Source organism: Pseudomonas sp. LA5, from assembly GCF_028640825.1.
Lineage (GTDB): Bacteria > Pseudomonadota > Gammaproteobacteria > Pseudomonadales > Pseudomonadaceae > Chryseomonas > Chryseomonas aestiva.
Genome location: NZ_JAQYZY010000028.1, coordinates 1 through 57,671, shown reverse-complemented (window position 1 = coordinate 57,671; position 57,671 = coordinate 1). Strand labels below are relative to the sequence as shown.

The window sequence follows — 57,671 nt, the reverse complement described above, 5'->3', positions numbered from 1 at the left end:
CCGGAGACCTATCCGCTGGTGCAGCGCATCGCGGCCGACACCGGCCGTGACATCCGCTCGCTGATCGGCGACTCGGCCTTTCTCAAGCGCCTGGATCCGAAGAAATTCACCGACGAGAGCTTCGGCCTGCCGACGGTGACCGATATCCTCCAGGAACTGGACAAGCCCGGTCGCGACCCGCGCCCGGAATTCAAGACCGCGGTGTTCCAGGACGGCGTGGAGAAACTCTCCGACCTCAAGCCCGGCATGGTGCTGGAGGGCGTCATCACCAACGTCACCAACTTTGGCGCCTTCGTCGACATCGGCGTGCACCAGGACGGCCTGGTGCACATCAGTGCGCTGTCGGAGAAATTCGTCAAGGACCCCTATGAGGTGGTCAAGGCGGGCGACATCGTCAAGGTCAAGGTGATGGAGGTGGACGTGCCGCGCAATCGCGTGGGCCTGTCCATGCGCATGGGCGACACCCCCGGCGAGAAGGTCGACGGCAAGCCCGGCGGCCAGGCCCGCGGCAACGGTGGCAAGCCCCGCGCCGACAAGGGCGCACCGCGTCAGAATCAACCGGCTCCGGCCAACCAGGCCATGGCGTCGCTGTTCGCCAATGCCAAGCAACTGAGGAAATAGCTATGAGCGGATCTCTCGCAGGCAAGGACAGCGCCTTCAGCACCCTGCTGGGCATGACCATCCACAAGGCGGAGGGTGGCGAGTCCGAGGTGCGCATGAGCGTGCAGGACAGGCTCATCAACCTGCACGGCAAGCTCCACGGCGGTGCCATCTTCTCGCTGATCGACACGGCCCTGGGCCAGGCCAGTCACAGTCTGTTCGACGGCCAGGCCGGCAGCGTGACCCTGGAGTGCAAGGTCAACTACGTGCGTGGCGTCAGCGACGGCGAACTGGTCTGCCGCGCCCGGGTGATCCATCCGGGGCGCAAGACCCATGTGCTGGAGGCCCAGGTGCATCAGGGCGACAAGCTGATCGCCCTGGCCCAGGCGACCTTCGCCTGTCTGTGACCGGCCAGAGCGGGCGGCAGCGAAGCGGCGCATATCGCCCTTTGCCGCTGCCTGAGCTACGCTGGGAGACAACTGAGCGGGTTGCGGTCTGAGGCTTGAACCCGGACCGCAGCAGTGACTGCTGCCCCCGCGTCGGCCCTGGCCGGCAACCCTCATTTCAGTCGGTTTCTTCTACCCTGCCCGGGGCGAGTACCGCCAAAGGAAGTCAACTTGAGCGATATCCTGTCCCGCCGCCTGGCCCTGCTCGGCGCTGATCCCTCCCTCCTGACCGAATGCCTGCACGGCATCGAGCGCGAGACCCTGCGGGTGGACGCCCGTGGCGACCTGTCCCGACGTCCCCATCCCCAGGCGCTGGGCTCGGCCCTGACCCACCCGCAGATCACCACGGACTATTCCGAGGCGCTGCTGGAATTCATTACCCCCACCGGCACCCGCACACCCGAGGTGCTGGACGCGCTGGATCGGGTGCACCGAGCCGCGGTCGCCGAACTCGATGGCGAGCGCCTCTGGAGCGGTTCCATGCCCTGCGCGCTGCCGGCCGAGGACGAGATCCCCATCGCCGACTATGGCAGCTCCAACATCGGCCGGCTCAAGCACGTCTATCGCCGCGGCCTGGCCCTGCGCTACAGCCGTACCATGCAGTGCATCGCCGGCATCCACTACAACTTCTCGCTGCCGGAAGCGGCCTGGGAACTGCTGCGCCAGCAGGAGGGTGACGCCCGCGATGCCCGCGACTACCAGTCGGCTCGCTACATCGCCCTGATCCGCAATTTCCGCCGCTACAGCTGGCTGCTGATGTACCTGTTCGGCGCCTCGCCAGCGCTGGACGCGGGCTTCCTGCGTGGCCGGCCGCATCTGTTGCAGACCCTCGACGAGCGGACCCTGTACCTGCCCCATGCCACCAGCCTGCGCATGAGCGACCTGGGCTACCAGAGCAACGCCCAGGCCAGCCTGACGCCGGACTACAACGACCTGACCACCTACACCGAGAGTCTGAGACGCGCGGTGGGCACGCCCTACCCGCCCTACGCGGAGATCGGTACCCACCAGAACGGCGAGTGGGTGCAGCTCAACACCAACATCCTGCAGATCGAGAACGAGTATTACGCCACCATCCGCCCGAAGCGCGTCACCCGCAGCGGCGAGCGGCCGGTGCAGGCGCTGATGGCCCGTGGCGTGCAGTACATCGAGGTGCGCTGCCTGGACATCGATCCCTTCCTGCCGCTGGGCATCGATACCACCACCGCGCTGTTCCTCGACGCCTTCCTGCTCTATTGCGCCCTGGAAGGCAGCCCGCCACTCAACGGCGAGTGTCGCGAATGCACCGACAACTTCGCCAGCGTGGTGCGTGAAGGCCGCAAGCCCGGTCTGCGTCTGCAGCGCCATGGCGCCTCGGTGACCATGATCGACTGGGCGGCGGAGATGCTCGACCAGATCGAACGCTGCGCCGAGACCCTGGACGCCAGCCTGGGCGGCGATGCCCATCGCCGGGCCGTGGCGGTACAGCGGCAGAAGGTCGCCGACGTCCGCCTCACGCCTTCGGCGCGGGTGCTGCAGGAGTTGCGCGAACGCGGCGAGAGCTTTGCCGAATTCGGCCTGCGCCAGAGCGAGGCCCATGCGGCCTATTTCGCCAGCCATCCGCTGAACGAAGGCGAGCGCGAGGGCTATGCACAGATGGCGCGCCAGTCGCTGGAAGAACAGGCGGAGATCGAGGCGGCGCCCCAGGGGGATTTCGACACCTTCGTGGCGGCGTATCAGGCGAGTATCCTGGCGACGATCGGGGTGTAGGTAGGTTGGGTTGAGACGGCTCCATCGTCGAAGCCCAACGTTGTGGTGCCAAAGAGCTTGTTGGTGTCCTAGCTGTTCATTGAGCTCTGCTGGTGTTTCTTGTTTCGCCCACCCGGGCGACTCACTTTTGCCAGTCGCGGCCGCGCCGTTCCGGGGTCGCCTACACGGGCCTTCCATGGCCCGTTAGGCTTCTCGCCGCATCCCTGCGGCTCGACCCACTACACAGCACTGGCGTTCGCGGCGATTCGCCAGCCTGGAAGTTCTGGTTGCAGAGCCGTGAACCGCCCGTAGCCCGTAGCGTGGACAACGGCGAAGCCTTGTCCACGAATAGCTGCGATGCCCACCAGTGGAAAACGCTGCGCGGTTTTCCACGCTACATCTTCAGACGCCAGCGGACGAATCGATGGTTGATGAGGGCGCCTTCCGGTATCGATGCAGGAAGGGCCAGCTACACCTTGGAGCGGCTTCGGTTCGGACTGGAGCTATCGCGGCCATGGGCCGCTCCTACAGGTGTGCCTAGAAGGTGTAGGAGCGGCCCATGGCCGCGATGACGAGCGGCTTGGTAGCGTTGGGCCTCGACGATGCAGCCGTCTCAGCCCAACCTACGAGCGCGCCCTTACAGGCCCTTCTCGAAGATCTTCGAGTTGCGCTGGAAGTTGTACAGCGACGCCCGTGCTGCCGGCAGACGTTCCACGCCGCTCGGTTCGAAGCCGCGCTCGCGGAACCAGTGGGCGGTCTTGGTGGTGAGCACGAACAGGGTGCCGAGGCCACGCTCGCGGGCGCGTTGCTCGATGCGCGCCAGCAGGGCGTCGCCGCGGCCGCCGTGGCGGTAGTCGGGGTTGACCGCGAGGCAGGCCAGCTCGCCCGCCGCCGAATCGGCGATGGGATAGAGCGCCGCGCAGGCAATGATCAGGCCTTCGCGTTCGACGATGCTGAATTGCTCGATCTCGCGCTCCAGCACCTCGCGGGAACGCCGCACCAGGATGCCCTGCTCTTCCAGCGGGCGGATCAGCTCCATCAGGCCGCCGACGTCGGCGATGGTCGCCTCGCGCAGGGTCTCGAAGGGTTCCTGGGCCACCAGGGTGCCGCTGCCGGCGCGGGTGAAGAGTTCGGTGAGCAGGGCGCCGTCTTCGGCGTAGCCGACGATGTGGCAGCGCCGCACACCGCCGCGGGTGGCCTGGGCGGCGGCGTCGAGCAGCTCGGCCTGGTAGGAGCTGCCCAGGCGCGCCAGATGGGTGGGGATCTGCTGCGGGCCGATCTCGCGGATCAGGGCGCCGTGTTCGTCCAGCAGGCCCGGTTCGGCACCGTAGAGCACCAGCTTGTCGGCACCCAGGTCGATGGCGGCGCGCATGGCGACGTCTTCGCAAGCCAGGTTGAAGGTCTCGCCGGTGGGGGAATAACCCAGGGGCGAGAGCAGCACGATGGTGCGCTCGTCGAGCAGCCGGCCGATGCCACGGCGGTCGATGCGGCGGACTTCGCCGGTGTGATGGAAGTCGACGCCGTCCTGTACTCCGACCGGGCGCGCGGTGACCAGGTTGCCGCTGGCGACCCGCAGCCGCGAGCCCTGCATGGGCGAGGCGGCCATGTCCATGGACAGGCGTGCCTCGATGGCGCTGCGCAGGCTGCCGACGGCATCGATCACCGCTTCCAGGGTCGGGCCGTCGGTGATGCGCAGGTCGTTGTAGAAGCGCGGCTCGATGCCGCGGGCGGCCAGGCGCGATTCGATCTGCGGACGGGAGCCGTGCACCAGCACCAGGCGCACGCCCAGGCTGTGCAGCAGCACCAGGTCGTGGACGATGTTGCCGAAGTTGGGGTGGGCGACGCCATCACCGGGCAGCATGACGACGAAGGTGGCGTCGCGGTGGGCGTTGATATAGGGCGAGGCGTGGCGGAGCCAGTTGACGTAATCGTGCATCGAGACGAAGACCCTTGGTGGATAGGCGGGAGGGTGAACGAGGGCAGGCAGGGCGTTCAGCGTCGTCGCAGCACGGGGGTTCCTCGACAGGGAGCGGATGGGCAGGCAGCGTCAGTAGACCGTCCGGAGTTTACAAAAAGTCACGCCGGGCGCGCGGATCTGTTCATCGGACAGCCGCGGCCTTGCCCAGGCAGTAGTGGCCGATCAGTTGCTGCAGCAGCCTGACGGTGGGCGTGATCCGCGCCAGCGCCAGGTGTTCCTCGGGCTGGTGCGCGCAGCTGATGTCGCCGGGACCGAGGACCAGCACCTCCTGGGTGATCGCCTGCAGATAGGGTGCCTCGGTGGCGAAGGCCACGGCGTCGGCGGTGTGCCCGGTCAGGCGCTCGGCCAGGCGCACCAGCTCGGCCTCGGCCGGCTGCTCGAAGGGCGGCACGGCGGGAAACAGCGGCTGGTAGTCGATCCGCACCCCGAAGCGTTCGGCAACCGGCAGCAGCCGTCCGCGGATGGCCTGGCGCAGGGCTTCGGGCTGCATGCCCGGCAGCGGGCGCAGGTCGAACTCCAGGGCGCACTGGCCGCAGATGCGATTGGGGTTGTCGCCGCCATGGATGCAGCCCAGGTTGAGGGTCGGCTGGGGCACCAGGAACAGTGGATTGCGGTATTCGCGCTGCCACTGGGCGCGCAGGTCGAGCAGCTCGCCCATCACCGCCTGCATGGCCTCAAGGGCGCTGTGGCCCAGACTCGGATCGGAGGAATGGCCGCTCTGCCCGAGGATGTCGATGCGCTCCATGAGGATGCCCTTGTGCAGGCGGATCGGCCGCAGTCCGGTCGGCTCGCCGATCACCGCGGCGCGGCCCAGCGGGCGGCCGGCGTCGGCCAGCACCCGGGCGCCGTCCATGGAGGATTCCTCGTCGCAGGTGGCGAGCACGATCAGCGGCTGGCGCAACTGGCGCGGATCCAGTTCGCGCACCGCTTCGAGGATCAGCGCGAAGAAGCCCTTCATGTCGCAACTGCCCAGGCCGTACCAGCGATCGTCGGCTTCGCGCAGACGCAGGGGATCGGCCTGCCAGAGCGCCGCGTCATAGGGCACGGTATCGGTATGGCCGGCCAGCACCAGGCCGCCCGGCCCGCTGCCCAGGGTGGCGATCAGGTTGAACTTGCCCGGGGTCACCTCCTGGGTCTCGCAGGCGAAGCCCAGGGCGCCGAACCAGTCGCTCAGGCGGGCGATGACGCCGGCGTTGGACTGGTCCAGCGCCGGCTGGGTGCAGCTCACCGAGCTTTCGGCGATGAGGGTCGAGAACAGAGCTTTCAGCGCGGGCAGGGTCATGCGGGGTCTCCTGGTCACGCCTCCATCATGGCGCCATCCGCTGCGCGATGAAACCTTCATGCGCCAGGGGGGCGGGACGGGCTAAACTAGCGCCCACGTTCTCGCCGTCCGTCGTCATGACGCGCTCGGCACGGAGCCGGACCGTTCTCTTCCGGCGCCAGGATCCTCCAATGGCCAAAGAAACCGAAATCAAGCTGCGCGCCAGTGCGGCCACCCTCGACGCCCTGCGCGCTCATCCGTTGTTGAAGAAGCGCTGCAAGGAGGGCTGGCAGCGCCACGAACTCTCCAACTGCTATTACGACACCGACACCCGCGACCTGGCCCATGCCAAGGTCGCCCTGCGCGTGCGGCGCGATGGCGAGCGCTTCATCCAGACGCTCAAGAGCCGTGGCCAGAGCCTGGCCGGGCTGTCCGAGCGCAACGAATGGGAATGGCCGCTGGCCGATGCCACCCTGGACACCGCGCTGTTCGACGACAGCTGCTGGCCGGCGGAGCTGGCCGACCTGGACCTGCGCCGCCTGCAGCCGGTGTTCGACACCGACTTCGTCCGCGACGCCGCGGAAATCGCCTGGGGCCGGGGCAAGGCCCGCACTATCATCGAAGTCGCCTTGGATCAGGGCGAGGTGCGCGCCGGCGAGCAGCGCGAAGCCATTGCCGAGGTCGAGCTGGAATTGCGCCAGGGTGAACCGGCCGCGCTGCTGGAACTGGCCGAGCAGCTGGCCGCCGAATTCCCGCTGATGCCCTGCGACATCAGCAAGGCCGAGCGCGGCTATCGCCTGCACGATGCCTCGAGCTATACCCTCTATCTGTCCGCGCCGGAACTGGACGCCGAGACGCCGCTGGACGAGGCCGTCGCCCGCCTCGGCTGGCACCTGCTGGCCGGCAGCCAACGCCTGGCCGAACAGTATCGCTGGAACGGCCACTGGCGCCTACTGGTGGACTGGGTGCACCAGCTGATCGACCTGCGCGCTCTGCTCGGCAGTCTCGGCCAGGCCGCCCCGCGGGCCACCAGCCGCGACCTGCGCCAGGCCCTCGACGAGTTGCTCGCCGACTGGCGACCGCTGGCCGCCATCGGCCAGGACGACGAGGAGGCCCGCCGCCAGGCACCGCAGCGCTTCGCCGCCGAACTGGAACAGCCGCGCTGGGGCCTGTTCTCCCTGCGCGCCGCACGCTGGCTGCATGAGCGCGCCTGGATCCAGGGTCGCACCGGCCGTGGCGAACGCCAGGGCGTGACGCCCCTCGGCCAATGGCTGCCGCGCTTCCTGGCCCAGGAAGCGGCCGAGTTGCCGCTGCTGCGCGCCATCACCGAACCCGAGCTGATCCAGCAGCAGCTGCCGCGGCTGGAGCGGATGCAGGTCTGGCTGCACCTGGCGCGTGGCGCCCTGGACCTGCCCGAAGCCGATCGGCTGTATGGCGAGCTGGGCAAGCTGGCGCCGCTGAGCGCCCACGGCGATCTCGCCGGGGTCGCCGAACAGGCGCGCCTGGTCTATGGCCTGGCGCCCTGGAAAGCCCTGGCCTGAGCCGCCGGACGGCGGGAACGCCTGGCGCATCCGGCCGTCCATCCTGATGGCACAAGGCCGCGAGCGATTCCTTAATACAAAATCGCTATGCTGGAGGAGGCGACCAACCTGGCGGGTACGGCAGGCGGGTCGCCCCCGGTCAGACGCCGGGTGTCACCCCGGTGCGACCACCTTTCCAAGGAGTCCAGATGTCCGCCATAGCTTCCCCTTCCGCTGATCGTTGGCTCGACCTGGGCGACATCCTGCGCGAGCTGGTCAGCCAGCAGCGGATCGATCAGCAGACCGCCGAGCAGTGTCTGCTCCTGCGCCGTGGCTCGGCCAATCCGCAGCAGCATCCGCTGGAATTCCTCGCGGCGCAAAGCGTGGACGACCTCAGCCGCCCGGGGCGCAAGCTGGATCTGGACAGCCTCACCCGCTGGCTCGCCGAGTATTCGGGTCAGCCCTTCTACCGCATCGATCCGCTCAAGGTGGACGTGGCCTCGGTCACCCCGCTGATGTCCTACGCCTTCGCCCAGCGCAACAAGATCCTGGCCGTGGCGGTGAGTCCGGACGAGGTGACGGTGGCCAGCGCCCAGCCCTTCGTGCACAGCTGGGAGAGCAACCTCACCCATGTGCTGCAGCGGCCGATCAAGCGCGTGGTGGCCAGCCCCGCGGACATCACCCGCTACACCCAGGAATTCTTTCGCCTGGCCCGCTCGGTCACCGGTGCCTCGGCGGTGGAGCAGAAGACCAGCGGCGTCGGCAACTTCGAGCAGCTGGTCAATCTCGGCGCCGCCGATGGCGAGCCGGATGCCAACGATGCCCACATCGTCAATATCGTCGACTGGCTGTTCCAGTACGCCTTCCAGCAGCGCGCCAGCGATATCCACGTCGAGCCGCGCCGCGAACAGGGTGCGGTGCGCTTTCGCATCGACGGGGTGCTGCACACCGTCTACCAGTTCCCCGCCCAGGTCACCCTGGCGGTGGTCAGCCGGATCAAGAACCTCGGCCGCATGAACGTCGCCGAGAAGCGCAAGCCCCAGGACGGCCGGATCAAGACGCGCATGGCCGGCGAGAAGGAAGTCGAACTGCGCCTGTCGACCATGCCCACCGCCTTCGGCGAAAAGCTGGTGATGCGGATCTTCGACCCGGACGTGCTGCTCAAGAGCTTCGACCAGCTCGGTTTCTCCGCCGACGACCTGCGCCGCTGGGCCGGCATGACCGGGCAGCCCAACGGCATCATCCTGGTCACCGGCCCCACCGGTTCGGGCAAGACCACCACGCTGTACACCACCCTCAAGCAGCTGGCCACGCCCGAGGTGAATGTCTGCACCATCGAAGACCCCATCGAGATGGTGGAAGACGCCTTCAACCAGATGCAGGTGCAGCACAACATCGAGGTGACCTTCGCCAGCGGCGTCAGGGCGCTGATGCGGCAGGACCCGGACATCATCATGATCGGCGAGATCCGCGACCTGGAAACCGCCGAGATGGCCATCCAGGCGGCGCTGACCGGGCACTTGGTGCTTTCCACCCTGCACACCAACGACGCCCCCAGCTCAGTGAGCCGGCTGATCGAACTGGGCGTGCCCTACTACCTGATCCGCGCCACGGTGCTGGGCGTCATGGCCCAGCGGCTGGTGCGCACCCTCTGCCCGGCCTGCAAGACGCCCACCGAGCTGGACCCGGCCGCCTGGCAGGAGCTGACCAAGCCCTGGAACGCGCCGCTGCCGACCGGCGCCATGCAGCCGGTAGGTTGTCCGGAATGTCGCGACACCGGCTATCGCGGTCGTGCCGGGGTATACGAAATCCTCACCCTCTCCGATAGTCTGCGCGAACTGGTGACGGCGGATACCGACATCACCGCGCTGCGGCGGCAGGCGTTCAAGGAAGGCATGCGCAGCCTGCGCCTGTCCGGCGCGCAAAAGATCGCCGCCGGCTTCACCACCGTGGAAGAAGTCTTGCGCGTCACGCCCCAGAGCGAACGTTAAGGCCCCAGCAGCCCGCGAGCGGAACAAGGATAGCAGCCGTGCAGACAACCGTCGTGAACCCTGCCGTGGGTGCCGAGGACGCCGAGCAGCGACGCCGTCGCCAGGAGGTCCTGGCGGCCTATGGCCTGCTCGACGGCCAGCCGGAGCCGGCGCTCGACGACCTGGTGGAGCTGGCCGCTACCCTCTGCGAAACCCCCATCGCCGCGGTCAACCTGCTGGGCGAACAGCAGCAGCTGTTCATCGCCGAACGCGGCCTGGGTGTAGCGGAAATCCCCCTGGCCCTGTCCTTCTGCCAGTACCTGCACGCTGCCCGGGAAGCGCGGCAGATCGAAGACCTGAGCCAGGACCCGCGCTTCATCGACAACCCCCTGGTAAGGGATCCGGCCGGACTGAGATTCTATGCCGGGGCCCCGCTGCGGACGGCCGAAGGCGTCTTTCTCGGCACGCTCTGCGTTCTCGACTGGCAACCTCGCGAACTGAGCGCCGCGCGCCTGACCGGCCTCGAACGCCTGGCGCGCCAGGTGCTGCGCCTGCTCGAGGCCCGGCTGCAGGCGGCGGCGCCGGCGCGGCACAGCACCCTCGACGAAACCCACTACCGCGCCCTGATGGACGTCAATCCGCAGATCATCTGGTTCGCGCGGCCCGATGGCAGCTTCGAATACGCCAATCGCTACTGGTACGAATACAGCGGCCTGAGTCCGGCCAACGTGGTCGCCGATCCCGATCTCTGGACCGATGCCATCCATCCCCAGCAGCGTCCGCAGCTGTTGCGGCGCTGGCGCGAGGTGCGCGAGCAGAGAGTCGCCGGCAGCCTCGAATTGCAGCTGCGCGACGCCGAGGGCCACTACCGCTGGTTCGAAACCCGCACCATGCCCTTCACCAACGCCAGCGGCGAGATCGAGCACTGGGTCGGCGTGGCCCAGGACATCGACAGCCGCAAGCGGGCGGAAACGGCGCTGCGGGAGAGCGAGGCCTTTGCCCATCTGCTCCTCGAATCGACCCACGAAGGCTTTTGCGCCCTGGATCGCGAAGGGCGCGCCACCCTCTGCAACCGCGCCTTCCGGCAGATGCTCGGGCTGCCCGAGGAGCGCGACATTCTCGGCGAACGCCTGGACACCCGCCTCAGCTCCGCCCGCAGCGAGGATGGCGCCCGGGCGCTGCAGCGCGCCGCCAGCGAAGGCGCCACCCTGCACCTGTCCGCCGACGCCCTGCTGCGCGAGGACGGCAGTCTGCTGCCAGTGGAATGGCGCGCCCAGCCGCTCTGGCGCGACGGCGAGGTCCAGGGCGCCATCTGCACCTTCGTCGATCTCAGCGAACGCATCCGCAGCCATGATCGCCAGCGCTTTCTGCTCGAACTGGGCGACCTGCTGCATGGCGTGACCCACACCGGCGAAGTCGCCTCGGTGCTGGGCGACAGCCTCGGCCATCTGCTGGCCGTGCAGCGCATCGGCTATGCCCGGGTCGGTCGCGACGGCAGCCTGACCATCGACAGCGACTGGCTCGAACAGGGGCGAACCCATCGTCTCAACCTGCCCAGCCTGGGTCACTGGCACACCTCGGCGGTGCAGGAATTGCGCCGCGGCATCATCGTCAGCGTGGAAGACAGCGCCCAGGACAGCCGCCTGGGCGAGATGCGCGCCCAACTGGTGGACCATGGCGTACGCGCCGGCCTGGTGGTGCCGCTGCTGGCCGAGGAACAGCTGGTCGGTCTGCTGTTCCTCTATGCCGATACGCCGCGTCACTGGACCATCGGCGACGTGGCCCTGGTGCGCGAGGTGGCCGAGCGCATCCGCATCGTCATCGAACGCACCGCCGCGGCCGACGCTCTGCGCCTGGCCGAGCAGCGCATCGCCCTGGCCATGGACGTCGCCGACCTCGGTGTCTGGGACTATGACATCGACCGCGACCTGATCAGCTGGGATACCCGCCTCGCCCATCTGGTCGGAGCCGGCGAGCGTCGTTGCACGATGCGCGGCGCGGCCCTGCTGCACGCCCTGCATCCGGCCGATGCGCCCCGGGTACGCGCCTATGTGACGGCCGCCATCCAGGGCGGTGGCAATGCCTATGACCTGCGGCTGACCTTTCGGGTACGAGGTTCGCGCCAGGGCGAGCCGGTATGGCTGAGCATCCGCGGGCGTGAACGCCTGGAGCCCGGTGGGCGCCGGCGACTGGTGGGTATCGCGCGCGACATCACCCGCGAACGCCACGACGCCGATCGCATCAGCGAGACCAATCGCCAGTTGCGGCGGCAGATCGAGGAGCGCCGCGAAGCCGAGGCCCGCCAGCATGCCCTGATCGAACTGGGCGATCGCCTGCGCGAAGGCGATCCGGAAAGCGCCGGGGTCGCCGCCGCCCTGGAACTGGTCGGTACGCGGCTGGGCCTGCGCCGGGTCGGCTATGCCCGTCTGGACGAGAGCAGCGGCGCCTTCTTCCCGCAGCAGCTGTGGACGCCCAACGGCAGCTTCGACCAGGCCCTGGCCTATCCGCTGCTCGCCTCCGACCACCTGGGCAACCAAGACGGCGCAGCGCCCCTGGTCATCGACGATGTCAGCCAGGATCCGCGCGCCCAGGCCAATGCCCAGCGCCTGCTCGATCTGGAGATCGCGGCGCTGGTCGACATCCCGCTCTACGAGGATGGCCGCCTGCGCGCGCTGTTCGTCGCCCATGACCAGCGCGCCCGGCTGTGGACGGAAGGTGAGGTGCAATTCCTGCGCGACGTCACCGACCGGCTCTGGTCGGCCATCTGCCGGCAGCGCTCCCAGGACGCCCAGCGCGAGAGCGAGGGCCGCTTCCGCCTCATGGCCGACAGTGCTCCGGTGCTGATCTGGGCCTGCGATGCCGACGGCCAGCTGCAATTCGTCAACCAGCGCTTCGCCAGCGAATTCGATCTGCACGACGCCGATCTGCACGACCAGGGCTGGAGCGCCCTGCTCCCGGACAGCGAATGTCCGGCCTTCGAAGGTGCCTTCAAGCAGGCCGTCGCCACCCACAGCGCCCTGCGCGCCGAGGTGCGGGTGCGCAATGCGCAGGGCGAATGGCGCTGGCTGCGCCTGGAAGGCACCCCGCGCCTGGAGCTCGATGGCGAATTCCACGGTCTGGTGGGCTGTGGCGTGGACGTCACCGAGGCGCGGCAGACCACCGACCAGCTGGAACAGCGCATCGCCGAGCGGACCCAGGAACTGGGGCGCAGCCACGCGCGGCTGATCGCCGAAATCTACGAGCGTGAGCGCACCGAGGAAGCCCTGCGCCAGTCGCAGAAGATGGAAGCCATCGGCCAGCTCACCGGCGGCATCGCCCATGACTTCAACAACATGCTCACCGGCATCGTCGGCGCCCTCGACCTGATCCGCCTGCGAATCGCCAACGGCCGCACCCAGGACCTGGACCGCTACATCAATGCCGCGGTCAATTCGGCCGACCGCGCCGCCGCCCTCACCCATCGCCTGCTGGCCTTCGCCCGCCGCCAGACCCTGGATCCGCAGCCGGTGGACGTGCACCAGCTGGTCGCTTCGCTGCAGGATCTGCTGGTGCGCACCGTGGGCGAAAACGTCGCCCTGCGCCTGGATCTCGCACCGGTCGCCTGGCTCGCCTACAGCGATACCCACCAGCTGGAAAACGCCCTGCTCAATCTGGTCATCAATGGTCGCGACGCCATGCCCGCCGGCGGCGAGCTGTGCATCGCCACCGCCAACCTCAGCCTGGACGCCGAGGCGGCCGCGCGCGAATCCCTGACTCCGGGCGACTATGTCCGGCTGAGCGTGGCCGACACCGGTACCGGCATGCCACCGGAGGTCAAGGCCAAGGCCTTCGAGCCCTTCTTCACCACCAAGCCGGCCGGCCAGGGCACGGGCCTCGGCCTGTCGATGATCTACGGCTTCGTCAAGCAGTCCGGCGGCACCGCGCGCATCGATACCGAACAGGGCGAGGGCACCACCATCAGTCTCTATCTGCCACGCCACCCCGAGGTGGCGGCGGCCAGCACCGATCAGCCGACGCTCAAGGTCGCGCCCCGTGCCGAGGCCGGCCAGACCGTGCTGGTGGTGGAAGACGAATACGCCGTGCGCATGATCGTGCTGGAGGTGCTCGCCGAACTGGGCTACACCGCCCTGGAGGCCAGCGATGCCGACGGCGCCCTGCCGATCATCGAGAGCGATCAGCGCCTGGACCTGCTCATCAGCGATGTCGGCCTGCCCGGCATGAACGGTCGCCAGCTCGCCGAGATTGCCCGTGGCCGGCGGCCCGAGCTCAAGGTGCTGTTCATCACCGGCTATGCCAAGAACGCCAAGGTACGCGGCGAATTCCTCGGCGAGAACATGGACATGCTGATCAAGCCGTTCGACATCGACGCCCTGGCCGAACGCATCCACAGCATGATCCAGCGCTAGGCTGATGCAGAGTTCTGGAACTCAGCGGACGTCTGAGCTCTCTATAGGAGACCTCAAGAAGGAGATCTCATCCATGCGCCTGAAGAAGCTTGCTCTGGTTTCCCTGATCGGTCTGCCGCTGCTGGCCGCGACCACCGCCGCCAATGCGGACGCGCGGTTCTGGCGGCATGCCGCGACCCTGGGGGCGACCTCCGGCTCGTTCTATACCACCAGCCGTGACGACCACAAGATCGTCGCCGCCACCCAGGACGACGCCAGCTCCTACCTGGCCAGCAATGGCCAGATCCGCGGCCCGTACCTGGAAGCCGCGCTGCGCGACATGCGCGCCGCCGAGCCGGGCCTGCAGGCCAGCGACAACGACCTCGCCATGCGTATCCTGACCCAGTAAGGGCCAGGCAAAAAAGAACCCCGCGCGGCTTGGCCGGCGGGGTTCTTTTTTGCCTGGAATCCGGGCGGCGAAAGATGCCTCAGCTTTCGCTGGCCGCGCGATAACCCTCGGCGTCGAGCAACCTGTCCAGCTCGGCCGCATCCTGCGGCTTGAGCTTGAAGAACCAGGCGCCATAGGGCTCGCCATTGACCTGCTCGGGCGCGTCGGCCAGCGCCTCGTTGACGGCGATCACCTCGCCGCCCACCGGGGCATAGATGTCCGAGGCCGCCTTGACCGACTCCACCACCCCGGCCTGGTCACCGGCGGCGAGGGTCTTGCCGACTTCCGGCAGTTCGATGAAGACCACATCGCCCAGGGCTTCCTGGGCGTGGTCGGAAATGCCGACGGTCACGCTACCGTCGGCTTCCAGGCGGGCCCATTCGTGGCTGGCGGCATAACGCAGGTCGGCGGGAATCTGGCTCATGAGAGGTCCTCGGGGCTGGCACGGTTAAAAGGCAAGGGTAGCCTGCCGACCCCGGGGACCGCCATCGCCGGCAGGGCTTAATTGGGGCCGATGCTCGCGCAACTGCGGTTGTCGACGTACTTCTTCAGGGTGGCCCACTGGGGTCGATCCACACCGTTGATGGGTTCCACCGCCAGATTGTAGTTGCCCCAGCCCGGACCGGCGGCCCAGTAGCTGGCCGGAATGCAGTGCTGCTTGAGATAGGCCAGCATGTTGTCCATGGCCACCAGCCAGCGCGGATCATCGTCCGGCACGCCGAACTCACCGATGTAGCCCTGCTTGCCATTCTTCTTCAGCCAGTCGACGAAGGGCTTGACGCGATTCACCCCGACCATGGGGTCGAAGCCGCTCATGTCCTTGCTGGCGTACTGGCCGCCGCCGTCATTGTCGAAGTAGACGTGGGCGGAAAAGATCAGCTTGTTGGCCGGGTCCTTGAGCGCCAACAGGGGGTCGTTCCACTGCGGCCAGCGAGCGGCGCTGGACCAGCCGTTGCCCTCGACGATGATGGGATGGACGCTGTCCACGGTACGAATGCCGTTGATGCCGTGTTGGGCGGCGGTCGGCCAGAAGGCCACGGCATCGTGGGGCTCGTTCATGATGTCGTAGCCAAAGAGCGCCGGATGCTTGCCGAAGCGGAAAGCCAGGCGATAGGTCACGTCCCAGTAGTTGAAATAGCTGACCTTGCCGGCGCCGATGACCTCGCCGCGATAGCGCGCATAGTTGTGCAGGTCGAGGATCACCTTGACGCCGTATTTCTGGGCGTAGTTGAGCGTCTGGGTGACCAGGGCGCCATAGTCCGGATCCAGCGTGGCATTCAGCCTGGGCTGGATGCGCTCCCAGATGATCGGAAAGCGCACCAGCTTGATGCCCTTGGCGCTCCAGTCCTTGAAGTGCTGTTCGCTGGGGAAGATGTAGTTGCGGTTGTTGAGACCGGGCAGCACCTGGCTGGCGAAGCCGGCACCGGAAAAGTTGAGGCCGACCAGTTCGACCGCCTGGACCGAACCTAGCAAGGCGCTGCTCAGGGCCAGGGTACCGGCCAGCCGCAGGGAAAACTGGCGCAAGCGCCGGGTAAGGGATTGCATGACTGCACCTGTGAAAGAGAAAGACTCCCCGCCCCCGCAAGCTAGCGGGTTCTGGCGTAGGCGAGCTCAGGCGGCCGCGTCCGGTTGCGGCGCCACTGGGTGCGACTTCGTCGTCATTGTTGGGGCAGCTATCGGCGTCCCAGCCGCTAGCTTTAGAGATTTTTTCCTGCAAAAACAGCCAGTTACGCTTTAATTCGCGTCAGATAGCCGCCACTTTTCCATACACGCCAGCGCAGTCAGGCTAACGCCTTGAATCGGCACGACTTTCTGTATCCATAAAAGGACGGGTGAGGAGCCGCGGCACGCAAAAAGACCGATAGACCCAAAGCAGTCATTTCCAAAACCGCTCGGAACGAGCCTGCCGGTTATGCTCCAGAACCGGGCCCGGAACGTTCCCCGGACGCCGCGCTCTATCCTGCGAGCCCTTCGCGAGAGCCCCGCCATGTCCCTGAGCGCGCCCCATCCCTTGCGTACCCTGGCCCTGACCTTGGCCGTCGTGATCCTGGTCGGCTGCGGCGAGACCGCGCGGCTGCAGCGCGAAGCCGGGTATGGCCCGACCCCCACCTTGCCGGAGCCCCACAAGACCCTGCTGCCGACCATCAACGTGGCGCCGGCGATCGGGTGGCCCGAGGGCGGCAAGCCCATTGCCGCGCCCGGCACCCAGGTCCAGGCCTTCGCCCGCGGCCTGGACCATCCGCGCTGGCTCTATGTGCTGCCCAATGGCGATGTGCTGGTGGCGGAAAGCAATGCGCCCGGGCGTGATGATTTTCCCGGCATCAAGAACTGGATCGCCGGCCTGTTCATGAAGAAGGCCGGCGCCGGGGTACCCAGCGCCGACCGCATCACCCTGCTGCGCGATGCCGACGGCGATGGCGTCGCCGAGACCCGCATGGTCTTCGCCGAGCAGCTGCATTCGCCCTTCGGCATGGCGCTGGTGGGCGAGGACTTCTATGTCGCCAACGCCGACGCCCTGGTGCGCTTCACCTACCGCCCCGGGGCGACTCACCTGGAAGGTCCGCCGGTGACGGTCACCGACCTGCCGGCTGGCATCAATCACCACTGGACCAAGAACGTCATCGCCAGTCGCGACGGCAGGAAGCTCTATCTCACCGTGGGCTCCAACAGCAACGTCGGCGAAAACGGCCTGGACATCGAGCAAGGCCGCGCCGCCATCTGGGAGCTGGACCGCGCCAGTGGCCAGAAGCGCCTGTTCGCCACCGGCCTGCGCAATCCCAATGGCCTGGACTGGGAGCCCACCACCGGCAAGCTGTGGACGGTGGTCAACGAGCGCGACGAGATCGGCAGCGACCTGGTGCCTGACTACGCCACCTCGGTGCAGGATGGCGGCTTCTATGGCTGGCCCTACAGCTACTGGGGCAAGACCGTGGACAGCCGGGTGCAGCCGCCCCGTCCGGATCTGGTGGCCAGGGCGCTGACCCCCGACTATGCCCTGGGCACCCATACGGCCTCCCTGGGCCTCGCCTTCGCCAGCGCCGACAGCCAGTTGCCGACGGCTTTCCGCCAGGGGCTGTTCGTCGGCCAGCACGGTTCCTGGAATCGTGATCCCAAGAGCGGCTACAAGGTCATCTTCGTGCCCTTCCAGGACGGCAAGCCCAGCGGCCCGCCGCGGGACCTGCTGACCGGTTTCCTCAATGGCAAGGAGGAAGCTCAGGGGCGGCCGGTCGGGGTGGTCAACGATGGTCGTGGCGGCCTGCTGGTGGCCGACGACGTCGGCAACACTCTCTGGCGGGTCAGCGCCCAACGCCCCTGAGCGTTGTTAATCCGCCCTTAAGCGCCTTGGCCTAGGCTGGAGGCTGACCATCCCGGAGGTGGTCACCGCTCTTGCCGAGGCCGGCCCGGAGCGGTACAACCGCTCAACCGCCTGGGAAAATCCGATGAGAATACTGCTGGCCGAAGACGACATGCTGCTGGGCGACGGCATCCGCGCCGGTCTGGCGCTGGAAGGCGATACCGTCGACTGGGTGACCGATGGCCAGGCCGCCCAGGCGGCGCTGGAAACCGATCCCTTCGATCTGGTGGTGCTCGACATCGGCCTGCCCCGCCGTTCGGGACTCGAGGTCCTGGCCGCCCTGCGCAAGCGCGGCGACGCCACCCCGGTGCTGATCCTCACCGCCCGCGACAAGGTCACCGACCGGGTCACCGGCCTAGACACCGGCGCCGACGACTACCTGACCAAGCCCTTCGATCTGGACGAACTGCTCGCCCGGGTGCGCGCCCTTACCCGGCGCAGTGCCGGCCGGGCGCTGCCGCAACTGGAACACAACGACCTGCGGGTCGATCCGGCCACCCACCGGGTCACCCTGGCCGGTCAGCCGGTCGAACTGGCACCGCGCGAATACGCCCTGCTGCGCCTGCTGCTGGAAAACATGGGCAAGGTGCTCTCGCGCAATCGCCTGGAACAGGCGCTCTATGGCTGGGACGGCGACGTCGAGAGCAATGCCATCGAGGTCCATATCCATCACCTCAGGCGCAAGCTCGGCACCAGCCTGATCCGCACCGTGCGCGGCATCGGCTACGGCATCGACCAGCCCGAGCGGCCCGCCCCATGACCGACGGCCCGGCCGTCTCGCTGCGGCGGCGTCTGCTGACGCTGCTGCTGTGTGGCATCTTCGCCTGCTGGCTGATCGCCGCCCTGGTGACCTACCAGCTGGTGCTGCGCCAGGTGAATCGCCTGGCGGACGAGGACATGCTCGACTTCGGCTCGGCCGCCCTGCACCTGGCCACCCTGAGCGAGGGGGGCGACCACAGCCTGCCGCCCGCGGCGCGCGCCCTGGAACGCAGCCGCACGGCCATCGCCGACCTGCCGCTGTTCAAGCGCCGCAACGCCCTGGGCTATCTGCTGCAGGCCGGTGACCAGCGCCTCGGCACCCCCGCGCCGCCCGCCGGCCTGGCCGACCAGCCACCCGGCTTCAGCAGTCTGCTGGCCGAGGGGCAGCACTGGCGCGTGCTGCGCCTGAGCAGCGGCGACGGACGCATCTGGATCTACGAGAACCTGGCCGATCGCCGCGGCGCCACCAACCTGCTGCTGCTCGGCTCGCTGTTTCCCCTGGCGCTGGCCCTGCCGGTGCTGGCCGCACTCATCTGGTTCGGCGTCACTCGCGGTCTCGACCCCCTGCGCCAGCTGGCGGCGCAGATCAAGCAGCGTTCCGCCCAGCGCCTGGAGCCCCTGGCGCTGAATCAGGTTCCCCTGGAAGCCGCGGTCCTGGTCGAGGAGATCAACGCCCTGCTGCAGCGCCTGGACGGCGCCCTGGAAGCCGAGCGGCGCCTGACCAGCGACGCCGCCCACGAGATCCGCACGCCCCTCGCCAGCTTGCTGACCCACACCCAGGTCGCCCTGAGGTCCAGCGATCCCCAGGCCCACGCCCGCGGCCTGGTGCAGGTGCGCCGCAGCGCCGAACGCATCAGCCAGCTGATGGAGCAGATCCTGCTCCTGGCCCGCCTGGACAGTGGTGCCCTGCAGGAGCAGTTCGTCCCGGTCCATCTCGGCCGGCTGGCGGCGGATACCCTGTCGGAACTCGCGCCCCTGGCCATCGAGAAGAACATCGACCTGGTGCTGGAGGATCAGGAGGTCAAGTTGTCCGGCATTCCCACCTGGCTGAGCGTGCTGCTCACCAACCTGGTGGGCAACGCCATCCGCTACACCCCCAGCGGGGGCCAGGTGCTGGTGCGGGTCGTCGAGGACGTGCCCGGCCGGGTACGCATCAATGTCTGCGACAGCGGCCCCGGAGTCAGTCCGGAAGAGCGGGCGGTGATCTTTACCCGTTTCTACCGCAGCGAGAGTGCCGGCCAGAACGTCGGCAGCGGCCTGGGCCTGCCCATCGTCAAACGTATCGTCGAAATCCATGGCGGCAACCTGCACCTGGGCGAAGGCCTGCAAGGACGCGGGCTGGGGGTGTACGTCGAGCTGCCCGGCCTGGCCTGATCCGGCCAGCTACGACCAAGGCCATCTTTTATCCGGGCCGGCCTAGGGCTTACAGTGCAGGGATTCGCCACAAGCGAATGCAGTCCTGCATTCTGGAGAGCCCGGCCCATGTCCATGATCCTGTACCACACTCCCGCCTCGCCCTTCGGTCGCAAAGTCGTGGTGATGCTCCACGAGACGGACCTGATCGAGCAGGTGGAAGTGGAAATCGTCCAGCAGACGCCGCTCAATCCCAATCGCGATGTTCTCGATACCAATCCGGCTGGCAAGATTCCCGCCCTGCGCCTGGCCGATGGCACCTGCCTGCACGACAGTCGCGTCATTCTCGATTACCTGGACACCCTGCACGAGCGCACCCCGCTGATCCCGCGCCAGGGTCCGGAGCGCTGGCGCCGCCTGACCCTGGCTTCGCTGTGCGATGCCATGATGGAAGCCGCGGTGCAGATCCGCTACGAGAGCTTCATGCGCCCGCCGGGCATGCAGTGGAAGCTCTGGCTGGACAACCAGCAGGAGAAGATCGCCCGGGCGCTGGACTACTTCGAGCGCGAGGCGATCGCCGAGCTGGACGGCGAATTCGACGTGGCCTGCCTGGGCATGGCCTGCCTGCTGGGCTATCTGGACTTCCGCATCCCCACCTTCGCCTGGCGCAGCGACTGCCCGCGCATCGCCGCCTGGTACGCCCGTACCGGCGAGCGCCCCTCGCTGCAGACGACCCGCCCCTGAGCCGGCGCTAGGCCTGCTGCCAGAGCCGCTCCAGGTTGCGAAAACCCCACTCCTCCGGATCCTCCCGCCGCACGATGCGCTCATCGGCGGGTGGCCGGGCGAGATCCAGCAGCCGCTGCGGCAGCGGGGTACGCGAGCGGGCGGAAAAGAACACCCGCACCTGCGGGGTCAGCAGGCTGTCCGGGTGCTGCTCGACCACCACCGCCAGCTGCTCGTTGCTCAGCCGGACCAGGGAACCGATCGGATAGATGCCCAGCGTCTTGACGAAGGCCTGGAACACCCGCGGATCGAAATGCCCCTTCCACTCCGCCATGCGCCGGATCGCTTCGGCGGGACTCCAGGCGGTCTTGTAGGGCCGGGTCGAGGAGATGGCGTCGTAGACGTCGCAGACCGCGGCGATGCGCGACAGCAGACTGATCTGCGTACCGGCCAGGCCATGGGGATAGCCGCTGCCATCGAATTTCTCATGATGGTGCAGGCAGACGTCGATGACCTCCGCGGTCGCACCCCACTGCTGCAGCAGGGCGACGCCCTCCGCGGGATGCCGCTGCATCACGGCGAATTCCGCCTCGGTCAGCTTGCCCGGCTTGTTGAGCACCTCGAGCGGGGTGCGCATCTTGCCCACGTCATGCAGCAGGCCGGCCTGGCCAGCCAGTTGCACCTGGTCCGCCGGCAGCTCCATCTGCCGTGCCACCGCCGTCATGAGGGCACAGACCGACACCGAATGGATATAGGTATACTCGTCGGCCGTGCGCAGCCGCGTCAGGCTGATCAGCGCCGTGGGATGCCGCAGCACCGACGCCGAGATCTGCTCGACCACGGTCGCCACCTCGCTCAGCTCGATGGCCTGGCCCAGGCGCACGTCCTGGAACAGCCGCGCCACCTCCTGCTTGGCGTGGGCGCTCACGGCGGAAGCCTGGGCCATTTCCTGCGGACAGCTCAGGGCGGCGCCTGGCGCGGTGCCGACAACCGGGACCGGAGCGGCGACTGGGGGCACCTCGGGAGCAATGGCCGGCGCGGCGACGGGCTCGGAGAGCAGCACCGGATCCACTGCGGGCGGGCACTCCGCTGGCGGCGGGCAATCCAGCCCCTTGGCGATATCGATCCACACCGCGGTCACGGCGCTGTCCTGGATCTTCTGCAGGTCGCGCGGTTCCTGGAGCAGGAACCGCGCCTTCCAGAACGGATGGTCGATCCAGCTGCCTTCGAATCTGTGGATGTACATGCCGAGGCAGACCTCGGCACTGGTAACCTTCTTGAGCATGGCGTTCACTTCGCAGCTGATCGGCAGCAGCCATCCAGAGCAGATGATCGCAAAATGCTATGTCACGCCAAAGACTATCGCCCCAAGTTCTAGACGAGAGAATCCATGCACCTCCTGACCGGTATCACCGTCTCTGCGCTGCTCCTGCTGAACACCCTGGTCATGATCGGTCCGCTGCTGGCCTTCGCCCTGATCAAGCTGCTGCCCATCGTTGCGCTGCGCGACCTCTGCTCCCGGGTGGTCACCGCCATCGCCGAGACCTGGGCCGAGATCAACAAGGTCATCTTCGCTCGGCTCACCCCTACCGTCTGGGACATCCGCGGCACCGAGACGCTCAACCGCGACAGCTCCTACCTGGTCATCTGCAACCACCAGTCCTGGGTCGACATCCCCGCGCTCATCGAGACCTTCAACGGCAAGGTGCCCTACTTCAAGTTCTTCCTGAAGAAGGAGCTCATCTGGGTGCCCTTCCTGGGGCTTGCCTGGTGGGGCCTGGATTACCCCTTCATGAAGAGATACACCCGCGCCCAGCTGGCCCGCCGCCCGGAACTCAAGGGCGCGGACCTGGCCATCACCCGCCGCGCCTGCGAGAAATTCCGCCGCCAGCCAGTGACCATCGTTAATTACCTGGAAGGCACGCGCTTCACCGCCGCCAAGCATGCCGAGCAGCACTCGCCCTATCGCCACCTGCTCAAGCCCAAGGCCGGCGGCATGGCCTTCGTCCTCGCCGCCATGGGCGAGCAGCTGGACACCCTGCTGGATGTCACCCTGGTCTATCCGGACGGTCGCGTGCCCGGCTTCTGGGACCTGCTCTGCGGACGCGTCAAACGCGTTATCATCGATATTCGCGCGCGACCTCTGGATCCGGCGCGCTGGGCGGGTGACTACAGCGAAGATGCGGAATTTCGCGCAGGCTTCCAGCAGTGGGTCAGCACGCTCTGGGCAGAGAAGGACCAGCGGATCGAGGCGCTGCTAGATTCCCGCTCGCGCTGATCGAGCGGGGCACCCTGCCGCGTGCAGACAGTCAGAGAGCGGGTAGTCGGCTGTCTCGACAAGGATCTCCCATGCCCACCCCGACGCTGGATACCACCACGACCCGCTGGCTTCCCTGGCTGATCGCCGTCGCCTTCTTCATGCAGTCGCTGGACGCGACCATCGTCAACACCGCCCTGCCGCGCATGGCCGCCGACCTCGGCGAGAATCCGCTGCGCATGCAGGGGGTGGTGATCGCCTACCTGCTCACCGTCGCGCTGCTGATTCCGGCCTCCGGCTGGATCTCCGATCGCTTCGGCAGTCGCCGCGTCTTCTTCACCGCCATCGCCCTCTTCACCTTTGGCTCGCTGCTTTGCGCCCTGGCGCCCAGCCTCAACCTGCTGATCGCCGCCCGGGTGATCCAGGGACTCGGGGGTTCGCTGATGCTGCCGGTGGGGCGCCTGGTGATCCTGCGCGTCTATCCGCGCAGCGAGCTGGTGCGCATCCTCAGCTTCATCACCATTCCCGGCCTGATCGGTCCCCTGGCGGGCCCGGCACTGGGCGGCTGGCTGGTGGAAGCCGTGTCCTGGCACTGGATTTTCCTGATCAACCTGCCGGTGGGCATCCTCGGCTGCCTGGCCACCCGCCGCCTGCTGCCGGATCTGCGCAGCCCCCTCCCGCAACGCTTCGACGGCCTGGGCTTCCTGCTCTTCGGCACCTCCATGATCCTCATCAGCGTTGCCCTGGAAGGCCTCGGCGAACTGCACCTGCCCCATGTGCGGGTGGTGCTGCTGCTGATGGGCGGCATGGCCTGCATGGTCGCCTACTGGTTGCGCGCCCTGCACCACGACCAGCCGCTGTTCTCCGCCGAGCTGTTTCGCATCCGCAGCTTCGCGGTGGGCATCTTCGGCAATCTCTTCGCCCGCCTCGGCAGTGGCGCCCTGCCCTTTCTCATCCCGCTGCTGTTCCAGGTGGGCCTCGGCTATTCGCCGACCCAGGCCGGTCTGCTGATGATGCCCCTGGCGCTATCGGCGATGCTGGCCAAGCCCATCGCCGGCCCGCTGATCGGGCGGCTCGGCTATCGGCGCCTGCTGGTGGGCAACACCCTGCTGCTGGGGTGCCTGATCGCCAGCCTCGCCCTGATCGGCCCTGGCACGCCCTTCGTCTGGCTGCTCATCCACCTGGGTATCCTCGGCGCGGTGAACTCCATGCAGTTCACCGCCATGAACACCATCACCCTCATCGACCTGCACGACCAGCAGGCAGCCAGCGGCAACAGCCTGCTGTCGGTGGTGATGCAACTGGCCATGAGCTTTGGCGTCGCCTGCGCCGCCGCCCTGCTGGGCGGTTTCCAGGACGACTATGGCGACACCGAGGTGCTGTCCGCCTTTCGCGCGACCTTTCTCAGCGTCGGCGCCCTGTCGATGCTGGCGGCGGCGATCTTCCTGCAGGCCTCGCGCGAGACCGGCCGGCGGGTCAAGCCGCTGGCGGCCGAGCCGGAAAAGAGCGCGCAGAACGTGGAGTGAGGCGGCCGGCCACGCCGGTCCAATCGGCAGAAACGAAAAACCCCGGCCTGGCCGGGGTTTTTCGTGAGCTTCGGGCGCTGTCAGGTGTCAGACGACCTGTACGCGCTCTGCCTGCATGCCCTTCTGGCCTTGCACGACTTCGAAGCTGACCTTCTGACCTTCAGCCAGGGTCTTGAAACCAGTGCCTTCGATGGCGCGGAAGTGCACGAACACGTCCGGACCGCTCTCGGGAGTGATGAAGCCATAGCCTTTGGTTTCGTTGAACCACTTGACGGTACCGTTCTGACGATTCGACATGACGGGTGTTGCTCCTTGGAAGCACGAGTTTGTTATTGACACTGGCTGGCGCGGTAATGCGTTGCATTGACCAGACGCCCGGTACTGAGTTGCAAGGAGTAACAAGAATCGAGCAGCAAGGGGTGGACGAAGAGCCTACCGCCTCAGGTCACGATCGACGGCGACCCAAGCAAACACAGTTCTCGAACTCTACGCCATATTTTTCTGGAAAGCGATTACCCTCCGGAGGGCGAAATCCTTTTTGACAAGGGCTGTTTTGTCACCTCGCGCAAGGTACTGTCGAGCTGGTTTTCGACCACCCGGACAGCCCGGCAAAACCGCAGCCAGACTGCTTCGCCGCAGTCTGGCGTAGCTCTCGAAAGGCCTCGGGCCCGTTGCTCCGCCCTGAAATCCCCCTGCAAGGAATACCGATGAACGTCACCCCTGTGGAACTGCTGATCAGCGATTGCGATGGCGTGCTGGTCGACAGTGAAATCCTCGCCGAACGGGTCGTCCTCGACGGCCTGGCCGCCCATGCACCGCGCGCTGAACTCGAGGCCCTGCTGCACGGCACCTTCGGCCTGACCACCCGGGATATCTTCGCCCTGGTCGAACAGCGCTTCGGCATCACCCTGCCGCCGGCACTGTTCAGCGACCTGCGCGCCCAGGCGGAAACGCTGATCGCCACCAGCGTCGAGCCCATTCCCGGGGTGAAGCGGGCCCTGGAGAGCATCGACCTGCCGCTGGCGGTCGCCTCCAACAGCCTCAGGCACAGCGTCGAATCCTCGGTCCGCCGGGCCGATCTGGTGGCGCGGTTAGCGGGCCACATCTTCAGCGCCGACATGGTCGCCCAGCCCAAGCCGGCACCCGATGTCTATCTGCTCGCGGCCAGGACCCTGGGCGTCGCGCCAGAGCGCTGCCTGGTGATCGAAGACAGCGCCACCGGCGTGCGTGCGGCCCTGGCCGCCGGCATGCGCGTCATCGGCTTCACCGGCGCCAGCCATATTCCGCCGAGCCACGGCGAGACCCTGAGCGCCCTGGGCGTCACCGCCCTGATCGCCCACATGGACGAATTGCCCGCGACCGTCGCCCGCCTCCGCGCCGCCGCCAGCGGCGGGCAATGAAAAAGGGGCCCTCAGGGCCCCTTCGCTTTCCGCGTCAGCGGAATCAGGACAGGACCGCCCCTACCGCCTTGGGCAGTGCCACCGGTGCCAGATCGGCCGTCGCGTTCCAGGTCGCCTCGCTCAGCTGGGTTTCCAGCAGCTGGCGATGGATCGCCTCACGGTGCTGCTGCAGGACGATGTCCAGGGCGCGGCTGGGCGTCAGTTCGACGTCGTCGAAGGTGACGATCTGACCCGGCTCCATGGCCCGCTTCAGCACGCTGTGCTTGAGCAGGCCGATCGGCAGGTGATCCGGGCACTCGGCGATCTTCACCGCTTCGCCGCGCACGCTGTAGCCACCGATGCCGCGCTCGATGATGTCGCCAGCTGCCATGGGCTTCTTCATGATGGCGGCCACACTCAGGGTCGGCGTGGTGGAGTTGTTTAGCAGGATCTTGCCGCCGGCGATCACGCGACGCAGGGTCTTGCCGACTTCCAGGGAGCACAGGTGGAAGGGGCGTACCAGGACATAGTACGGACCCTTGCCCAGCTTGAAGTATTCGATGGCACCGGCCTGGTCTTCGTCATGACGACCGACGACGAAGACGCCACCCGCGGAGTAGCCGCTCGGGATCACGTAATCGACGATGGGCGTGCCCAGTTGCTCGGCCATCTGCGCCAGGATGTTCGCGCTGTCCTGCAGGTTGGTCGAGTTGAGGCCTTCCAGACCCTGGCGGGTGATGGTGGCGCCATAGTTGTTGCCCACCACCACCTGCTCGATCTGCACCTTGGTGCCATCGGTGAAGGAGGTGGTCTGGTCGACGCTGGTGCCCTGGCGCGCGGACCAGTAGGCCATGTCTTCCGGCGTCGGATTATGGTTCAGATAGCCCTTCATGTTGCCGTAGACCAGCGGCTTGAAGCCCATCTGCACGGCTTCTTCGTGCAGTGCCGCCAGCGAACCCGGCTGGTCGCCCTCGGCCTCGGTCAGGAACCCCTTGCCGGCCAGGTAGGAACCGGTCGTCACCTGCAGTTCGGCATTGATGGTGACCACCTTGATGCCGGCCTCGAAGGCGCGCTCGATGATCTCGGTACCGTGGTAGGGGTCGCCACTGCATTCCACCAGCAGATCGCAATGATCGACGAGATCCGCCACCGACTGGGTGAGCGCCTCGGTCAGCGGATAGTCGGTAACCGTGGCGATGGGCCGGCGGGTCAGGACTCGGGTCACGGTCATGTCGTCATAGTGACGGCTGATGAGCCGGGCCAGGCAGCGCGAGATCATGCCGGTACCGACGATGCCGATACGGGTGACAGGGGATTGGGAGGACATAGGATCGATTCCTTTCAAAGAGAATGTCGGTGGCGAGCAAGACCACCATGCGAAGTGCCGACCCCAACTGCGTGTCCGATCTCTTGCAAATGGAAAAACCGCTTCCATCAGAAATTCTATGACTGGGATCAATCTTTCCGTGCGACTCGAAGCCAAATCAAAAATTCATGACTTCGTAACAGATAGCGACCAATGGCCGCAGATCGCCACCTTTTTCCTAGCCGTACCGTGACGGCGGTTCAACTCGTCGGTTCTGCGCGCTCCGCACCATCAGCACCGCGCGCCCAATAGCCGCGGCGGAACAGGTCACGTTCGCCCAGCGCCAGCAACAGCACCAGGAAGCCCAGCATCGCCACGCTGATGCTGACGATAAGCTCCAGCAGGCCGACCGGCTTGGGCAACAGGAAAGTCAGCAGGGCCACCGCACTGCCGGCGCTGAACCAGCGCAGCAGCAGCGACAGGTGCAGTCCCGCCAGGGCGTGGCGATAAAGCGCCAGCGCCATGAACACGGCCTGCAGGAAGGCCCCGGTGGTAAAGGAATAGGCCAGCCCCTGGGCGCCGAACGGCTGGTACACAGCTGCGTCCAGTGCCACGGTGATGAAGGAGCTGGCCAGGGTGGTATAGAGGAAGGTGCGGGCGCGCTGCTGCGACAGCAGGGCACGCCCCCACAGCAGGGCCAGGCCCATCCAGGGCAGGCCGAGGGCATAGGCCACCACCAGGGTCGCGGTCGCCGCGCTCTGCTCGGCGCCAAAGGCTCCGCGCTCCAGCAGCACCTTGACCACCGGCTCCGAATAGCTGAACAGCACCACGGCGGCCGGCACCAGGAACAGCAAGGTGCCGAGCAGCGCCTTGCGCATCAGCGCGCTGTACTTGTCGACATTGCCCTCGTTCCAACTGCGGGTCAGCTCGGGAAAGATCATCGCCAGGATGGACAGCGCATAGAGCGTCAGCGGAATGGTCACGATGCGGTAGGAGAAGGACAGCATGGTGATATTGCCCTCGGCCAGCAGCGAGGCGAAGAAGCGCTCCGCCAGCATGCAGCCCTGCTGAGCGCCGGCGGCGAGCAGCACCGGCGCGAAGGTCACGGCGAAGGGACTGCCCTCGGGCTTCTCGAAGGCTACCGAGCGCTGGCTGAGATAGCCCAGCCGCTGGTGCTGGATGACGATCAGCAGCACCTGGGGCAGCAGCATGCCGGTGAACAGCGCGATGCCACTCGGTTGCAGGATGACGATGGCCAGGATGGCGCCCAGATTGAGCATCAGGGTGCGGGTCATCGGCAGGATGAAGATGCGATCCAGGTTGAGCAGCGCGCCCTGGCAATAGAGGATGGCCTGCACGCAGATCAGCAGGGTGCCGACGGCGAAGACCAGCTTGCCGGTCTCGACCTGCTCATCGCTCCAGCCCGGGGCCAGGGCATGCATCAGCCAGGGACTGGCGAGGACACCGATCACCGACAGCAGCAGGCCGAACAGGCCGATGCGCCAGTACAGCCAGCGACCGACCTGCTCGTACTGGGCGTTGCAGCGGTCACGGATGCGTTGCAGATAGGGAATCATGGCATCGCGCAGGGCGAGGCCGAAGAAGCTCTCGAAGAACACCGGCAGGATGAGCGCGACAAAGATCAGGTCGGCTTCCCAGCTCACGCCGAATTGCCGGGCGATCAGCAGGTCGCGCAGGAACCCCAGCAGGAAGCTGGCGACGGTGATGGCCAGGATGATAAGCGTCGAACTCACGCCCGCACCTCGGTCGGCCACGACAGGCCAAGCGCAGTAATACGCAGACGGATAGGGAAGGCGTGCATTGAGCGGTCTCGTTCCGTGAGCCGGAGGTAATCCGGAGAATGGCGAGCAGGGCTGCCCGTTTGGTCCAGACTCAGAGACCAGCTTCCGCGCTTAAGTTTCCCGAAGCAATTCCAGAGACACGCAGAAATGTCGAACGATTGGCAAATTGCCATGACTGGCTGGCGCCTGACCGCCGAGCGGTAGTCCTTGCAATCGCCGCGCAAGCCGAATACTGTATATATAACCAGATACAGAAACGAGGTGACGCATGGCCGTCGAAGTGTTGTATCGCAGCAGCCGAGATCCGGAGCGCCTGTTCATGGATAAAGCCGAAGCCGATCGTCACGACAAGATGTTGGAACTGGCCGAGTCGCTCGCCAGCGTGCTGGACAAGGCCGTACCCGGTCTTGCCGAAAAGCAGTGCGAAGACCTGGGGCTGTTCATGGCCCGCAATCGCGAGGTCTTCGCCCGCGCATTTCGCAACCAGCCGGATGCATTGGGCGAGTTGGACCTGCCCAGCTAGCAAGGGGCGCCGCCCCTCGGGTAGCCTGGGAAGAGATCTGAGCCGGAGAAAGCCTCTTGTCCCTTCCCATCATCTTCGATACCGATCCTGGCGTGGACGACGCCCAGGCCATCGCCCTGCTGTTTGCCGATCCCGCTTTCGAGGTGATCGGCCTGACCACCACCTTTGGCAACGTGCCGGTCACCACGGCGACCCGCAACGCCCTGCTGCTCACCGAGCTGGCTGGCCGGGACACGCCCGTCGCCGCGGGTGTCGCCGAACCCCTGGTCAAGCCGGCCGGCAACCATGCCCTGCATGTGCATGGCCAGGATGGCCTGGGCAATCAGCAGCTCCCCGCGCCGAGCCAGGCGCCCCACGCCCTGGACGCCGCGCGTTTCATCGTCGAGCAGACCCGCCTGCGACCGGGTGAGATCACCCTGGTGGCGGTCGGGCCGCTGGGCAACCTGGCCCTCGCCCTGGCGCTGGATCCCACGGTCGCCGAGCGCGTCCGCGAGGTGGTGGTGATGGGCGGCGCCATCGTCGAGCCGGGCAACGTCACGCCGGTGGCCGAAGCCAACATCTTTTCCGATCCCCATGCCGCGGCGCGGGTCTTCGCCGCGCCCTGGCCGCTGACCCTGGTCGGCCTCGACGCCACCCACCGCGCCGTCCTCGACCCGCCCCGCCTGCAGCGCATCGCGGCGCGCCAGGGCGCCCTCGGTGAGGTGCTCGCGCGCAGCTATGATTTCTATGCGGACTTCTACCGCAGCGTAAAGGACATCGACGGCTGCCATCCCCATGACAGCTGCGCCCTCGCCTACCTGCGCCGTCCCGAGCTGTTCCACACCGCGCGCGGCCATCTCAGCGTCGGTACCGAAGGCCTGGCGGAAGGCCAGACCTTCTTCGCGCCCGAGGGTCGCGCCTACCTGGACGGGCGCTGGTCCGGCAATCCGCTGGTAACGGTCTGCCTGGGCATGGACGGCGCCGCCATGGTCGCCTGGATGGAAGAGGTCCTGACCGCAACCGAGCGGTAAGGGGTAACACGCCGCCGTTCGGGCTCCAGGCGATCGGCAGGCGAAAAAAAGGCCCCTTACGGGGCCTTTTCTACATCCGGGATCAGTTGACCTTGGGATCCAGTTCGCCGCGCGCATAACGCTCGAACATGGCATCCAGGGAGATCGGCTTGATCTTGGAGGCCTGGCCGGCGGTGCCGAAGGCTTCGTAACGGGCGATGCAGACTTCGCGCATGGCGGTCACGGTCTTGGCCAGGTACTTGCGCGGATCGAACTCGCTGCGGTTCTTGGCCATGAACTCGCGGATGGCACCGGTGGACGCCAGACGCAGGTCGGTGTCGATGTTGACCTTGCGGACCCCGTACTTGATGCCTTCGACGATCTCTTCGACCGGCACGCCGTAGGTTTCCTTGATGTCGCCACCGTACTCGTTGATGATCTTCAGCCACTCCTGGGGCACCGAGCTGGAGCCGTGCATGACCAGATGGGTGTCCGGGATGCGCGCATGGATTTCCTTGATGCGCTGGATCGACAGGGTGTCCCCGGTCGGCGGCTTGGTGAACTTGTAGGCGCCGTGGCTGGTGCCGATGGCGATGGCCAGGGCATCGACCTTGGTGGCCTTGACGAACTGGGCGGCTTCTTCCGGATCGGTCAGCAGCTGGCTGTGATCCAGGGTGCCTTCGGCGCCCACGCCGTCTTCTTCACCGGCCATGCCGGTTTCCAGGCTGCCCAGGCAACCCAGCTCGCCTTCCACGGACACGCCGCAGGCATGGGCGAAGGCCACGGTCTGCTGGGTGACGCGCACGTTGTAGTCGTAGTCGGACGGCGTCTTGCCGTCGGCCATCAGCGAGCCGTCCATCATCACCGAGGAGAAGCCCAGCTGGATCGAGCGCTGACAGATGTCGGGAGTGGTGCCGTGGTCCTGGTGCATGACCACCGGGATGTGCGGGAATTCTTCCACCGCGGCCAGGATCAGGTGACGCAGGAAGGGAGCGCCGGCGTACTTGCGGGCACCGGCGGAGGCCTGGACGATGACCGGCGAATCGGTCTTGTCGGCGGCTTCCATGATGGCGCGCATCTGCTCGAGGTTGTTGACGTTGAAGGCCGGAACGCCGTAGCCGAATTCGGCGGCGTGATCCAGCAGCTGACGCATGCTGACGAGTGCCATTGGTGATTATCTCCCTACAAAGGCGGTGGTGGCGCCAGCCTGCATGAGCGGCTGGCAGGGTTCAAGCGGCCGACCCCTGGCCGCCCTGGATTAATCGGTTCAGCTGACATTCGCCCGTTCAAGGCGTCCGGCAGCCGCGGCCGATGAGGTCGTTGTTGGCGATCCAGTAGACGAGGCCCTGGTCGCCACGGATGTGGAAAGCCACCAGCCCGTCGGTGTAGGACTGGCCATCGGTGGCCGGTTCGCGGTTGAGATGGCGGATCAGGCCATCGCCTTCCAGCTTGAGGTCGACGATGGACTGGCTGCGATCCACATAGCGCCAGTCGAAGGCCGCCTTGGAATCGCAGACCCAGTGGGTCCAGCCGCCGGTCTGCTGCGCGCCGCGGCCGGCGCAACCGGCCAGCAGGGCGAGACCCAGCAGCCCGAGGGCGAGCGTGCGCCCCTTCACTGGGCGCAACCGCTGGCAGGACGGCTGGCGTTGCCGGTGAGCGTATCGACGCGCTCGCCGTTCTGCGCCGTGGGCGTGGCGGCCGCCGCGGGCGGCGGCGCGAACACCGCGCAGGCCTTGTCGGCATTGCCACCGGCGCAACCGGCCAGCATCAGGACAGCGGAACAGACGAGCAGCGGCATACGCATGGCGATTACTCCTGGGCGCGTTGCTGGAGGACTTCGACGGCCGGCAGGACCTTGCCCTCGACGAATTCGAGGAAGGCGCCGCCCCCGGTGGAGATATAGGAGACCTTCTCGCCGATGCCGTATTTGTCGATGGCGGCCAGGGTGTCGCCACCACCGGCGATGGAGAAGGCGTCGCTGTCGGCGATGGCCTGGGCCAGGGTGCGGGTGCCTTCGCCGAACTGGTCGAATTCGAAGACGCCGACCGGACCGTTCCAGAGGATGGTCTTGGCCGATTTGAGCAGGTCGGCGAATTGCTGGGCGCTGACCGGGCCGATGTCGAGGATCATGTCGTCGTCGGCCACGTCGTTGATCGACTTGGTGACGGCTTCGGCGGTCTCGGCGAATTCCTTGGCGACCACCACGTCCACCGGCAGCGGCACGCTGACCTTGGCGGCGATGGCCTTGGCGGTGTCCACCAGATCGGCTTCGTACAGCGACTTGCCGACCTTGTAGCCGGCCGCGGCCAGGAAGGTGTTGGCGATGCCGCCGCCGACGATCAGCTGGTCACAGATCTGCGCCAGGGAATTGAGCACGTCCAGCTTGGTGGACACCTTGGAGCCGGCGACGATGGCTGCCATCGGCCGGGCCGGATTGCCCAGCGCCTTGCCCAGCGCGTCCAGCTCGCCGGCCAGCAGCGGACCGGCCGCGGCAACCTTGGCGAACTTGGCCACGCCGTGGGTCGAGCCTTCAGCGCGGTGGGCGGTGCCGAAGGCGTCCATGACGAAGATGTCGCACAGGGCGGCATAGTGCTTCGCCAGGTCGTCGGCGTTCTTTTTCTCGCCCACGTTGAAGCGCACGTTCTCCAGCAATACCAGTTGACCCGGCTCGACCTGGACGCCGTTCAGATAGTCCTTCACCAGCGGCACGTCACGACCCAGGGCCTTGCTCAGATAGGCGGCGACCGGTGCCAGGCTGTTTTCCTCGCTGAATTCGCCCTCGGTGGGACGGCCCAGGTGCGAGCAGACGATCACCGCGGCACCCTTTTCCAGGGCCAGCTTGAGGGTCGGCAGGGCGGCGACCAGGCGGGCATCGCTCTTGATCTGGCCTTCCTTCACCGGAACGTTGAGGTCTTCGCGAATCAGGACGCGCTTACCCTTCAGATCGAGGTCGCTCATTTTCAACACGGACATACAGGCAATCCCTTAGTTGTGCTTGTTTCAGGTGGGCTTGGCGATGCGCAGCCAATGGCCGGCGACGTCGAGCATGCGGTTGGCGAAGCCCCATTCGTTGTCGAACCACACCAGCAGATTGACCAGCCGGGGGCCGGAAACGCGGGTCTGGCTGCCATCGACGATAGCGGAATGGGGATCGTGGTTGAAATCGCAGGAGGCGTGGGGCAACTCGGTGTAGTCGATCAGCCCGGCCAGGGGACCGCTCCGGGCGGCGTCACGCAACAGGGTGTTGAGGGCGGGCGCCGTGGTGTCGCGGCCGACGATGCAGGTGATGTCCAGGCAGGAGACGTTGACTGTGGGTACGCGCACGGCGCGGGCCTGGATGCGCCCGCCGAGCTCGGGCAGCAGCCGTTCGATGCCGCGCGCCAGGCCGGTCGCCACCGGGATGATCGACTGGAACGCGGAACGCGTCCGCCGCAGATCTTCGGCATGGTAGGCGTCGATCACGGGCTGGTCGTTCATGGCCGAGTGGATCGTGGTGATGGAGACGTACTCCAGACCCAGGGTCTCGTGCAAAAGTTTCAGCACCGGGACGCTGCAGTTGGTGGTACAGGAGGCATTCGAGACCAGCGTCTCGTCACCGCGCAGGGCCTGCTGGTTGACCCCGTAGACCACGGTGGCGTCCACGTCGGTCTCGCTGACCATGGGCTGGGAGAACAGCACCCGCGGCGCACCGGCGGCGAGAAAGCGTCCGGCCTCGGCGCGGGTGCTGAAGGCGCCGGAGCATTCCAGCACCAGATCGACGTCGAGCGCCCGCCAGTCCACCCGCTCGGGCTCAGCTTCGCGGCGGATCTCCAGGGCCTGATCGCCGATGCGCAGGCGCTCACCCTCCAGCGCGACCCGGCCGGGAAAGCGGCCATGGGTGGAGTCGAAGCGGGTGAGGTATTCCAGGCTGGGCCGGTCGGCCAGATCGTTTAGGGCGACGATGGCGAGCTGGGTGGCCACGCCACGCTCGTGCAGCGCACGCAACACGCAACGACCGATGCGACCGTAGCCGTTGAGAGCGAGGCGATAGCGAGCGGAACTCATGCGTGAACGGACCCGGGCGCAAGCGAAAGGCCGATTATGCGGCGGTTCGACGACGAATGGGAGTCGCCAGGGTAGTCAGGTCGACTTTCGCACTACAAAAAGGCGCTCTCCTTGGCAGACAGGAAAGAAATCCGCCGCCTGGCCCGACATGCCTGCCGCAGCGACAACGGATCGCGGTCTGCAGGGAAGCCATGCAGGTAGTGCCAGGGGTTGCGGGGCTACCTGACGCTTCGCCCATGGCCTGGCGAAAACCCTCATCCGAGGGCGATAGATCAAAGGCATGACCCAGAGCAAAAACCCCACTTGTTGTGTTGTAGAAATCACAAAACACCATATGTAGTATCTGGACCGAACTTGAGGCCCAAGCCGCGCTCGAAGGAAAAGACCCGCGCCGCTCTGGCAAACGCCGGCTGGCGACAGGCTTTTTCCTTTGAATTCACCCCACTACGGACAGGAGTCAGCCATGACCATCACCATCTACAGCAAGCCCGCCTGCGTGCAGTGCAACGCCACCTATCGTGCCCTGGACCGTCAGGGCATCACCTACCAGGTGGTGGATATCGAGCAGGACGCCCAGGCGCGCCAGACCGTGGAATCCCTGGGCTATCGCCAGGTGCCGGTGGTAGTGGCCGGTAACGACCACTGGGCCGGCTTCCGCCCGGACAAGCTCGGCCAGCTGGTGGCCTGAGGCCCGGGCCATGGGCGAGCTGCTGTATTTCTCCAGCACCTCGGAGAACACCCACAGATTCGTCGAGAAACTCGGGCTGCCGGCGCGGCGCATTCCCCAGGATCCCGCCGCCGAACCGCTCAGGGCCCGCGAGCCCTACATCCTGGTCTTGCCGACCTATGGCGGTGGGGGCAGCAAGGGCGCGGTGCCCAAGCCGGTGATCCATTTTCTCAACGATCCGCACAATCGCGCCCTGATCCGCGGCGTCATTGCCGCCGGCAACACCAACTTCGGCGAGGGCTACTGCCTGGGTGGACGCATCGTCGCCCAGAAATGCGCGGTGCCCCTGCTCTACCAATTCGAATTGCTCGGCACGACGGAGGATGTCGACCGGGTGCGCACGGGAGTGAACGACTTTTGGCAACGGCAGGCCTGACCCCGACCGGCAGCGACGCGGACTATCACGCACTCAATGCCATGCTCAATCTCTATGGTCCCAACGGCGAGCTGCAACTCGACAAGGACCGCCAGGCGGCGCGGCAGTACTTCCTGCAGCACGTCAACCAGAACACGGTGTTCTTCCATAACCTGGACGAGAAACTCGGCTATCTGGTGGACAAGGGCTACTACGAGGCGGCGGTGCTGGAGCAATATGCGCCGGCCTTCGTGAAGGCGCTGTTCGAGCGCGCCTATGCCTATAAATTCCGCTTCCAGAGCTTTCTCGGCGCCTTCAAGTACTACACCAGTTACACCCTCAAGACCTTCGACGGCCAGCGCTACCTGGAACGCTACGAAGACCGGGTGTGCATGGTTGCCCTGAGTCTGGCGCGCGGTGACGAACAGCTGGCCGAGTCCCTGGTGGACGAGATGATCAGCGGCCGTTTCCAGCCGGCCACCCCGACCTTTCTCAACGCCGGCAAGCGCCAGCGCGGCGAGCTGGTGTCCTGCTTCCTCCTGCGCATCGAAGACAACATGGAGTCCATCGGCCGCGCGGTGAATTCGGCGCTGCAGCTGTCCAAGCGTGGCGGTGGCGTGGCCTTCCTGCTGAGCAACGTGCGCGAGGTCGGGGCGCCGATCAAGCGCATCGAGAACCAGTCCTCGGGCATCATTCCGATCATGAAGCTGCTGGAAGACGCCTTCTCCTATGCCAACCAGCTGGGATCGCGCCAGGGCGCCGGCGCCGTCTATCTCAATGCCCACCACCCGGACATCCTGAGATTCCTCGACACCAAGCGCGAGAACGCCGACGAGAAGATCCGCATCAAGACCCTGTCCCTCGGCGTGGTCATCCCGGACATCACCTTCGAACTGGCCAAGCGCAATGCCGACATGTACCTGTTCTCGCCCTACGACGTGGAGCGGGTCTATGGCGTGCCCTTCGCCGACATCAGCGTCAGCGAGAAATACGCCGAGATGGTGGCCGACGCGCGCATTCGCAAGCGCAAGATCAACGCCCGGGAATTCTTCCAGACCCTGGCGGAAATCCAGTTCGAGTCCGGCTATCCCTACCTGATGTTCGAAGACACGGTGAATCGCGCCAACCCAATCGCCGGACGCATCAACATGAGCAACCTCTGCTCGGAGATCCTCCAGGTCAACACTCCCAGCCGCTTCGACGAAGACCTGGGTTATGAGCACATCGGCCAGGACATCTCCTGCAACCTGGGTTCGCTGAACATCGCCCGCACCATGGATTCACCGGACCTGGGCCGCACCGTGGAGACCGCCATCCGCGGCCTCACCGCGGTCTCGGAAATGAGCGACATCCGCTGCGTGCCCTCGGTGGCCGCCGGCAACGCCGCCTCCCACGCCATCGGCCTGGGCCAGATGAACCTGCACGGCTACCTGGCCCGCGAACACATCCACTACGGCTCGCCGGAAGGCCTGGATTTCACCAATCTGTACTTCTACACCGTCACCTACCACGCGGTGCGTGCCTCCAATCGCCTGGCCATCGAACGCGGCCAGAGCTTCCAGGGCTTCGCCGACTCCAAGTACGCCAGCGGCGCCTATTTCGACCAGTACACCGAGGGCGACTTCACCCCCCGTACCTCACGGGTGGCCGAGTTGTTCGAGGTCGCCGGAATCCGCCTGCCGACCCGCGCCGACTGGCAGGAACTCAAGGCCTCGGTGATGCAGCACGGGCTGTTCAACCGCAACCTCCAGGCCATCCCGCCCACCGGCTCGATCTCCTACATCAACCACTCCACCTCGAGCATCCATCCCATCGTCGCCAAGGTGGAGATCCGCAAGGAAGGCAAGCTGGGCCGCGTCTACTACCCGGCGCCCTACCTGGCCGACGATAACCAGGAGTATTACCAGGACGCCTACGAGATCGGCCCGGAAAGGATCATCGACACCTATGCCGAGGCCACCCGCCATGTCGACCAGGGGCTGTCGCTGACGCTGTTCTTCCGCGACACCGCCACCACCCGCGACATCAACCGGGCGCAGATCCATGCCTGGAAGAAGGGCATCAAGACGCTCTATTACATCCGCCTGCGCCAGGCCGCCCTGGAAGGCACCGAGGTGCAGGGCTGCGTGTCCTGCAGCCTGTGAGGAAATTGCCATGAACGCACCCGTCAACGCGCCGCGCCTGAAGCGCATCAACGCCATCAACTGGAACCGCCTGCAGGACGACAAGGACCTGGAGGTGTGGAACCGCCTGACCGGCAACTTCTGGCTGCCGGAAAAGATCCCGCTGTCCAACGACATCCCCTCCTGGGCGACCCTGACGCCCAAGGAGCAGCAGCTGACCATCCGCGTCTTCACCGGCCTGACCCTGCTGGACACCATCCAGAACGCCGTGGGCGCGCCAACCCTGCTGGCCGATGCCGTCACCCCCCACGAGGAAGCGGTGATCGCCAACATCGGCTTCATGGAGGCGGTCCATGCGCGCTCCTACAGCTCGATCTTTTCCACCCTCTGCTCGACGCCGGATGTGGACGAGGCCTATCGCTGGAGCGAGGAGAATCCCTATCTGCAGACCAAGGCCGACCTGATCCTGGCGCGCTACCACGCCGAGGACCCGCTGCTGCGCAAGGTGGCCAGCGTCTTCCTGGAGTCCTTCCTCTTCTATTCGGGCTTCTACCTGCCGATGTACTGGTCCAGCCGCGCCAAGCTGACCAATACCGCCGACCTGATCCGCCTGATCATTCGCGACGAGGCGGTGCACGGCTATTACATCGGCTACAAATTCCAGCAGGCCCTGGCCAGGGAAAGTCCGGAGCGCCGCCAGCAGGTCAAGGACTTCGCCTACGAGCTGCTGCAGGACCTCTACGACAACGAGGTGGCCTACACCGAGGACCTCTACGACAGCGTGGGCTGGAGCGAGGACGTGAAGAAATTCCTCCACTACAACGCCAACAAGGCGCTTATGAATCTGGGCTTCGAAGCGCTGTTCCCCAGCAGCATGACCGACGTCAGCCCGGCGATCCTCGCCGCCCTGTCGCCCAGCGCCGACGAGAACCACGACTTCTTCTCCGGCTCGGGCTCGTCCTATGTCATCGGCAAGGCGGTGAGTACCGAAGACGAGGATTGGAATTTCTGAGCCAACCCGCTGCTCCGGCAAGCCCCCTCTCCCTTGGGGAGAGGGCGTCCCTCGCGACAAAGTCCCAGTGGAAAAGGCTGCGCCGTTTTCCACGCTACGACGCTAATAAGTAGTACGGCTTATCGCGGCCATGGGCCGCTCCTACAGGGCAGCGCTGCTTTTGTAGGAGCGGCCCATGGCCGCGATAGCACAGCTGCTCTATCAGACGCCCGCCCACGACCGCGATAGCTCTCTACCTCAGCGGCCCCGTCCGAAAACGGCCAGTCGCCGCTACCTGGCGGTGCTAACCTGCCGCCATGAACGCCTTCCCCGATATACCCGCCTTCGAACGCGCCCGCCTGGCGCGGGACCCGCGTTTCGATGGCCTGTTCTACACCGCGGTGCTCACCACCGGCATCTACTGCCGACCGGTGTGCCCGGCGCAACCGCCACGCCCGGAAAACGTCAGCTACTACCCCAGCGCCGCGGCCGCCGAGGCCGCCGGCTATCGCCCCTGCCTGAGATGCCGCCCGGAACTCTCCCCTGCCGGCGGCCACTGGCAACGCGGTGACGCCACCCTGGCGCGTGCCCTGCGACTGATGGACGAAGGCCTGGAGGAAGGCGGTCTGCCCGCCCTCGCCGCCCGCCTCGATCTCAGCGAACGCCAGTTGCGCCGGCTGTTCGTCGAGCGCCTGGGCGCCGCGCCCCTGGCGGTGCTCACCACCCGCCGGCTGCTGTTCGCCAAGCAATTGCTCAGCGAGACCCGGCTGCCGATCACCGAGGTGGCCCTGGCCGCCGGCTTCGGCAGTCTCAGACGCTTCAACACCGCCTTTCGCGATGCCTACGACCTGGCCCCCAGCCAGGTGCGCAAGGGCCAGGCCGCGGCTTCGCCGGTGCTGGTCCTGCGCCTGGCCTATCGTCCGCCCTATGATTTTGCCGCCCAGCTGGATTTCCTTCGCGGTCACGCCCTGCCCGGAGTGGAGGTGCTGGACGACACCAGCTACGCCCGGGTGATTGGCACGCCCGAACAGCCGGGCTGGCTGCGCGTCTCGGTCTGGGATGACGACACGCCGGCGCTGCGCCTGGAATTGCACGGTGCCGCACCCGGCGAACTGCAGGCGGCAGTGGCACGCATCCGCCGCATGTTCGATCTGGACGCCGATCCCGAAGCCATCGCCCAGGGCCTTTCCGTCGACCCGACCCTGGCCGAACTGGTGGCGCGCCGGCCCGGACTGCGCCTGCCCAGCGGCTGGGATGGCTTCGAGATCGCCGTGCGCGCCGTCATCGGCCAGCAGGTCAGCGTGGTGGCGGCCACCACCATGACCGCCCGGGTGGTGCAGCGCTTCGGGCGGCCCTGGGGCGAGCCCGGCCACGAGGCCAGTCGTCCGCCAGCCGGTCTGCACCACTTCTTTCCCACGGTGGAGGCCCTGGCCGATGCCGCCCTGGAAGACCTCACCGGCCTCGGCCTGATCCGCGCCCGCGCCGGTACCCTCGGCACGGTGGCCCGGGCCTTGCGTACCGGCGAGGTGGACTTCGACACCGGGCGCACCCTGGACGACTTTGCCCGGCGCTGGATCGCGCTCAAGGGCATAGGTCCCTGGACCGCCCAGTACATCGCCCTGCGCGCCCTCGCCCATCCCGATGCCTGTCCGGTGGAAGACCTGGTGTTGCAGAAACGCCTGGCGCCGCCCGGCGAGCGCCTGACCGCCAAGGCCCTGTACGCCCGCGCCGAAGCCTGGCGACCCTGGCGCGCCTACGGGGTGATGCAGGTCTGGCGCGAGGCCACCTGGAAGGCACCTGCCGACGCCCCCGCCGAACCCGTACCCACCCGTCTCGCCAAGGAGTCGCCCCGATGATCGCCTACTGCCTGCTGGACAGCCCCATAGGAACGCTTACCCTGGCCGCCGACGACAGTGGCCTGCGCGTGGTGGAGTTTCCCGAGAATCGCTACCTGGCCAAGCGCGATGCCAGCTGGAGCGCCGCCGACCATCCGATCCTCGACCTGGCCCGCGCGCAGCTCGGCGAGTATTTCGCCGGCCAGCGTCAGACCTTCGAGCTGCCGCTGGCACCGCGCGGCACCCCCTTCCAGCTGGCGGTCTGGCAGGCCCTGGCGGAGATCCCTCACGGCCAGACCTGGAGCTATGGTCAGCTCGCCAGCCACCTAGGGCGGCCCCAGGCGATGCGCGCGGTGGGCGCCGCCAACGGGCGCAATCCGTTGCCCATCGTGCTGCCCTGCCACCGGGTGATAGGGGCGTCCGGCGCCCTGACCGGCTTTGGTGGCGGCCTGCCGACCAAGCAATTCCTGTTGGAACTGGAAGGCGCCTTGCCAGCGCCGCGGGATCTCTTCGCGGCGTCCTAGCCCGCCACCGCGCCAGAACCTGGCTGATAAAAGGCTCTAGCATGCGCCTTCCAGCGCTTGAGTCGGTGCACTTCTGTAGCGCAAACTGGAATTTTCCATTCGCAAGGATGCGATGCGATGTCCAGCTCAGCCAACGCCCCGACCTTCACCCTGACGCTGGACGGCGTCGCCCACGATTTCCAGGTGCTCGCCTTCGACGGCCACGAAGCCATCGGCCAGCCCTATCGCTTCCAGCTCGAGCTGGTCAGCGAGCGCCCGGACTGGCCGCTGGAGTCACTGTTGCAGCGCTCCGCCTTTCTCGCCCTGGGTGCAGGTGACCGGGGCATCCACGGCCAGCTCGCCGCCGTGGCCCAGGGCGATTCCGGTCGACGCCTGACCCGCTATCGCGCCGAGCTGGTGCCACGCCTGGCCCAGTTGGCTCACCGCGTCAATTCCCGCCTCTTCCAGGGGCGCAGCGTCCCCGAGATCCTCGCGCAGCTCCTCGAGGAGCACGGCATCCTCGATGGCGACTATCGCTTCGCCCTGGGACCGACGCGCTATCCGCCGCGCGCCTACTGCGTACAGTACGGAGAGAGCGATCTGGCCTTTCTCACCCGGCTCTGCGAGGAAGAGGGCCTGCACTTTCACCACCAGCATCGTCGCGACGGTCATGTGCTGGTCTTTGGCGATGACGCCACCAGCTTTGCGCAGCTGGGCGCCACCCGCTATCGGCCCGGCAGCGGCCTGGTGGCGGACGAGCCCGCGATCAGTCACCTGGCGGTCGCGCTGCAGATCCGCAGCAGCGCCAGCCTCCTGCGCGCTCATGATCCGCTGCAACCTCGGCTGCGCCTGCAGAGCAGTACGGACGCCGCGGCCCAGCCCGCGCTGGAGGACTATGGCTTTCCCGGGCGCTTCACCGATCGCGCACGCGGGCAGCGCCTGAGCAGCCGGCGCCTGGAACGTCTGAGAGGCGACGCCCTCCAGGCCCAGGGCACGAGCGACCAGCCCAGCCTGGTGAGCGGGCACTTCCTGCCGCTGGAACAGCATCCGCGCGCCGACTGGAATCAGCTCTGGCTGTTGACCGAGATCCAGCACCAGGGCCGGCAGCCGCAGGTCCTCGAGGAAGACGTTGCCGACCGGATCCCGGCCGACGGCTTCGCCCAGGGCTATCGCAACAGCTTTGTCGCGCGGCCGTGGGCGCTGCCCTTCCGCCTGCCCCTGCGCCATCCCAAACCCCGGCTGCTGGGCGCCCAGAGCGCCGTGGTCACCGGACCGACCGGCGAGGAAATACACTGCGATGCCCTGGGCCGAATCAAGGTGCAATTCCACTGGGATCGCGAAGGCCAGGCGGATGAGCACAGCAGTTGCTGGCTGCGGGTCGCCAGCGGCTGGGCCGGTAACGGCCACGGCGCCCTGAGCCTGCCGCGGATCGGCATGGAGGTACTGGTCGGCTTTCTCGAAGGCGATCCCGATCAGCCGCTGGTGATCGGCTGCCTGTACCACGCCGAGCAGCGGCCGCCGCTGGAACCGCCCAGGGACCAGACCCGCAGCACCTTCAAGACGCTGAGCAGCCCCGGGGGCCACGGCTACAACGAAATTCGCAGCGAGGATCGCCAGGGCCAGGAGGAAATCCATGTGCATGCCCAGCGCGACTGGGACGAACGCATCGGCCATGACCACCGCAGCGAGATCGGCCACGAGCGCCATCAGCGCATCCGGGGCAACAGCTACAGCGCCTTCCACGCCGAGGAACACCGCATCACCCGGGGCGAACGCCGCACCGAGGTGCGCGCCGACGACCACCTGGACATAAACACGAGTCAGCATCTGCGGCTGGACGGCAGCCTGCTGGTCGAGGCCGGTAGCGAGATCCGGCTGCACAGTGGCCAGAAGATCGTCCTGGAAGCCGGCGCCCGCCTCACCCTCAGGACCGGCGGCAGCTTTGTGCAGCTGGATGCCGGCGGGGTCACCCTGGCTGGCCCGAGCATCCGGGTGAATCCCTGAGCGCGTGCCGAATCGCGGACACAAAAAAGCCACGCCTGGGCGTGGCTTTTCGGATTACCGCAACAGGACTCAGTCTTCCAGCAACTCGCCGGCCACCGCCAGGACATTGTCCAGGGTGAAGCCGAAGTGCTCGAACAGCGCCGCCGCCGGAGCGGATTCGCCGTAGGTGTGCATGCCGATGATACGACCGTCGAGACCGACGTACTTGTACCAGAAGTCGGCGATGCCGGCCTCGATGGCGATGCGCGCGCCGACTTCCACCGGCAGGACCTGCTGACGGTACTCGGGGCTCTGGCGGTCGAAGACGCTGGTGCTGGGCATGGAGACCACGCGCACCTGGCGACCTTCGGCGGTCAGGCGGTCATAGGCCTGCACCGCCAGGCCGACTTCGGAGCCGGTGGCGATGAGGATCAGCTCGGGTTCGCCGTTGCAGTCCTTGAGCACGTAGCCGCCACGGGCGGCGTTGCCCAGGGTGGCGGCGTCACGCACGCTGTGGGTCAGGTTCTGGCGCGAGAAGATCAGCGCGCTGGGACCGTCGCGACGCTCCAGGGCCGAGGTCCAGGCGATGGCGGATTCCACGGCGTCGGCCGGACGCCAGGTGTCCAGGTTGGGGGTGTAGCGCAGCGAGGCCAGCTGCTCCACCGGCTGGTGGGTGGGGCCGTCTTCGCCGAGACCGATGGAGTCGTGGGTGAAGACATAGAGCACCCGCTGCTTCATCAGTGCCGACATGCGCACCGCGTTGCGGGCGTATTCCATGAACATCAGGAAGGTGGCGCCGTAGGGCACCAGGCCGCCGTGCAGGGCGACGCCGTTCATGATGGCGCTCATGCCGAATTCACGCACGCCGTAGTGGACATAGTTGCCGCTGGCGTCTTCGGCGGTGACGCCCTGGGCGCCCTTCCACAGGGTCAGGTTGGAGCCGGCCAGGTCGGCGGAACCGCCGAGCAGCTCGGGTAGCAGCGGACCAAAGAACTGCAGGGCGTTCTGGCTGGCCTTGCGGCTGGCGATGGTCTCGCCCTTGCTGGCGACGTCCTGGATGAAGGCGGCGGCGCGCTCGGCGAAATCGGCGGGCAGGTCACCGGCCATGCGGCGCTTGAATTCGGCGGCCAGTTGCGGATGGGCCTGGGCGTAGGCGGCGAACCGCTCGTTCCACTCGGCCTCGGCGGCGGCGCCGCGCTCCTTGGCGCTCCACTCGGCATAGATGTCGGCGGGAATCTCGAAGGGCGCATGGGCCCAGCCGAGCAGCTCGCGCGCGGCCTGGATCTCGTCGTTGCCCAGCGGCGCGCCGTGGCACTCTTCCTTGCCCTGCTTGTGCGGTGCGCCGTAGCCGATCACGGTCTTGCAGCAGATCAGGGTGGGCTTGTCGCTCTTGCGCGCGGTGTCCAGGGCGGTCTGGATCTCGTCGGCGTCATGGCCGTCGACGTTGCGGATCACCTGCCAGCCGTAGCTCTCGAAGCGCTTGGGGGTGTCGTCGGTGAACCAGCCTTCGACCTCGCCATCGATGGAGATGCCGTTGTCGTCGTAGAAGGCGATCAGCTTGGACAGGCCCAGGGTGCCGGCCAGGGAGCAGACCTCGTGGGAGATGCCTTCCATCATGCAGCCATCGCCGAGGAAGGCGTAGGTGTGGTGGTCGACGATCCGGTGGCCGTCACGGTTGAACTGGGCGGCCATGACCTTTTCCGCCAGGGCGAAGCCCACGGCGTTGGCGATGCCCTGACCCAGGGGGCCGGTGGTGGTCTCGATACCCGGGGCGTAGCCGTATTCGGGGTGGCCCGGGGTCTTGCTGTGCAGCTGCCGGAAATTCTTCAGGTCGTCGATGGACAGGTCGTAGCCGGACAGGTGCAGCAGCGAATAGATGAGCATGGAGCCGTGGCCATTGGACAGCACGAAGCGGTCGCGGTCGGCCCACAGGGGATTGCCAGGGTTGTGCTTGAGCTGATCGTGCCAGAGCACCTCGGCGATGTCGGCCATGCCCATGGGGGCGCCGGGGTGGCCACTGTTGGCCTTTTGCACGGCATCCATGCTGAGGGCGCGGATGGCGTTGGCTCGATCACGACGGCTGGGCATTGCGGTGTCTCCTGGCAGAGGCAGAGCGAAGGGGCCGTTATTCTGGCCCAGCCAGGGCACTTCCAGCAATCGGCGCGGTCGCCTCAGCCCGCCGGGCAGACCGTGGCGCCGTCGACCACGAAGGCGCGTGCCACCGGTTCGATGCGCCTGGCCAGGGTCGCCAGGGCCTGGCGGTGCGCCGCCACGACCTCGGCATAGGAGCCGCCGGCGGGCTGGCTGATCCGGCTGCCACAGGTGAGCACCCGCTCCCCGCCCGGTTCGGCCAGGCGCAGGGTCCAGAGCGCGTCCTGCTGGACGCCACGCCCAGGCTGCGAATCGAAGCGCTGCAGATCCACCTTGATGCGCAGCACCGGGGCGCCGCTGCCGCGCGGGGCATCGCCCAGGTCCAGGGTACCGAGGTCCCGGGACAGGTCGGCGGACAGGGCGCTGCGCACCTCGTCGGCCAGGGGCGCGATCCAGCGTTCGTTTTCCAGCAGGGCGATGCCGTCGCCCTGGCGGACCACCAGTTGCGGCTGATCCACCTGCGGCGGGACCGAGACGCCTTGCAGGGCGAAGCGGAAATTCGCGGTGCGCGCCTGGGACGCGGGTTCCGCGGCGCTGGTCAGGGTGTGGTAGTTGAGCGGCGCCTTGGACGAACAGGCGGCCAGCAGCAGGGGCAGAGCCAGGCAGGTCAGGCGCTTCATTGCAGTTTTCCTTTGGCGGGATCGCGGGAGCCCGGCTCGAACTTGGGCGGCGGATCGGTCACCAGACCGCGGATCAGGGATTCCGGATGGCGGCCGAGGTAGTCGCCGAACACGCGCAGGGAACGCGCCATGCGCTGCATCTCTTCGAGGGTCTGGGTCAGATTCTGCTGCACCGGCGAATCGGCGCCCAGGCTCTGGCTGGCGCTGCCGGTGAGCTGCTGCACGCCCATCAGGGTGGTGGTCAGTTGCGGCAGGACCCCGGCGTTGAGCTGCTTGAGGGTGCCGCTGAGCTGCGCCAGGCTGGTGTCGAGATTCTTGCCGATGGAATCGAAGGGAATCTTGTCGATCTTGTTGACGATGCCGGCCATCTGCTCCTGCAGGCGATCGAAGCTGCCGGTGACGGTGGGGATCGACAGCGGCTTGGCCTGGGGATCGAAGGCCACCTTGGGCGCATTGGGCACGAAGTCGACGGAAATGTAGAGCTGGCCGGTCAGCAGGTTGCCGGTGCGGGCCTGGGCGCGCAGACCACGGGCCACCCAGCCGGCGAACAGCTTGCCGTCGCGGTCCTTGGTCTCGATGCGCTTGCCGACGTCACCCAGCCGCTGGGGATAGATGACCGCGCCGACGATCAGCGAGAAGCGATCCTGGCTGTCCTCGTAGTCGGGGGTCAGGGACACCACCCGGCCGACGTTCATGCCGAGGAATTCCACCGGTGCTCCGGTCGACAGCCCGCGCAGCGACTGCTGGAATCTCATCCGTACATAGAAGGGCTCGCCATCCGGCGGGGCCAGGGCGCTGGTCTGGTCGTCGAACAGGGTGAAACTCTGGTCTTCCTGGGCCTCCTGCGGATCCTTCGGCCATTCGGGGGTGACGAAGGCGATGCCGCCCGCCACCACCGTGGCCAGCGACTGGGTATTGAGCTTGAGCCCGGAGGCGCTGAGCGAGACATCGACCCCGCTGGCGTTCCAGAAGCGGCTGTTGGCGGTGACGAAGCGGTCGTAGGGCGAATCGATGAAGACCTGGGCGCTGACGCCCTTGCCATCCGGATTGAGGTGGAAGGACACCACCCGGCCGACCTGGATGCGCCGGTAATAGACCGGCGAGCCGACGTCCAGCGAGCCGATGTCGTCGGCGGTGACGATGAATCTTTTGCCCGAGGCCCCGTGGATCAGCGCCGGCGGCTGCTCCAGACCGCGGAAGTCGCGATGGGATTCGCTGGAATCGCCGATGTCGGCGCCGATGAAGGCGCCCGACACCAGAGTGTCGACCCCAGAGACGCCATTGACGCCGAAGCGCGGACGCACCACCCAGAAGCGGGCGTCCTTGGTGGCGAAGCCCTCGGCGGACTTTTCCAGCTCGATGGTGGTGATCACCCGGTTGCGATCCGGCGCCAGCTGGATGTCGCTGACGGTGCCGATCACCACGTTCTTGTACTTGACCTGGGTCTTGCCGGCTTCCAGGCCCTCGGCGGTGAGAAAGGTCACCGTGATGGTCGGACCGCGCGAGGCCCAGCTGTGGATCACCATGGACAGCCCGATCAGGGCCGCCACGATGGGCACCAGCCAGATCAGCGATACGCTCCAGCGACTGCGGCGTACCTCGGGGGTAGGCGCCAGGGCGTCGGGTTCATGCCTGTCCGTCATCGTTCACCTCTGCATCCCAGATCAAGCGGGGATCGAAACTCATCGCGGCGAGCATCGTCAGCACCACCACGAAACCAAAGAACACGATACCCAGGCGCGGCGCCGCCGAACTCAGGGCACCGAAGTGCACCAGCGCCGAGACCAGGGCCACCACGATCACGTCGAGCATCGACCAGTAGCCGATCAGCTCGACGAAGCGATAGAGCCGGGCACGCTGGGCGGTGGCCCAGTCGCTGCGGCGCTGGCAGGTCACCAGCAGGGTGCCGAGCACCAGAAACTTGATGGAGGGCACCGCCACGCTGGCGATGAAGATCACCAGGGCGACGCCCCAGGAGCCGTTCTCCCAGAATTCGATCACCCCTTCGAGGATGGTGCTTTCCGTACCGCGGCCCAGGGTACCGGTGAACATCACCGGCAGGGTATTGGCCGGGATATAGAGGATCAGCGCGGCGAGCAGATAGGCCCAGGTCTTGGCATAGACGTTCGGCTTGCGCCGGTGCAGCGCCGAGCCGCAGCGCGGACAGCCGGCCTTGTGCCGGCGTGGCGCGCTGCAGACCTTGCCGCAGACGTGGCAGAGGCACAGGCCGAGTTCGTCGGCGCGCGGCGGCAGCTGGGGCGCGGTCACGGCTCGCGCTCCCCGACGGCGTCCCACAGCGGGTGCAGGTCGCGCTTGGCGATGATCAGCAGGACCACCATCAGCCCGACCATGCCGAACAGCCCCAGGCCCACCACCACGTGCAGCAGCCCGGCGAGCTTGATCACCGCCACCAGGGCGCCGAGCACGAAGACCTCGATCATGCTCCAGGGCCGCAGGTAATGCAGGGTGACCATGGCCGTGGCGAAGCCGGGCGCGCGGCGGCCGAGCTGGGCGAAGCCGAGCACCCAGAGCAGCAGGACGATCTGCAGCAGCGGCACCACGAACAGGGTCATGGCCACCACCAGCGCCATGGGTCCGGCGAAGCCGCGACTCATGGCGACCACCGATTCCAGCAGGGTCGCCTCGCTGTGCAGGCCGCGAAAGCTGAGTTGCAGGATCGGCCCGACATTGGCGATCACGAACAGCACCGCCGCGGCGATCGCCAGCGCCAGCAGACCCTGGATATCCAGCCGGCTGGCGCGATAGAGCAAGGCGCCACAGCGCAGACAATGCGCCCGCTCACCCACCGCGAGGGGTTCGAGGCGATGCACCGAATCGCAGTGCTCGCAGATCACCAGGCGCGTGCCGGCAGCAGGCGCGGAAGGAGATGGTGGCTGGACGGACATGGGTTACCCGGTGACGCTCCTGGAAGGGGGCTGCAGGTTGGACGCGCGAGGCTCGCGGTCGTTACCGCAACGCCGCGAAGACCGCTGAGCAAAAGGCCCGGGCATCTTACCTTCCTCGGCGAAGGTATGCGCGGCCAGCCGCTGCGGACAAGTATCAAAACTTTTTGATGCTTTTCTTGCGAGGCCCGGGACGGGTCTCTAGACTAGCGCCCCATGAATCCCCTACGCGTGCCGGCGCTCGGCCAGGAACCAGGAGACACCCTCGCCGCCCTGTGCAAGGCCGGTGGCGATCCCCTGCGCCTGAACGTCCTGCGCGCCCTGCACAGCGCCTCCTTCGGCGTGCTGGAACTGGCACAGATCTTCGCCACCGGCCAGTCCGGCATCAGCCACCACCTCAAGGTGCTGGCCCAGGCGCAGCTGGTGGCCACCCGCCGCGAGGGCAATGCCATCTTCTATCGCCGCGCCCTGCCGCGTCCCGGCAGCCTGGGAGGCGCCCTGCACGCCGCCCTGCTCGAAGAGGTGGACAGCCTGGCCCTGCCCGGCGCCGTGCAGACGCGGATCGGCGAGGTGCATGCCCAGCGCGCGGCGGTGAGTCGCGACTTCTTCGCCCGGGTGGCGGAAAAATTCCAGGCCCAGCAGGACCTCATCGCCAGTCTGCCGCAGTATCGCGACGGCCTGCTCAGCCTGCTGGACGCCCTGGCCCTGGATCCGCGCGGCTGCGCCCTGGAAGTGGGCCCGGGCGACGGCGCCTTCCTGCCGGACCTGGCGCGGCGCTTCGCCCGGGTGGTGGCGGTGGACAACAGCCCGGCCATGCTCGAACTGGCGCGTCAGCGCTGCCAGCGCGACGGTCTCGCCCATGTCGAACTGCAACTGGCCGACGCCCTCGCCGAGCCGCTGCCCGCGGCCGACTGCGTGGTCCTCAACATGGTCCTGCACCATCTGGCCGCACCGGCGGAAGCCCTGCAGCAACTGGCCCGGCGCGTGGCGCCGGGTGGCAGCCTGGTGATCACCGACCTCTGCCCCCACGACCAGACCTGGGCACGCGCGGCCTGTGGCGATCTCTGGCTCGGCTTCGACCAGGACGAACTGGCGCGCTGGGCCCAGGCCGCCGGCCTGCAGGCGGGCGAAAGCCTCTACCTGGGCCTGCGCAACGGCTTTCAGATCCAGGTGCGTCAGTTCGCGCGCCCGGATCAGGGAAACACCCCGTCATGAGGCCAACCGGCCAGTGGCGGGCGGACCCGACGCTCAAGGGCGTCATGTCCAGCAAGGAAACTGCTGTCTCGACCGGCCTGCGGGCCCCTACCCCCTGGTAATTTAGGAACCATTCGATGAGCGAATATTCCCTGTTCACCTCCGAGTCCGTGTCCGAAGGCCATCCGGACAAGATCGCCGACCAGATCTCCGATGCCGTGCTCGACGCCATCATCACCCAGGACAAGCACGCCCGCGTGGCCTGCGAGACCCTGGTCAAGACCGGTGTGGCCATTGTCGCCGGTGAGGTCACCACTTCCGCCTGGGTCGACCTGGAGCAACTGGTGCGCGACGTCATCGTCGACATCGGCTACGACAGCTCGGACGTGGGCTTCGACGGCGCCACCTGCGGCATCGTCAACATCATCGGCAAGCAGTCGGTGGATATCGCCCAGGGCGTCGATCGCAGCAAGCCGGAAGACCAGGGCGCCGGCGACCAGGGCCTGATGTTCGGCTATGCCTGCAACGAGACCGATGTACTGATGCCCGCGCCCATCACCTTCTCCCACCGCCTGGTGGAGCGTCAGGCCGAGGCACGCAAGTCGGGCCTGCTGCCCTGGCTGCGTCCGGACGCCAAGTCCCAGGTGACCTGCCGCTACGAAGGCGGCAAGGTGGTCGGCATCGACGCCATCGTGCTGTCCACCCAGCACAATCCCGAGGTCAAGTACGCCGACCTGCGCGAAGCCGTGATGGAGCTGATCGTCAAGCACGTCATCCCCGCCGAGCTGCTGCACAAGGACACCCAGTTCCACATCAACCCGACCGGCCAGTTCATCATTGGCGGCCCGGTGGGTGACTGCGGTCTGACCGGCCGCAAGATCATCGTCGACAGCTACGGCGGCATGGCCCGTCACGGCGGTGGCGCCTTCTCCGGCAAGGACCCGTCCAAGGTCGACCGCAGCGCCGCCTACGCCGGTCGCTACGTGGCCAAGAACATCGTCGCCGCCGGCCTGGCCGATCGTTGCGAGATCCAGGTGTCCTACGCCATCGGCGTGGCCCAGCCCACCTCCATCTCGATCAACACCTTCGGCACCGCCAAGATCAGCGACGAGAAGATCGTGCAGCTGGTGCGCGAGCATTTCGACCTGCGCCCCTACGCCATCACCACCATGCTCGACCTGCTGCACCCGATGTACCAGGCCACCGCGGCCTATGGTCACTTCGGCCGCCACCCGCAGGAAGTCACCGTGGGCGACGACACCTTCACCACCTTCACCTGGGAACGCACCGACCGCGCCGCCGCCCTGCGCGCCGCCGCCGGCCTGTAACCCGCCTCCCGGCAAACAGCCCCGCCACCGCTGGTGCCGGGGCTTTTTTCTGGGTCTGCACGCGGGATCCCAGCGCTTTCTTGCGCCAGTCCACAGCCTGGCACGCGCGATGCAACCTCTGGGCATCTGATGGTCAGAATGCCTCGTCTTCCCCAGGAGTCTGCTTATCCATGTGGCTGTTCATCACCAACTTCGGCGATTCTTCGGTGATGCTTCCCTGCGCCGTGCTGATCGCGCTCTGGCTGCTGGCCGGTCTGTCCGCACGGGCGGCACTGCTCTGGCTGCTGCTGTTTGGTGCCGCCGGGCTCAGCGTTGCCCTGTCGAAGATCGCCTTCTTCGGCTGGGGCCTGGGCATCCCCCGCCTGGACTTCACCGGCTTCAGCGGCCACTCCATGCTGGTTGGCAGCGTGCTGCCGGTCCTCGGCTGGCTGCTGGCCAGCCGGGCGCGGCCGTCGCTGCGGCTGAGCGCAGCCGCCCTCGGCGCGCTCTGTGCCCTGCTCATCGCCGTCTCGCGGGTGGTGCTGGGCTATCACTCGATCTCGGAAGTGGTGACCGGCCTGCCCATCGGCTATGCCGCCAGCGGCAGCCTGCTGTGGCTGCTGCGGGGCCAGGAGGTCAACCTCAGACCGCGCCAGGCCGCGCTGGGCGCCAGCCTGCTGCTGTTGCCCCTGTTGCTGCTGCATGGCACCAACGCCCCGACGCAACGGGTGCTGGAGCGGTTGGCGGTGAAATTCGCCGACGAGCAGAAGCCCTGGACCCGCGCCCATCAGCGTGCCGGCGTGGCACCGCTGCAGAACTGAGCAAGGCCCAGCACCTGCAATAGACGGCCCGCGGCTGGCGAATACCCAGCGGACTCCTAGACTGGCAGAAGCCCCGACGTTCCCGGGGTGAACGCCAGGGCCTTTCGGCCCCTCCTAGTTAAGTCAGTCCTTGCCGCCGAGTCGTCCGCATGCGCTACTGCCTCCCCCTTGTCTGCAGCCTGGTGCTTACCGGGCTGCCCGCGTCACCCGTGGCGGCTGCCGAGCCCTTGCGGCTCTATACCTGGGAAGGCTACTTCAGCGACACCCTGCTGCAGCGCTGGGCCAAGGCCCATCCCACCGTGCAGGAAATCCATTTCGACAGCAGTGACGTGCGCGACGCGACCCTGGCGCGCGGCGATGTCGATCTCGACCTGGTGGTGATCAACGAGGTCAGCGCCACCCGCCTCGGCCAGGACGGCCTGCTGACCCGCATCGACCCTCAGCGCCTGCCGCATCTGCGCGAGCTCGATCCGCGCTGGCGCCAGAGTTGCGGCGACTATGCCGTGCCCTACGTCTGGGGCACCCTGGGTCTGCTCTATCGCAGCGATCGCCTGGCCCAGGCGCCTTCTTCCTGGCAGCCGCTGCTGCAGCCGGAGCCGGCCCTGCACGGTCGTATCGCCATGCTCGAAGACCACGACGATCTGCTGGTCGCCCCCCTGATCACCCTGGGCGCCGCCATCAACAGCGACGATCCCGAGCTGCTCCGACGCAGCTTCGCCCTGCTCAAGGCTCAGGCCCCGGCGGTGCTGACCTATCAGTACGTGGTCAGCGCCCTGCACAATCCGGCCTACAGCGATCGCATCGAGCTGGCCCTGGGCTACAGCGGCGACCAGCACCTGCTCAATGCCGCGACCCCCGGACAGCCCTGGCGCTTCGTCACGCCCCGCGAAGGCAGCCTGCTATGGGTGGACTGCGTGGCCCTGCTCAGCAACTCCCGGCACCAGGCGGCCGCCTGGCGCTTCATTGATTTCCTAAACGAGCCGCGCAATGCCGTGCTGGCGACCGAGGAACTGTACCTGGCGACCCCCAACGCCGGCGCCCTGCGCCTGCTGCCGGCAGACCTGCGCCAGGATCCCAGCCTGTTCCCCCCCGACGACGTGCTTGCCCGCAGCCAGGTCTTTCGTGAAGGTCCACCCGACACCTTCCAGACCCGGCAACGCATCGGCAGCGCTCTGGTAGGTCGCCATGACGCTCAATAGGCGCGCCCTGCTGCTGATCCTGCCGGTCGCCCTGCTCTGCAGCCTGACCCTGGTGGGGCTGGGCTACACCGTGCAGCGCGAGGCGGTGATCGGCCTCGAACGTTCGCGGCTCAACCACGACCTGGCGGCGCTGGAAACCACCTATCGCGAGTACGACCACTTCAGCCGCAACCTGCTCTATGCCCTGTCCAACAGCGCCGCCCTGGGCAATTTCCTGCGGCAGACCGAGGTGCCCTATCGCAACGAAGCCCTGGGTACCCAGCTGCAACTGGCGGTGCGCCAGCTGGCCGGCGACGATGCACCCAGCCACATCTCCCTGGCGATCGCCCGCCCCGATCTCAGCCTGGCCTACTACTACGAGCGCAGCGGCGATCCCTTCGCCCAGTTGAGCGGCGTCCAGCGCCAGTTGCTCGCACGCCTGGCGCGGGAGCCGAACGGTCCGCTGGAACGACGCGACTATCTGCTCGACGAGCAGGGGCGTTCACTGCTGGTGGCGACCACCTCGCTGCTGCCGAGCACCGCCGGACCACCCCTGCCGGGACAGCGCGGCCTGGCGATGACACTGCAGCTGGCGGTCAGCCCGGACCGGATGGAGGCCCTGCGCCGCAGTCTGGAACAGAGCTATGGCGCCCCCCTGGAATTCAGCCGGACACCGCCTACCCGCACCCGCGACTTCAGTGCCATCGAGCGGCTGTCGCCTGATCTCTATGTACGCCTGACCCCGGACCCGGGACGCCTGGACAAGGAGTTGCGCCGCCTGGCGATCGCCTACTTCAGCGGCGGCCTGCTGGTGACCCTGGCCTGCATCCTGGTGCTGATCGTGCTGATCCGCCGCTACATCACCCGGCCCATCGCCCGCCTGGACAGCCAGCTCACGGAAGTCCTGGAAGGCCAGCGCCAGGCGCTCGAAACCGGCGACGAACCCGGCGAGATCGGTCACCTGGGTGCCAACATGAAGCGCCTGCACGACAACAACCTGGCCATCCTGGCGCAATTGCGCACGGCCTTGCGCACCGACGTCCTCACCCAGATCGGCAACCGCCGCTATTTCCAGCTCATGGGCGAATCCTGGCTGGCGGGCAAGCCGGACGGTCGTCGTATCGCCCTGCTCTATTTCGGCCTGGACCATTTCAAGTCGGTGAACGACAGATTCAGCCACGAGGTGGGCGATGAACTGCTGCAGGCCGTCGCCCGGCAGACCCAGCAACAGTTTGAGGCCTATCAGGCAGACAACGAGCTGGTGTTTACCCGCCTGGCGGGCGATGAATTCGCCATCCTGCTACGTGGCCCGGCAGCGGCGACCGATGCCCTCGCCCTGGGCCAGCAGCTGCAGCAGAACCATGACAACGGCACCCTGGTGGGCGAACGCCGCTATGCGGTGACCCTGAGCATCGGCCTGGCGACCCCCGAGGCGCCGCTGGACCTGGCCGACCTGCTGGCCCAGGCCGATCTGGCCCTGGAGCGGGCCAAGAACGAAGGCGGCAATCGCCTGGTGCATTTCACTCCGGAGCTGGCCGCGCGCCAGCGCCGCCAGGATCTGCTGGACGAATACCTGCGGCACCTCAACCCGGACGAGGAGTTTCACCTGGTCTACATGCCGGCGGTCGACAGTGCCGGCCAGGTACGCTCCGCCGAGACCCTGCTGCGCTGGAATTCGCCCCGCCTCGGCGCAGTGTCACCTGCGGAGTTCATCCCCATCGCCGAGCGCCAGGGACATTTCCGCTGGATCGATCGCTGGGTCGTGGACCAGGCCTGCCGCGAATATCCCGCGCTGCAAGAGGTACTGGGTACCGACCTGGTGCTGTCCGTCAACCTGTCTTCCGCGCAACTGGATCAGGCCGACATCGTGCCCTATCTGCGCGAGCGGGTGCGCCACCACGGCGTCGATCCGGCCCACCTGGAACTGGAATTCACCGAGACCTTCGCCGCCGAGTTGAACGAGCGGACCCTGGGACTGCTGCACGAATTGCGCGCCGAGGGCTTTCGCGTGGCCATCGACGATTTCGGCGTGGGCTACACCTCCATCCAGCAGGTCACCGACTATCCCGCCGACACCATCAAGTTTGACCGGCTCATCGTCGAGCGCCTCAGCCAACCCGGCAACCAGGCCAGCCTGGTTGCGCTCATCGCCTTCTGCCATGCCCGCGATGCCCAGGTGATCGCCGAGGGCGTGGACACCGAACTCAAGCAGCTCTGCCTGGAACAGGCCGGGTGCGATCTCCTGCAGGGTTTTCTGGTGTGCCCGCCGCGGCGTCTGGACGAGTTGCGCGACTGGCAGCGCCAGCGCCTGGGCGATCCCAGCCGGGTCTAGGGATAACGCTCACTGGCGCAAGGTCAGCGAGCGCTACCAGGTGGAGCTGCGCTTAGAAGTCCAGCGACAGGCCCAGGCCCACGCCCTGCTGGTGGGTATCGCCCGCACCGGCATAGCTGTAGCCGCCGCGCAGGGTCAGCTCCGGCGTCAGCCGCTGGACCACGCCCAGACTCAGGCGGGTGCGGTCGCTGTCGGGCTGGTAGCCGTCCAGGGTGTAGTCCAGACCCGGCACGCTGTTCAGGCGCATGGTCACATCGCGAGTGCCGTCGGCGAATTCCCGCTCGCGGCCCAGATCGGCGAACAGCGCCGTGGCCGGTGCGAGTTGCCAGCGGCTCTGCAGGCCCAGCCCCAGTCGCCGCGAGGTGCTCGACTGGTCGTCGAATTCCAGCGCCGTGGCGTCGTTGCCGCGCTCCCGGTAGCCGTCCACCTGGACACGGGCATAGTCGGCGCTGAGATAGGGACTCAGGTGCCAGGGACTGCCGGCCGCTGCCAGGTCGTACCCCAGGCGCGCCGAGAGGGCGCGCAGATCGCCGTCGGTATCGCCCTGCTCGCTGCGGGTGGTCGGGCCAAGCGCAAAGCGCCGGCTGAGGTCGTCGTAGTCCAGCCGTCCGCCGGTGGCGGTGAGATCGCCCCAGAGGCGCTCGCCCTGGTACTGGGCGAAGGCGCTGAGCAGATAGCTGTTGAGGCGATAGTCGGAATCGGCCGCACCGGGTTCCAGGTGTTGCCGTGCGACCCCGGCGGCGACACCGAGGCGCCATTCCTCGCTGAGTCGATAGCTGCCGCCCAGGTCCAGGCTGTAGCCGTTGCCATCGCCGCCGGCAGTGCTGCGCTGGTCGTCGACGTCCAGGCGCCGCGCGCTGGTATCCACATAGCCCTGCCAGCGTCCCACCGGCTGCCAGGCATGCCAGTCGCCCAGCCAGCGCTGGTGCAGGCCGTCCTGATGCGCCCTGAGGGTGGACTGGGCCATCTCCGGCAGCAGGGTGACCTCCCAGGGTGCGGCCAGCAGCGAATAGGCGTAGTCGGCGATCAGCCGCTGCCCGGTGATGGTCGGGTGGACGCGATCGTTGAACAGCAGCTGGCTGGGATCGGCCGCCGCCGCGCCCAGGCCATAGGTTGCATTGCGGGTGCAGCTGTCGCCGCTGAAGCAGGTGCCGGTCAGATTCTGCCCGCTGGCCAGGCCATAGCGTCCCGGTTCGGCCACCACCTCGGCCAGCAGCTGGGGCACGTTGAGGCCGATGATCTGGGCGTCGATGCCGGCCAGGCGCGCCACCAGCGCCTGGTTGTAGACCCGGCTCAGGGCCGAGCTGGCCGCCTGTTGCGGCGAACCGGCCAGGGCCGGGGTCTGGCCGATGTCGGGCAGCAGCCAGACCACCATGTAGCGGGCGCCGGCCTGCTGCAGCGCAGCGACGCCGTCACCCAGGCGATTGGCCGCGGCTGCCGCGGTGGCCGGCGAGGTGACCAGTCCCTGGAGGAAGTCGTTACCCCCGCCGCTGATGTAGAACAGGGTATTGGGATCCAGACTCAGGCCCTGGCTGGCAAGTCCGGGCAGGTAGCCGTCCCGGCTGCGCAGGGTCAGGCCACCCACCGCCACCACCGAGCCGTTGCGAGCGGTGATGGAGTCGCGGATCTGCGCCGTGGTGTAGCCGCCCGTGGCCCAGTTGTCGCCATCGCTCAGGCCGATCCGCTGATTGATCAGCGAGGTGGAGGCGTCCAGGGTACGGACATCGAAGCCCAGTTGCTGGCCGAGCAGCATCGAGGACACCGGTCCGGTCACCGCGCCGCTGGCCGGGCTGTAGCCCGGCCCGACACGGTTGGTGAATCTGAGGCTGGCACCATTGACCCCGGTGTCGGGAAACTGCCCGGCATCGAGCAGGCTGTCGCCGAACACGGTGAAGCCACTGTAGGGATTGGGAGCCGCCTGGGCGGTTGCCGCGAGCGCCGTGGCCAGGGCGATGGCCAGCGGCAGGCGTTGCCGGAGAAAAGATGTCATGCCTGCATCCTTGATTGTTGTTATCGGAGCACGCGTCAGGGCGTGTAGCCCCACGCTAGACGGTTTTTGTGACGTTGTATCTGGGTGTGAACAAAAACTTGCAGGACGTTCATGCCGTCTGGACGGCATGCCAGACGGCTGTCGATAGTTCGACCAGGGCGGCCCGCCATGACCGTCGAGTCTGCTGATCAACCAGTGGCAGCGCTCATGGGGGTGCTGACGCTGAGCGCCCGCTGGGATAGCCCCCTTTCCCTCTGGGAGAGGGTTGGGGTGAGGGCTCTCTGGCGGCGAACCCCAGTGGAAAAG

Annotated in this window: 47 protein-coding genes (1 of these 47 running past the window's edge); 28 read left to right on the top strand and 19 right to left on the bottom strand. The window is 67.1% G+C overall.

The window, feature by feature from the left end:
• The 3 genes from PVZ72_RS08330 to gshA all read left to right on the top strand — a co-directional run.
• A protein-coding gene (locus PVZ72_RS08330; RefSeq protein WP_273861668.1) for a Tex family protein crosses the window boundary here: on the top strand, positions 1–621 show its 3' portion. 1,698 nt of this gene lie to the left of the window's left edge; only the last 621 of its 2,319 coding nucleotides appear in the window; its start codon lies off the left edge, out of view; its stop codon occupies positions 619–621.
• A 2-nt stretch (positions 622–623) separates the two neighbouring features.
• Entirely contained in the window at positions 624–1,007 is a 384-nt protein-coding gene (locus PVZ72_RS08325; RefSeq protein ID WP_052504088.1) for a PaaI family thioesterase, read from the top strand.
• A gap of 210 nt (positions 1,008–1,217) precedes the next feature.
• Positions 1,218–2,795, top strand: a complete 1,578-nt coding sequence (gene gshA / locus PVZ72_RS08320; protein ID WP_263259105.1) for a glutamate--cysteine ligase — start codon at positions 1,218–1,220, stop codon at positions 2,793–2,795.
• A 616-nt stretch (positions 2,796–3,411) separates the two neighbouring features.
• On the opposite strand, the gene argA is transcribed toward gshA, so the two are convergent.
• Both argA and argE read right to left on the bottom strand, forming a co-directional pair.
• Complete coding sequence (argA, locus tag PVZ72_RS08315; RefSeq protein WP_133860543.1) at positions 3,412–4,710, bottom strand: amino-acid N-acetyltransferase; 1,299 nt, start codon at positions 4,708–4,710, stop codon at positions 3,412–3,414.
• Between the two features lie 163 nt (positions 4,711–4,873).
• Complete coding sequence (argE, locus tag PVZ72_RS08310) at positions 4,874–6,034, bottom strand: acetylornithine deacetylase (protein ID WP_273861667.1); 1,161 nt, start codon at positions 6,032–6,034, stop codon at positions 4,874–4,876.
• 170 nt (positions 6,035–6,204) lie between these two features.
• On the opposite strand from argE, the gene PVZ72_RS08305 reads away from it, so the two are divergent.
• The 4 genes from PVZ72_RS08305 to PVZ72_RS08290 all read left to right on the top strand — a co-directional run bounded on the left by PVZ72_RS08305 (position 6,205) and on the right by PVZ72_RS08290 (position 14,297).
• Positions 6,205–7,554 carry a CYTH domain-containing protein gene (locus PVZ72_RS08305; protein WP_273861666.1) on the top strand — a complete coding sequence of 450 codons (1,350 nt, stop codon included), beginning with the start codon at positions 6,205–6,207 and terminating at the stop codon, positions 7,552–7,554.
• 188 nt (positions 7,555–7,742) lie between these two features.
• The gene (locus tag PVZ72_RS08300; RefSeq protein ID WP_017639492.1) at positions 7,743–9,524 is read left to right on the top strand and encodes a GspE/PulE family protein; all 1,782 of its coding nucleotides are present in this window, start codon (positions 7,743–7,745) and stop codon (positions 9,522–9,524) included.
• Positions 9,525–9,562: 38 nt separating this feature from the next.
• On the top strand, positions 9,563–13,909 hold the full coding sequence (locus tag PVZ72_RS08295) for a PAS domain S-box protein (RefSeq protein WP_187980945.1): 4,347 nt from the start codon (positions 9,563–9,565) through the stop codon (positions 13,907–13,909).
• Positions 13,910–13,982: 73 nt separating this feature from the next.
• The gene (locus PVZ72_RS08290; RefSeq protein WP_017639490.1) at positions 13,983–14,297 is read left to right on the top strand and encodes a DUF2388 domain-containing protein; all 315 of its coding nucleotides are present in this window, start codon (positions 13,983–13,985) and stop codon (positions 14,295–14,297) included.
• A gap of 79 nt (positions 14,298–14,376) precedes the next feature.
• Here the strand turns inward: PVZ72_RS08290 and gcvH are convergent, their stop codons facing one another.
• Both gcvH and PVZ72_RS08280 read right to left on the bottom strand, forming a co-directional pair.
• The gene (gcvH, locus tag PVZ72_RS08285; protein ID WP_133860538.1) at positions 14,377–14,760 is read right to left on the bottom strand and encodes a glycine cleavage system protein GcvH; all 384 of its coding nucleotides are present in this window, start codon (positions 14,758–14,760) and stop codon (positions 14,377–14,379) included.
• Positions 14,761–14,837: 77 nt separating this feature from the next.
• A complete protein-coding gene (locus PVZ72_RS08280) occupies positions 14,838–15,881 on the bottom strand; it encodes a glycoside hydrolase family 5 protein (protein WP_273861665.1) in 1,044 nt (347 codons plus the stop codon).
• Positions 15,882–16,323: 442 nt separating this feature from the next.
• Between PVZ72_RS08280 and PVZ72_RS08275 the strand changes: the two genes are divergently transcribed.
• The 4 genes from PVZ72_RS08275 to PVZ72_RS08260 all read left to right on the top strand — a co-directional run bounded on the left by PVZ72_RS08275 (position 16,324) and on the right by PVZ72_RS08260 (position 20,547).
• Positions 16,324–17,652 (top strand): PQQ-dependent sugar dehydrogenase, encoded by a 1,329-nt coding sequence (locus PVZ72_RS08275; RefSeq protein ID WP_273861664.1) that lies wholly within the window; start codon positions 16,324–16,326, stop codon positions 17,650–17,652.
• A 124-nt stretch (positions 17,653–17,776) separates the two neighbouring features.
• Positions 17,777–18,451, top strand: a complete 675-nt coding sequence (locus PVZ72_RS08270) for a response regulator (protein WP_133860536.1) — start codon at positions 17,777–17,779, stop codon at positions 18,449–18,451.
• Entirely contained in the window at positions 18,448–19,824 is a 1,377-nt protein-coding gene (locus PVZ72_RS08265; RefSeq protein ID WP_273861663.1) for a sensor histidine kinase, read from the top strand. The genes PVZ72_RS08270 and PVZ72_RS08265 overlap by 4 nt, the downstream gene beginning before the upstream one ends.
• Positions 19,825–19,932: 108 nt before the next feature.
• Positions 19,933–20,547: a glutathione S-transferase family protein gene (locus tag PVZ72_RS08260; RefSeq protein ID WP_133860534.1), complete on the top strand. Its 615-nt coding sequence runs from the start codon at positions 19,933–19,935 to the stop codon at positions 20,545–20,547.
• A gap of 7 nt (positions 20,548–20,554) precedes the next feature.
• On the opposite strand, the gene PVZ72_RS08255 is transcribed toward PVZ72_RS08260, so the two are convergent.
• Positions 20,555–21,811, bottom strand: coding sequence for an HD-GYP domain-containing protein (locus tag PVZ72_RS08255; protein ID WP_187980941.1), 1,257 nt, complete (start codon positions 21,809–21,811; stop codon positions 20,555–20,557).
• A 105-nt stretch (positions 21,812–21,916) separates the two neighbouring features.
• Here PVZ72_RS08255 and PVZ72_RS08250 point away from each other — a divergent pair, with 105 nt between their 5' ends.
• Both PVZ72_RS08250 and mdtD read left to right on the top strand, forming a co-directional pair.
• The gene (locus PVZ72_RS08250; protein WP_273861662.1) at positions 21,917–22,804 is read left to right on the top strand and encodes an acyltransferase; all 888 of its coding nucleotides are present in this window, start codon (positions 21,917–21,919) and stop codon (positions 22,802–22,804) included.
• Positions 22,805–22,875: 71 nt separating this feature from the next.
• Complete coding sequence (mdtD, locus tag PVZ72_RS08245) at positions 22,876–24,309, top strand: multidrug transporter subunit MdtD (RefSeq protein WP_133860531.1); 1,434 nt, start codon at positions 22,876–22,878, stop codon at positions 24,307–24,309.
• Between the two features lie 87 nt (positions 24,310–24,396).
• Here mdtD and PVZ72_RS08240 read toward each other — a convergent pair whose 3' ends face one another.
• A complete protein-coding gene (locus PVZ72_RS08240; protein ID WP_133860530.1) occupies positions 24,397–24,606 on the bottom strand; it encodes a cold-shock protein in 210 nt (69 codons plus the stop codon).
• 410 nt (positions 24,607–25,016) lie between these two features.
• Here PVZ72_RS08240 and PVZ72_RS08235 point away from each other — a divergent pair, with 410 nt between their 5' ends.
• Complete coding sequence (locus PVZ72_RS08235; protein WP_273861661.1) at positions 25,017–25,709, top strand: HAD family hydrolase; 693 nt, start codon at positions 25,017–25,019, stop codon at positions 25,707–25,709.
• Between the two features lie 43 nt (positions 25,710–25,752).
• Here PVZ72_RS08235 and PVZ72_RS08230 read toward each other — a convergent pair whose 3' ends face one another.
• Positions 25,753–26,967 carry an NAD(P)-dependent oxidoreductase gene (locus PVZ72_RS08230; protein WP_178083894.1) on the bottom strand — a complete coding sequence of 405 codons (1,215 nt, stop codon included), beginning with the start codon at positions 26,965–26,967 and terminating at the stop codon, positions 25,753–25,755.
• Positions 26,968–27,254: 287 nt separating this feature from the next.
• Positions 27,255–28,748, bottom strand: a complete 1,494-nt coding sequence (locus tag PVZ72_RS08225; RefSeq protein ID WP_273861660.1) for a lipid II flippase MurJ — start codon at positions 28,746–28,748, stop codon at positions 27,255–27,257.
• A 316-nt stretch (positions 28,749–29,064) separates the two neighbouring features.
• On the opposite strand from PVZ72_RS08225, the gene PVZ72_RS08220 reads away from it, so the two are divergent.
• Complete coding sequence (locus PVZ72_RS08220) at positions 29,065–29,319, top strand: YebG family protein (protein WP_007161283.1); 255 nt, start codon at positions 29,065–29,067, stop codon at positions 29,317–29,319.
• Between the two features lie 56 nt (positions 29,320–29,375).
• Positions 29,376–30,329 carry a nucleoside hydrolase gene (locus PVZ72_RS08215; RefSeq protein ID WP_208693104.1) on the top strand — a complete coding sequence of 318 codons (954 nt, stop codon included), beginning with the start codon at positions 29,376–29,378 and terminating at the stop codon, positions 30,327–30,329.
• Positions 30,330–30,411: 82 nt separating this feature from the next.
• Here PVZ72_RS08215 and fba read toward each other — a convergent pair whose 3' ends face one another.
• From fba to epd, 5 genes are all read right to left on the bottom strand, one after another.
• Entirely contained in the window at positions 30,412–31,476 is a 1,065-nt protein-coding gene (fba, locus tag PVZ72_RS08210) for a class II fructose-bisphosphate aldolase (protein WP_059316498.1), read from the bottom strand.
• A gap of 118 nt (positions 31,477–31,594) precedes the next feature.
• On the bottom strand, positions 31,595–31,924 hold the full coding sequence (locus tag PVZ72_RS08205) for an MliC family protein (protein WP_133860525.1): 330 nt from the start codon (positions 31,922–31,924) through the stop codon (positions 31,595–31,597).
• Complete coding sequence (locus PVZ72_RS08200; protein ID WP_133860524.1) at positions 31,921–32,112, bottom strand: hypothetical protein; 192 nt, start codon at positions 32,110–32,112, stop codon at positions 31,921–31,923. The genes PVZ72_RS08205 and PVZ72_RS08200 overlap by 4 nt, the downstream gene beginning before the upstream one ends.
• Positions 32,113–32,117: 5 nt before the next feature.
• Positions 32,118–33,281: a phosphoglycerate kinase gene (locus PVZ72_RS08195; protein WP_133860523.1), complete on the bottom strand. Its 1,164-nt coding sequence runs from the start codon at positions 33,279–33,281 to the stop codon at positions 32,118–32,120.
• A 27-nt stretch (positions 33,282–33,308) separates the two neighbouring features.
• Complete coding sequence (gene epd / locus PVZ72_RS08190) at positions 33,309–34,352, bottom strand: erythrose-4-phosphate dehydrogenase (protein WP_273861659.1); 1,044 nt, start codon at positions 34,350–34,352, stop codon at positions 33,309–33,311.
• 463 nt (positions 34,353–34,815) lie between these two features.
• Between epd and nrdH the strand changes: the two genes are divergently transcribed.
• The 7 genes from nrdH to tssI all read left to right on the top strand — a co-directional run bounded on the left by nrdH (position 34,816) and on the right by tssI (position 42,890).
• A complete protein-coding gene (gene nrdH, locus PVZ72_RS08185; protein ID WP_133860521.1) occupies positions 34,816–35,040 on the top strand; it encodes a glutaredoxin-like protein NrdH in 225 nt (74 codons plus the stop codon).
• A 10-nt stretch (positions 35,041–35,050) separates the two neighbouring features.
• Positions 35,051–35,455, top strand: coding sequence for a class Ib ribonucleoside-diphosphate reductase assembly flavoprotein NrdI (nrdI, locus tag PVZ72_RS08180; protein WP_273861658.1), 405 nt, complete (start codon positions 35,051–35,053; stop codon positions 35,453–35,455).
• A complete protein-coding gene (gene nrdE / locus PVZ72_RS08175; protein WP_252977254.1) occupies positions 35,437–37,578 on the top strand; it encodes a class 1b ribonucleoside-diphosphate reductase subunit alpha in 2,142 nt (713 codons plus the stop codon). The genes nrdI and nrdE overlap by 19 nt, the downstream gene beginning before the upstream one ends.
• Positions 37,579–37,588: 10 nt before the next feature.
• Positions 37,589–38,569: a class 1b ribonucleoside-diphosphate reductase subunit beta gene (gene nrdF / locus PVZ72_RS08170; RefSeq protein ID WP_273861657.1), complete on the top strand. Its 981-nt coding sequence runs from the start codon at positions 37,589–37,591 to the stop codon at positions 38,567–38,569.
• Positions 38,570–38,865: 296 nt separating this feature from the next.
• The gene (locus PVZ72_RS08165; protein WP_273861656.1) at positions 38,866–40,404 is read left to right on the top strand and encodes a DNA-3-methyladenine glycosylase 2; all 1,539 of its coding nucleotides are present in this window, start codon (positions 38,866–38,868) and stop codon (positions 40,402–40,404) included.
• Complete coding sequence (locus PVZ72_RS08160; protein WP_133860516.1) at positions 40,401–40,907, top strand: methylated-DNA--[protein]-cysteine S-methyltransferase; 507 nt, start codon at positions 40,401–40,403, stop codon at positions 40,905–40,907. The genes PVZ72_RS08165 and PVZ72_RS08160 overlap by 4 nt, the downstream gene beginning before the upstream one ends.
• Positions 40,908–41,024: 117 nt before the next feature.
• Positions 41,025–42,890, top strand: coding sequence for a type VI secretion system Vgr family protein (tssI, locus tag PVZ72_RS08155; RefSeq protein ID WP_273861655.1), 1,866 nt, complete (start codon positions 41,025–41,027; stop codon positions 42,888–42,890).
• Between the two features lie 69 nt (positions 42,891–42,959).
• On the opposite strand, the gene tkt is transcribed toward tssI, so the two are convergent.
• The 5 genes from tkt to PVZ72_RS08130 form a co-directional block, all read right to left on the bottom strand.
• Positions 42,960–44,957 (bottom strand): transketolase, encoded by a 1,998-nt coding sequence (tkt, locus tag PVZ72_RS08150; protein WP_133860515.1) that lies wholly within the window; start codon positions 44,955–44,957, stop codon positions 42,960–42,962.
• A gap of 83 nt (positions 44,958–45,040) precedes the next feature.
• Positions 45,041–45,640 (bottom strand): PqiC family protein, encoded by a 600-nt coding sequence (locus tag PVZ72_RS08145; protein WP_273861654.1) that lies wholly within the window; start codon positions 45,638–45,640, stop codon positions 45,041–45,043.
• Positions 45,637–47,283 carry a PqiB family protein gene (locus PVZ72_RS08140; RefSeq protein WP_133860513.1) on the bottom strand — a complete coding sequence of 549 codons (1,647 nt, stop codon included), beginning with the start codon at positions 47,281–47,283 and terminating at the stop codon, positions 45,637–45,639. Before PVZ72_RS08140 ends, PVZ72_RS08145 begins: the two co-directional genes overlap by 4 nt.
• The gene (locus PVZ72_RS08135) at positions 47,267–47,908 is read right to left on the bottom strand and encodes a paraquat-inducible protein A (protein WP_133860512.1); all 642 of its coding nucleotides are present in this window, start codon (positions 47,906–47,908) and stop codon (positions 47,267–47,269) included. The genes PVZ72_RS08140 and PVZ72_RS08135 overlap by 17 nt, the downstream gene beginning before the upstream one ends.
• Entirely contained in the window at positions 47,905–48,546 is a 642-nt protein-coding gene (locus PVZ72_RS08130) for a paraquat-inducible protein A (RefSeq protein ID WP_133860511.1), read from the bottom strand. Before PVZ72_RS08130 ends, PVZ72_RS08135 begins: the two co-directional genes overlap by 4 nt.
• Before the next feature lie 213 nt (positions 48,547–48,759).
• Between PVZ72_RS08130 and PVZ72_RS08125 the strand changes: the two genes are divergently transcribed.
• The 5 genes from PVZ72_RS08125 (at position 48,760) to PVZ72_RS08105 (ending at position 55,375) form a co-directional block, all read left to right on the top strand.
• Positions 48,760–49,758 carry an ArsR/SmtB family transcription factor gene (locus PVZ72_RS08125; protein ID WP_133860510.1) on the top strand — a complete coding sequence of 333 codons (999 nt, stop codon included), beginning with the start codon at positions 48,760–48,762 and terminating at the stop codon, positions 49,756–49,758.
• A 116-nt stretch (positions 49,759–49,874) separates the two neighbouring features.
• Entirely contained in the window at positions 49,875–51,065 is a 1,191-nt protein-coding gene (gene metK / locus PVZ72_RS08120; RefSeq protein WP_064307819.1) for a methionine adenosyltransferase, read from the top strand.
• Positions 51,066–51,235: 170 nt separating this feature from the next.
• The gene (locus PVZ72_RS08115) at positions 51,236–51,865 is read left to right on the top strand and encodes a phosphatase PAP2 family protein (protein ID WP_133860509.1); all 630 of its coding nucleotides are present in this window, start codon (positions 51,236–51,238) and stop codon (positions 51,863–51,865) included.
• Between the two features lie 149 nt (positions 51,866–52,014).
• Positions 52,015–53,064 (top strand): polyamine ABC transporter substrate-binding protein, encoded by a 1,050-nt coding sequence (locus PVZ72_RS08110; protein ID WP_273861653.1) that lies wholly within the window; start codon positions 52,015–52,017, stop codon positions 53,062–53,064.
• Complete coding sequence (locus PVZ72_RS08105; RefSeq protein WP_273861652.1) at positions 53,051–55,375, top strand: putative bifunctional diguanylate cyclase/phosphodiesterase; 2,325 nt, start codon at positions 53,051–53,053, stop codon at positions 55,373–55,375. Before PVZ72_RS08110 ends, PVZ72_RS08105 begins: the two co-directional genes overlap by 14 nt.
• A gap of 52 nt (positions 55,376–55,427) precedes the next feature.
• On the opposite strand, the gene PVZ72_RS08100 is transcribed toward PVZ72_RS08105, so the two are convergent.
• Positions 55,428–57,365, bottom strand: a complete 1,938-nt coding sequence (locus tag PVZ72_RS08100) for an autotransporter domain-containing SGNH/GDSL hydrolase family protein (protein ID WP_273861651.1) — start codon at positions 57,363–57,365, stop codon at positions 55,428–55,430.
• Positions 57,366–57,671: the final 306 nt, after the last annotated feature.

What these genes read in the sequence shown, in the direction of transcription:
- PVZ72_RS08325 (WP_052504088.1), top strand. Translation starts at nt 624, where the DNA reads ATGAGCGGATCTCTCGCAGGCAAGGACAGCGCCTTCAGCACCCTGCTG.
- argA (WP_133860543.1), bottom strand. Translation starts at nt 4,710, where the DNA reads ATGCACGATTACGTCAACTGGCTCCGCCACGCCTCGCCCTATATCAAC.
- argE (WP_273861667.1), bottom strand. Translation starts at nt 6,034, where the DNA reads ATGACCCTGCCCGCGCTGAAAGCTCTGTTCTCGACCCTCATCGCCGAA.
- PVZ72_RS08305 (WP_273861666.1), top strand. Translation starts at nt 6,205, where the DNA reads ATGGCCAAAGAAACCGAAATCAAGCTGCGCGCCAGTGCGGCCACCCTC.
- PVZ72_RS08300 (WP_017639492.1), top strand. Translation starts at nt 7,743, where the DNA reads ATGTCCGCCATAGCTTCCCCTTCCGCTGATCGTTGGCTCGACCTGGGC.
- PVZ72_RS08290 (WP_017639490.1), top strand. Translation starts at nt 13,983, where the DNA reads ATGCGCCTGAAGAAGCTTGCTCTGGTTTCCCTGATCGGTCTGCCGCTG.
- gcvH (WP_133860538.1), bottom strand. Translation starts at nt 14,760, where the DNA reads ATGAGCCAGATTCCCGCCGACCTGCGTTATGCCGCCAGCCACGAATGG.
- PVZ72_RS08280 (WP_273861665.1), bottom strand. Translation starts at nt 15,881, where the DNA reads ATGCAATCCCTTACCCGGCGCTTGCGCCAGTTTTCCCTGCGGCTGGCC.
- PVZ72_RS08275 (WP_273861664.1), top strand. Translation starts at nt 16,324, where the DNA reads ATGTCCCTGAGCGCGCCCCATCCCTTGCGTACCCTGGCCCTGACCTTG.
- PVZ72_RS08270 (WP_133860536.1), top strand. Translation starts at nt 17,777, where the DNA reads ATGAGAATACTGCTGGCCGAAGACGACATGCTGCTGGGCGACGGCATC.
- PVZ72_RS08265 (WP_273861663.1), top strand. Translation starts at nt 18,448, where the DNA reads ATGACCGACGGCCCGGCCGTCTCGCTGCGGCGGCGTCTGCTGACGCTG.
- PVZ72_RS08260 (WP_133860534.1), top strand. Translation starts at nt 19,933, where the DNA reads ATGTCCATGATCCTGTACCACACTCCCGCCTCGCCCTTCGGTCGCAAA.
- PVZ72_RS08255 (WP_187980941.1), bottom strand. Translation starts at nt 21,811, where the DNA reads ATGCTCAAGAAGGTTACCAGTGCCGAGGTCTGCCTCGGCATGTACATC.
- PVZ72_RS08250 (WP_273861662.1), top strand. Translation starts at nt 21,917, where the DNA reads ATGCACCTCCTGACCGGTATCACCGTCTCTGCGCTGCTCCTGCTGAAC.
- mdtD (WP_133860531.1), top strand. Translation starts at nt 22,876, where the DNA reads ATGCCCACCCCGACGCTGGATACCACCACGACCCGCTGGCTTCCCTGG.
- PVZ72_RS08240 (WP_133860530.1), bottom strand. Translation starts at nt 24,606, where the DNA reads ATGTCGAATCGTCAGAACGGTACCGTCAAGTGGTTCAACGAAACCAAA.
- PVZ72_RS08235 (WP_273861661.1), top strand. Translation starts at nt 25,017, where the DNA reads ATGAACGTCACCCCTGTGGAACTGCTGATCAGCGATTGCGATGGCGTG.
- PVZ72_RS08230 (WP_178083894.1), bottom strand. Translation starts at nt 26,967, where the DNA reads ATGATCTCGCGCTGCCTGGCCCGGCTCATCAGCCGTCACTATGACGAC.
- PVZ72_RS08220 (WP_007161283.1), top strand. Translation starts at nt 29,065, where the DNA reads ATGGCCGTCGAAGTGTTGTATCGCAGCAGCCGAGATCCGGAGCGCCTG.
- fba (WP_059316498.1), bottom strand. Translation starts at nt 31,476, where the DNA reads ATGGCACTCGTCAGCATGCGTCAGCTGCTGGATCACGCCGCCGAATTC.
- PVZ72_RS08200 (WP_133860524.1), bottom strand. Translation starts at nt 32,112, where the DNA reads ATGCGTATGCCGCTGCTCGTCTGTTCCGCTGTCCTGATGCTGGCCGGT.
- PVZ72_RS08195 (WP_133860523.1), bottom strand. Translation starts at nt 33,281, where the DNA reads ATGTCCGTGTTGAAAATGAGCGACCTCGATCTGAAGGGTAAGCGCGTC.
- epd (WP_273861659.1), bottom strand. Translation starts at nt 34,352, where the DNA reads ATGAGTTCCGCTCGCTATCGCCTCGCTCTCAACGGCTACGGTCGCATC.
- nrdH (WP_133860521.1), top strand. Translation starts at nt 34,816, where the DNA reads ATGACCATCACCATCTACAGCAAGCCCGCCTGCGTGCAGTGCAACGCC.
- nrdI (WP_273861658.1), top strand. Translation starts at nt 35,051, where the DNA reads ATGGGCGAGCTGCTGTATTTCTCCAGCACCTCGGAGAACACCCACAGA.
- nrdF (WP_273861657.1), top strand. Translation starts at nt 37,589, where the DNA reads ATGAACGCACCCGTCAACGCGCCGCGCCTGAAGCGCATCAACGCCATC.
- PVZ72_RS08165 (WP_273861656.1), top strand. Translation starts at nt 38,866, where the DNA reads ATGAACGCCTTCCCCGATATACCCGCCTTCGAACGCGCCCGCCTGGCG.
- PVZ72_RS08160 (WP_133860516.1), top strand. Translation starts at nt 40,401, where the DNA reads ATGATCGCCTACTGCCTGCTGGACAGCCCCATAGGAACGCTTACCCTG.
- tssI (WP_273861655.1), top strand. Translation starts at nt 41,025, where the DNA reads ATGTCCAGCTCAGCCAACGCCCCGACCTTCACCCTGACGCTGGACGGC.
- tkt (WP_133860515.1), bottom strand. Translation starts at nt 44,957, where the DNA reads ATGCCCAGCCGTCGTGATCGAGCCAACGCCATCCGCGCCCTCAGCATG.
- PVZ72_RS08145 (WP_273861654.1), bottom strand. Translation starts at nt 45,640, where the DNA reads ATGAAGCGCCTGACCTGCCTGGCTCTGCCCCTGCTGCTGGCCGCCTGT.
- PVZ72_RS08140 (WP_133860513.1), bottom strand. Translation starts at nt 47,283, where the DNA reads ATGACGGACAGGCATGAACCCGACGCCCTGGCGCCTACCCCCGAGGTA.
- PVZ72_RS08130 (WP_133860511.1), bottom strand. Translation starts at nt 48,546, where the DNA reads ATGTCCGTCCAGCCACCATCTCCTTCCGCGCCTGCTGCCGGCACGCGC.
- PVZ72_RS08125 (WP_133860510.1), top strand. Translation starts at nt 48,760, where the DNA reads ATGAATCCCCTACGCGTGCCGGCGCTCGGCCAGGAACCAGGAGACACC.
- metK (WP_064307819.1), top strand. Translation starts at nt 49,875, where the DNA reads ATGAGCGAATATTCCCTGTTCACCTCCGAGTCCGTGTCCGAAGGCCAT.
- PVZ72_RS08115 (WP_133860509.1), top strand. Translation starts at nt 51,236, where the DNA reads ATGTGGCTGTTCATCACCAACTTCGGCGATTCTTCGGTGATGCTTCCC.
- PVZ72_RS08110 (WP_273861653.1), top strand. Translation starts at nt 52,015, where the DNA reads ATGCGCTACTGCCTCCCCCTTGTCTGCAGCCTGGTGCTTACCGGGCTG.
- PVZ72_RS08105 (WP_273861652.1), top strand. Translation starts at nt 53,051, where the DNA reads ATGACGCTCAATAGGCGCGCCCTGCTGCTGATCCTGCCGGTCGCCCTG.
- PVZ72_RS08100 (WP_273861651.1), bottom strand. Translation starts at nt 57,365, where the DNA reads ATGACATCTTTTCTCCGGCAACGCCTGCCGCTGGCCATCGCCCTGGCC.